Source organism: Sulfitobacter noctilucicola (genome assembly GCF_000622385.1).
Taxonomy (GTDB): domain Bacteria; phylum Pseudomonadota; class Alphaproteobacteria; order Rhodobacterales; family Rhodobacteraceae; genus Sulfitobacter; species Sulfitobacter noctilucicola.
Map to the genome: position 1 here is coordinate 1,240,913 of NZ_JASD01000008.1, position 56,237 is coordinate 1,297,149.

Annotated in this window: 57 protein-coding genes (2 of these 57 running past the window's edge); 37 read left to right on the forward strand and 20 right to left on the reverse strand. The window is 58.2% G+C overall.

Features of this window, described 5'->3' with window-relative positions; translation table 11 throughout:
• The 3 genes in view from trxA to Z946_RS0109830 are tightly spaced (at most 27 nt apart) and all read left to right on the forward strand, a layout consistent with a single transcriptional unit that may run on beyond the window.
• Positions 1-280, forward strand: partial view of a thioredoxin gene (gene trxA / locus Z946_RS0109820; RefSeq protein ID WP_025055566.1) — the 3' portion only. 641 nt of this gene lie to the left of the window's left edge; the window shows 280 of its 921 coding nt (coding positions 642-921); its start codon lies beyond the left edge, outside the window; its stop codon occupies positions 278-280.
• A 27-nt stretch (positions 281-307) separates the two neighbouring features.
• The gene (locus Z946_RS0109825; RefSeq protein WP_025055567.1) at positions 308-952 is read left to right on the forward strand and encodes an LON peptidase substrate-binding domain-containing protein; all 645 of its coding nucleotides are present in this window, start codon (positions 308-310) and stop codon (positions 950-952) included.
• Positions 949-1,134 (forward strand): Trm112 family protein, encoded by a 186-nt coding sequence (locus Z946_RS0109830; protein ID WP_025055568.1) that lies wholly within the window; start codon positions 949-951, stop codon positions 1,132-1,134. The genes Z946_RS0109825 and Z946_RS0109830 overlap by 4 nt, the downstream gene beginning before the upstream one ends.
• On the opposite strand, the gene Z946_RS0109835 is transcribed toward Z946_RS0109830, so the two are convergent.
• A complete protein-coding gene (locus tag Z946_RS0109835) occupies positions 1,131-2,357 on the reverse strand; it encodes an FAD-dependent oxidoreductase (protein WP_174416553.1) in 1,227 nt (408 codons plus the stop codon). The genes Z946_RS0109830 and Z946_RS0109835 overlap by 4 nt on opposite strands.
• A gap of 102 nt (positions 2,358-2,459) precedes the next feature.
• Between Z946_RS0109835 and Z946_RS0109840 the strand changes: the two genes are divergently transcribed.
• The 4 genes from Z946_RS0109840 (at position 2,460) to Z946_RS0109855 (ending at position 8,849) form a co-directional block, all read left to right on the forward strand.
• Entirely contained in the window at positions 2,460-3,788 is a 1,329-nt protein-coding gene (locus Z946_RS0109840; protein WP_025055570.1) for an amidase, read from the forward strand.
• 117 nt (positions 3,789-3,905) lie between these two features.
• Positions 3,906-5,108: an aminotransferase class I/II-fold pyridoxal phosphate-dependent enzyme gene (locus Z946_RS0109845; protein WP_037969156.1), complete on the forward strand. Its 1,203-nt coding sequence runs from the start codon at positions 3,906-3,908 to the stop codon at positions 5,106-5,108.
• On the forward strand, positions 5,108-8,062 hold the full coding sequence (locus Z946_RS0109850) for a DNA translocase FtsK (protein WP_025055572.1): 2,955 nt from the start codon (positions 5,108-5,110) through the stop codon (positions 8,060-8,062). Before Z946_RS0109845 ends, Z946_RS0109850 begins: the two co-directional genes overlap by 1 nt.
• A 184-nt stretch (positions 8,063-8,246) precedes the next feature.
• Positions 8,247-8,849, forward strand: a complete 603-nt coding sequence (locus Z946_RS0109855; RefSeq protein ID WP_025055573.1) for a LolA family protein — start codon at positions 8,247-8,249, stop codon at positions 8,847-8,849.
• Positions 8,850-8,852: 3 nt separating this feature from the next.
• Here Z946_RS0109855 and Z946_RS0109860 read toward each other — a convergent pair whose 3' ends face one another.
• Together Z946_RS0109860 and Z946_RS0109865 are read right to left on the reverse strand one after the other, a co-directional pair.
• Entirely contained in the window at positions 8,853-9,437 is a 585-nt protein-coding gene (locus tag Z946_RS0109860) for a transglycosylase SLT domain-containing protein (protein WP_025055574.1), read from the reverse strand.
• Between the two features lie 73 nt (positions 9,438-9,510).
• Complete coding sequence (locus tag Z946_RS0109865) at positions 9,511-10,392, reverse strand: AEC family transporter (RefSeq protein WP_025055575.1); 882 nt, start codon at positions 10,390-10,392, stop codon at positions 9,511-9,513.
• A gap of 85 nt (positions 10,393-10,477) precedes the next feature.
• Between Z946_RS0109865 and hspQ the strand changes: the two genes are divergently transcribed.
• Positions 10,478-10,804, forward strand: a complete 327-nt coding sequence (hspQ, locus tag Z946_RS0109870) for a heat shock protein HspQ (protein ID WP_025055576.1) — start codon at positions 10,478-10,480, stop codon at positions 10,802-10,804.
• Between the two features lie 284 nt (positions 10,805-11,088).
• On the opposite strand, the gene Z946_RS0109875 is transcribed toward hspQ, so the two are convergent.
• Positions 11,089-11,586 carry an ATP-binding protein gene (locus Z946_RS0109875; RefSeq protein WP_025055577.1) on the reverse strand — a complete coding sequence of 166 codons (498 nt, stop codon included), beginning with the start codon at positions 11,584-11,586 and terminating at the stop codon, positions 11,089-11,091.
• Positions 11,570-11,908 carry an STAS domain-containing protein gene (locus tag Z946_RS0109880; RefSeq protein WP_025055578.1) on the reverse strand — a complete coding sequence of 113 codons (339 nt, stop codon included), beginning with the start codon at positions 11,906-11,908 and terminating at the stop codon, positions 11,570-11,572. Before Z946_RS0109880 ends, Z946_RS0109875 begins: the two co-directional genes overlap by 17 nt.
• A gap of 88 nt (positions 11,909-11,996) precedes the next feature.
• Between Z946_RS0109880 and Z946_RS0109885 the strand changes: the two genes are divergently transcribed.
• The 10 genes from Z946_RS0109885 (at position 11,997) to Z946_RS20615 (ending at position 22,756) form a co-directional block, all read left to right on the forward strand.
• On the forward strand, positions 11,997-13,169 hold the full coding sequence (locus Z946_RS0109885; RefSeq protein ID WP_025055579.1) for a thiolase family protein: 1,173 nt from the start codon (positions 11,997-11,999) through the stop codon (positions 13,167-13,169).
• Positions 13,162-13,632, forward strand: coding sequence for a GAF domain-containing protein (locus tag Z946_RS0109890; protein WP_037969600.1), 471 nt, complete (start codon positions 13,162-13,164; stop codon positions 13,630-13,632). The genes Z946_RS0109885 and Z946_RS0109890 overlap by 8 nt, the downstream gene beginning before the upstream one ends.
• A 64-nt stretch (positions 13,633-13,696) precedes the next feature.
• Positions 13,697-14,269 carry a helix-turn-helix domain-containing protein gene (locus tag Z946_RS0109895; protein WP_025055581.1) on the forward strand — a complete coding sequence of 191 codons (573 nt, stop codon included), beginning with the start codon at positions 13,697-13,699 and terminating at the stop codon, positions 14,267-14,269.
• A gap of 4 nt (positions 14,270-14,273) precedes the next feature.
• The gene (locus tag Z946_RS0109900) at positions 14,274-14,894 is read left to right on the forward strand and encodes a LysE family translocator (protein WP_025055582.1); all 621 of its coding nucleotides are present in this window, start codon (positions 14,274-14,276) and stop codon (positions 14,892-14,894) included.
• Position 14,895: 1 nt separating this feature from the next.
• On the forward strand, positions 14,896-15,279 hold the full coding sequence (locus tag Z946_RS0109905; protein WP_025055583.1) for a GFA family protein: 384 nt from the start codon (positions 14,896-14,898) through the stop codon (positions 15,277-15,279).
• Between the two features lie 13 nt (positions 15,280-15,292).
• Complete coding sequence (locus Z946_RS0109910; protein ID WP_025055584.1) at positions 15,293-17,740, forward strand: GcvT family protein; 2,448 nt, start codon at positions 15,293-15,295, stop codon at positions 17,738-17,740.
• Complete coding sequence (locus Z946_RS0109915) at positions 17,737-18,618, forward strand: homocysteine S-methyltransferase family protein (protein ID WP_025055585.1); 882 nt, start codon at positions 17,737-17,739, stop codon at positions 18,616-18,618. Before Z946_RS0109910 ends, Z946_RS0109915 begins: the two co-directional genes overlap by 4 nt.
• 21 nt (positions 18,619-18,639) lie before the next feature.
• Positions 18,640-21,084 (forward strand): GcvT family protein, encoded by a 2,445-nt coding sequence (locus Z946_RS0109920; RefSeq protein WP_025055586.1) that lies wholly within the window; start codon positions 18,640-18,642, stop codon positions 21,082-21,084.
• 67 nt (positions 21,085-21,151) lie between these two features.
• The gene (gene rarD, locus Z946_RS0109925) at positions 21,152-22,078 is read left to right on the forward strand and encodes an EamA family transporter RarD (RefSeq protein ID WP_025055587.1); all 927 of its coding nucleotides are present in this window, start codon (positions 21,152-21,154) and stop codon (positions 22,076-22,078) included.
• Positions 22,079-22,108: 30 nt separating this feature from the next.
• Complete coding sequence (locus Z946_RS20615; RefSeq protein ID WP_037969158.1) at positions 22,109-22,756, forward strand: RluA family pseudouridine synthase; 648 nt, start codon at positions 22,109-22,111, stop codon at positions 22,754-22,756.
• A 126-nt stretch (positions 22,757-22,882) separates the two neighbouring features.
• Here the strand turns inward: Z946_RS20615 and Z946_RS0109935 are convergent, their stop codons facing one another.
• A complete protein-coding gene (locus Z946_RS0109935; RefSeq protein ID WP_025055588.1) occupies positions 22,883-24,310 on the reverse strand; it encodes an aldehyde dehydrogenase family protein in 1,428 nt (475 codons plus the stop codon).
• A gap of 153 nt (positions 24,311-24,463) precedes the next feature.
• Here Z946_RS0109935 and Z946_RS0109940 point away from each other — a divergent pair, with 153 nt between their 5' ends.
• Positions 24,464-25,117, forward strand: coding sequence for a peroxiredoxin (locus Z946_RS0109940; RefSeq protein ID WP_025055589.1), 654 nt, complete (start codon positions 24,464-24,466; stop codon positions 25,115-25,117).
• Between the two features lie 3 nt (positions 25,118-25,120).
• Here the strand turns inward: Z946_RS0109940 and Z946_RS0109945 are convergent, their stop codons facing one another.
• Both Z946_RS0109945 and pnp read right to left on the reverse strand, forming a co-directional pair.
• Positions 25,121-25,828, reverse strand: coding sequence for a glycosyltransferase family 25 protein (locus Z946_RS0109945; protein WP_025055590.1), 708 nt, complete (start codon positions 25,826-25,828; stop codon positions 25,121-25,123).
• A 214-nt stretch (positions 25,829-26,042) separates the two neighbouring features.
• Positions 26,043-28,175 (reverse strand): polyribonucleotide nucleotidyltransferase, encoded by a 2,133-nt coding sequence (pnp, locus tag Z946_RS0109950; RefSeq protein ID WP_025055591.1) that lies wholly within the window; start codon positions 28,173-28,175, stop codon positions 26,043-26,045.
• A gap of 308 nt (positions 28,176-28,483) precedes the next feature.
• On the opposite strand from pnp, the gene Z946_RS0109955 reads away from it, so the two are divergent.
• On the forward strand, positions 28,484-28,957 hold the full coding sequence (locus Z946_RS0109955) for a hypothetical protein (protein ID WP_025055592.1): 474 nt from the start codon (positions 28,484-28,486) through the stop codon (positions 28,955-28,957).
• 274 nt (positions 28,958-29,231) lie between these two features.
• Positions 29,232-29,447 carry a hypothetical protein gene (locus Z946_RS0109960; RefSeq protein WP_025055593.1) on the forward strand — a complete coding sequence of 72 codons (216 nt, stop codon included), beginning with the start codon at positions 29,232-29,234 and terminating at the stop codon, positions 29,445-29,447.
• Between the two features lie 69 nt (positions 29,448-29,516).
• Here Z946_RS0109960 and Z946_RS0109965 read toward each other — a convergent pair whose 3' ends face one another.
• A complete protein-coding gene (locus tag Z946_RS0109965; RefSeq protein WP_025055594.1) occupies positions 29,517-30,632 on the reverse strand; it encodes a serine/threonine protein kinase in 1,116 nt (371 codons plus the stop codon).
• 103 nt (positions 30,633-30,735) lie between these two features.
• On the opposite strand from Z946_RS0109965, the gene Z946_RS0109970 reads away from it, so the two are divergent.
• Positions 30,736-32,136 carry an amidase family protein gene (locus Z946_RS0109970; RefSeq protein WP_025055595.1) on the forward strand — a complete coding sequence of 467 codons (1,401 nt, stop codon included), beginning with the start codon at positions 30,736-30,738 and terminating at the stop codon, positions 32,134-32,136.
• 63 nt (positions 32,137-32,199) lie between these two features.
• On the opposite strand, the gene rpsO is transcribed toward Z946_RS0109970, so the two are convergent.
• The 6 genes from rpsO to rbfA all read right to left on the reverse strand — a co-directional run bounded on the left by rpsO (position 32,200) and on the right by rbfA (position 36,382).
• The gene (rpsO, locus tag Z946_RS0109975; RefSeq protein WP_025055596.1) at positions 32,200-32,469 is read right to left on the reverse strand and encodes a 30S ribosomal protein S15; all 270 of its coding nucleotides are present in this window, start codon (positions 32,467-32,469) and stop codon (positions 32,200-32,202) included.
• Between the two features lie 171 nt (positions 32,470-32,640).
• Positions 32,641-33,603, reverse strand: a complete 963-nt coding sequence (locus tag Z946_RS0109980) for a calcium-binding protein (RefSeq protein ID WP_025055597.1) — start codon at positions 33,601-33,603, stop codon at positions 32,641-32,643.
• A gap of 116 nt (positions 33,604-33,719) precedes the next feature.
• Complete coding sequence (locus Z946_RS0109985; protein ID WP_025055598.1) at positions 33,720-34,235, reverse strand: DUF1643 domain-containing protein; 516 nt, start codon at positions 34,233-34,235, stop codon at positions 33,720-33,722.
• Positions 34,236-34,241: 6 nt separating this feature from the next.
• A complete protein-coding gene (gene truB, locus Z946_RS0109990; protein ID WP_025055599.1) occupies positions 34,242-35,147 on the reverse strand; it encodes a tRNA pseudouridine(55) synthase TruB in 906 nt (301 codons plus the stop codon).
• Positions 35,148-35,225: 78 nt separating this feature from the next.
• Complete coding sequence (locus Z946_RS0109995; RefSeq protein ID WP_025055600.1) at positions 35,226-35,960, reverse strand: phosphodiester glycosidase family protein; 735 nt, start codon at positions 35,958-35,960, stop codon at positions 35,226-35,228.
• The gene (gene rbfA, locus Z946_RS0110000) at positions 35,957-36,382 is read right to left on the reverse strand and encodes a 30S ribosome-binding factor RbfA (protein WP_025055601.1); all 426 of its coding nucleotides are present in this window, start codon (positions 36,380-36,382) and stop codon (positions 35,957-35,959) included. Before rbfA ends, Z946_RS0109995 begins: the two co-directional genes overlap by 4 nt.
• 88 nt (positions 36,383-36,470) lie before the next feature.
• On the opposite strand from rbfA, the gene dapB reads away from it, so the two are divergent.
• Positions 36,471-37,292: a 4-hydroxy-tetrahydrodipicolinate reductase gene (gene dapB / locus Z946_RS0110005; protein WP_025055602.1), complete on the forward strand. Its 822-nt coding sequence runs from the start codon at positions 36,471-36,473 to the stop codon at positions 37,290-37,292.
• Positions 37,293-37,393: 101 nt separating this feature from the next.
• Positions 37,394-37,750 carry a hypothetical protein gene (locus Z946_RS0110010; RefSeq protein WP_025055603.1) on the forward strand — a complete coding sequence of 119 codons (357 nt, stop codon included), beginning with the start codon at positions 37,394-37,396 and terminating at the stop codon, positions 37,748-37,750.
• 18 nt (positions 37,751-37,768) lie between these two features.
• Here Z946_RS0110010 and Z946_RS21935 read toward each other — a convergent pair whose 3' ends face one another.
• A complete protein-coding gene (locus tag Z946_RS21935; protein WP_052836135.1) occupies positions 37,769-37,969 on the reverse strand; it encodes a DUF1674 domain-containing protein in 201 nt (66 codons plus the stop codon).
• Positions 37,970-38,145: 176 nt separating this feature from the next.
• Here Z946_RS21935 and Z946_RS0110020 point away from each other — a divergent pair, with 176 nt between their 5' ends.
• Positions 38,146-39,420: an RsmB/NOP family class I SAM-dependent RNA methyltransferase gene (locus Z946_RS0110020; protein WP_025055605.1), complete on the forward strand. Its 1,275-nt coding sequence runs from the start codon at positions 38,146-38,148 to the stop codon at positions 39,418-39,420.
• Here Z946_RS0110020 and Z946_RS0110025 read toward each other — a convergent pair whose 3' ends face one another.
• Positions 39,421-40,158 (reverse strand): phosphate/phosphite/phosphonate ABC transporter substrate-binding protein, encoded by a 738-nt coding sequence (locus Z946_RS0110025; RefSeq protein ID WP_241461321.1) that lies wholly within the window; start codon positions 40,156-40,158, stop codon positions 39,421-39,423. It lies immediately after the preceding gene.
• A gap of 182 nt (positions 40,159-40,340) precedes the next feature.
• Between Z946_RS0110025 and Z946_RS0110030 the strand changes: the two genes are divergently transcribed.
• The 6 genes from Z946_RS0110030 to Z946_RS0110055 all read left to right on the forward strand — a co-directional run bounded on the left by Z946_RS0110030 (position 40,341) and on the right by Z946_RS0110055 (position 47,532).
• Complete coding sequence (locus tag Z946_RS0110030) at positions 40,341-42,089, forward strand: heparinase II/III family protein (protein WP_025055607.1); 1,749 nt, start codon at positions 40,341-40,343, stop codon at positions 42,087-42,089.
• A gap of 15 nt (positions 42,090-42,104) precedes the next feature.
• Positions 42,105-43,691, forward strand: coding sequence for a bifunctional phosphoribosylaminoimidazolecarboxamide formyltransferase/IMP cyclohydrolase (gene purH, locus Z946_RS0110035; RefSeq protein ID WP_025055608.1), 1,587 nt, complete (start codon positions 42,105-42,107; stop codon positions 43,689-43,691).
• A gap of 13 nt (positions 43,692-43,704) precedes the next feature.
• Positions 43,705-44,214 (forward strand): signal peptidase II, encoded by a 510-nt coding sequence (gene lspA, locus Z946_RS0110040; RefSeq protein WP_025055609.1) that lies wholly within the window; start codon positions 43,705-43,707, stop codon positions 44,212-44,214.
• Positions 44,215-44,265: 51 nt separating this feature from the next.
• The gene (locus Z946_RS0110045; RefSeq protein WP_025055610.1) at positions 44,266-44,769 is read left to right on the forward strand and encodes a DUF3035 domain-containing protein; all 504 of its coding nucleotides are present in this window, start codon (positions 44,266-44,268) and stop codon (positions 44,767-44,769) included.
• Between the two features lie 106 nt (positions 44,770-44,875).
• Positions 44,876-46,219 carry a M16 family metallopeptidase gene (locus Z946_RS0110050; protein ID WP_375782145.1) on the forward strand — a complete coding sequence of 448 codons (1,344 nt, stop codon included), beginning with the start codon at positions 44,876-44,878 and terminating at the stop codon, positions 46,217-46,219.
• A complete protein-coding gene (locus Z946_RS0110055; RefSeq protein WP_025055612.1) occupies positions 46,216-47,532 on the forward strand; it encodes a M16 family metallopeptidase in 1,317 nt (438 codons plus the stop codon). Before Z946_RS0110050 ends, Z946_RS0110055 begins: the two co-directional genes overlap by 4 nt.
• 82 nt (positions 47,533-47,614) lie before the next feature.
• Here the strand turns inward: Z946_RS0110055 and Z946_RS0110060 are convergent, their stop codons facing one another.
• The 3 genes from Z946_RS0110060 to uraH form a co-directional block, all read right to left on the reverse strand.
• Positions 47,615-49,957, reverse strand: coding sequence for an aldehyde dehydrogenase family protein (locus Z946_RS0110060; protein WP_025055613.1), 2,343 nt, complete (start codon positions 49,955-49,957; stop codon positions 47,615-47,617).
• A gap of 48 nt (positions 49,958-50,005) precedes the next feature.
• Positions 50,006-51,019 (reverse strand): deoxyribose-phosphate aldolase, encoded by a 1,014-nt coding sequence (gene deoC / locus Z946_RS0110065; RefSeq protein ID WP_025055614.1) that lies wholly within the window; start codon positions 51,017-51,019, stop codon positions 50,006-50,008.
• Positions 51,020-51,107: 88 nt separating this feature from the next.
• Complete coding sequence (gene uraH / locus Z946_RS0110070) at positions 51,108-51,467, reverse strand: hydroxyisourate hydrolase (protein WP_025055615.1); 360 nt, start codon at positions 51,465-51,467, stop codon at positions 51,108-51,110.
• Positions 51,468-51,727: 260 nt separating this feature from the next.
• Between uraH and Z946_RS0110080 the strand changes: the two genes are divergently transcribed.
• From Z946_RS0110080 to Z946_RS0110105, 6 genes are all read left to right on the forward strand, one after another.
• Positions 51,728-52,348, forward strand: coding sequence for a rhodanese-like domain-containing protein (locus Z946_RS0110080; RefSeq protein WP_025055616.1), 621 nt, complete (start codon positions 51,728-51,730; stop codon positions 52,346-52,348).
• A gap of 1 nt (position 52,349) precedes the next feature.
• On the forward strand, positions 52,350-53,348 hold the full coding sequence (locus Z946_RS0110085) for a LysM peptidoglycan-binding domain-containing protein (protein WP_025055617.1): 999 nt from the start codon (positions 52,350-52,352) through the stop codon (positions 53,346-53,348).
• A 136-nt stretch (positions 53,349-53,484) separates the two neighbouring features.
• Entirely contained in the window at positions 53,485-54,900 is a 1,416-nt protein-coding gene (puuE, locus tag Z946_RS0110090) for an allantoinase PuuE (RefSeq protein WP_025055618.1), read from the forward strand.
• On the forward strand, positions 54,897-55,706 hold the full coding sequence (locus Z946_RS0110095; protein WP_025055619.1) for a bifunctional allantoicase/(S)-ureidoglycine aminohydrolase: 810 nt from the start codon (positions 54,897-54,899) through the stop codon (positions 55,704-55,706). The genes puuE and Z946_RS0110095 overlap by 4 nt, the downstream gene beginning before the upstream one ends.
• Entirely contained in the window at positions 55,703-56,206 is a 504-nt protein-coding gene (locus Z946_RS0110100; protein WP_025055620.1) for an ureidoglycolate lyase, read from the forward strand. Before Z946_RS0110095 ends, Z946_RS0110100 begins: the two co-directional genes overlap by 4 nt.
• Before the next feature lie 30 nt (positions 56,207-56,236).
• Position 56,237 carries a 1-nt sliver of a uracil-xanthine permease family protein gene (locus Z946_RS0110105; RefSeq protein WP_025055621.1) on the forward strand. The gene runs 1,319 nt beyond the window's last position, so only 1 of the gene's 1,320 nt is visible here; its start codon straddles the right edge of the window (only 1 of its three bases is visible, at position 56,237); the stop codon falls past the right edge of the window.

Below are 56,237 nucleotides of genomic sequence, written 5' to 3' on the forward strand. Positions count from 1 at the left end.
CCGTCAGGCCGCAGATGCCGGTCCAGTGGCAGAGCTGACCCAAGCGGTAGAAGACGCGCCAGACGATTTACAGGCGCGTTTCGACCTCGCGCAGGCGCTTTATGCAAACGACGACGCCGAAGGCGCAGTTGACCATCTGCTAGAGCTTTTCAAGCGCGACAAGGAATGGAATGAAGGTGCCGCCAAGACCCAGCTCTTTACCATTTTCGACGCTTTGAAACCAAACGATCCCGTTGTTTTGAATGGAAGACGCAAATTGAGCTCGATGATATTTGCCTGATCATTCAGCAGCGCTAGATCGTTCGCTATGATAAAGCCAACAGAACTACCCGACACAATTGCGATTTTTCCGTTGGCAGGAGCACTCTTGCTTCCGCGCTCACGACTACCATTGCATATTTTTGAACCGCGGTACCTGCAGATGATCGAAGATGCGCTCAAGACAGACGCGCGGCTGATCGGTATGGTACAGCCAAATGCAATTCCGGGCCGCGAAGGTTCGGGCTTGCACACCATCGGATGCGCAGGGCGCATCACCCAGTTTTCAGAGACCGAAGACGGCCGGTACATGATCACCCTCGGGGGTGTATCGCGTTTTCGGGTGGTCAAAGAGGTCGAAGGTTTCAGCCCGTATCGCAAATGCGATGTAAGCTGGGACGGTTTCGAACGTGACTTGGGCGATGAGGAGGGGGATGATGGTTTTCACCGGAAGCCATTCCTTGATCTGCTTGGGCGGTACTTTGAAACGCGTGGCCTTTCTGCTGACTGGAGCACGTTGAAAGAGGCCGATGATGAGTTGCTCATCAACTCCCTTTCGATGATGCTGGACCTTGATCCTGAGGACAAACAGGCGCTCCTTGAGGCACCCTCGCTAGAAACGCGGCGTGAGACGTTGGTAACGCTGATCGAGTATGCCATGCGGGGCGGGCAGGATGAGGGAATGATGCAATGAACGACACAGTTGTCCAATTTGACCGCCGAATGCTGGAGGCGTTGGTATGTCCGCGCACCCAGACAAGGCTCAGCTATGATGCGGACAAGCAGGAACTTGTGTCAAAGGCGGCATCACTGGCCTATCCGATCCGTAACGGGATCCCCGTTATGCTGATCGATGAGGCGCGTAAGCTTGACTAAAGGGGCTTGCCCCGCATGAGGCGGGGCAGGTCGCCAGTTAGTCCGGCTGCTTCACGAATGAATCCTCGGCGCAAGCCGGGTAGGGCGTTCACGGCTGCCATTCCAATATCACGCGCCATGCGAACCAATGGATTATCATTCGAAAACAGCCGGTTGAAGCTATCTGTCGCCAATGCCAACGCGGCGTTGTCGAATCTGCGCCATTCCTGATACCGCGCCAGCGCTGCATCTGATCCAATGTCTTCGCCCCGACGGGCGGCGTCTGCGATAACCTCGGCCAGTGCCGCGATATCGCGCAGACCTGCATTCAGACCCTGACCTGCAATCGGATGCACGCCATGCGCCGCATCACCAACAAGCGCCACGCGTGGGGCAACCATCATATGGGCAAGCGACAGGCCCAGCGGATAGGTGTAACGCGCACCGGCGAGCGAAACCTCACCCAGAAAACTACCGAAACGGGGGCGCAAAACGCCCAGATAATCCTCGTCCGAAAGGGCATTGATCGCAGCTGCATTCGCGGCATTTTCGCTCCAGACAATGGATGACCTGTTTTCTGTCAACGGAAGGATAGCCAGAGGGCCTGGCGGCATGAAGAACTGGTGCGCCACACCATTATGCGGCTTTTCATGCGAAATTGCACAGACCAGCGCTGTCTGGTCATAGTCCCATTCTATGCGCTTGATACCTGCACGTTGACCCATCCCCGTACCGCGCCCGTCCGCACCAACGGCCAATCGCGCGCGCAGGGTCTCTTCGTTTGCAAGGGCCAGAGTGATCCCCGCAGCATCGACATGCTGACGTACAACGCTTTCGCCATTCATCTGGGTGACAAGATCCGATGCGGCTACAGCATCCATCAGGACACGCCGCAGGTGCCGGTCCTCAACCATAAAGCCCATCGGGCCTTCTTCGATCTCGGCGTGATCAAAATGCATGAACATCGGCGACGGCCCGTCACCGGCGCGCCCATCCGTTACTTTGATCTCAAGCATCGGTTGTGCGTTCGGCTCAATATCCTGCCAGATACCGATGCCATCCAACAACCGTGTTGATGCGAGTGCCAGCGCGTAGGAGCGGCCATCAAAATCGGGACTCTGACGCGGGGCGATGCCTTGTGCATCTATCAACGTCACACGCTGGCCCGCCTGCGCCAAAGCAAGCGCCAGAGCTGTGCCATTCAAACCGCCACCGACGATTGCAATATCTGTATCAAAACTCATGCCCCTCCATATGGGCGCAAGGCAGGGATTGTCCATGTGCGCAAGCGTCGCTACCGTCATGCGCAACCCTGTCGGGCGATCAATTTCTTGGGGAGAACAAACATGCAAAGTTGGCTGACAATGACCGCAGCGGATCTGGGGCGCGGCATCGGCCGGGGCGAGATTGATCCCCTGACCCTGTGTCAAACCTACCTTGATGCCATCGACGCCCACCCCTTGCGCGACCGTATTTATGCCCGCGTGACGCATGCCCGTGCCCTTGCCGAAGCGAAAGCCGCATCAGAGCGTGCAAAGTCAGGTCATCGTCTGTCCTTGCTTGATGGGGTGCCAGTCTCTTGGAAAGACCTGTTTGATAGCGCAGGCACGATCACCGAAGCAGGATCAAAGCTGCTTGCCGGGCGTGTGCCTGACCGCGACGCGGTTGTGTTGTCCAACGCAACGGCGGCAGGGCTGGTTTGTCTTGGAAAAACCCACATGAGCGAGCTCGCGTTTTCCGGTTTGGGTCATAACCCAAGCACCGCCACATCGCCCTGCGTGAATGATGAAAGCGCTGTTTCTGGCGGCTCCTCTTCCGGTGCCGCGGCCTCCGTTGCGTTTGGTCTGGCGGCAGCGGGTATCGGTACGGACACTGGCGGCTCTGTGCGTATTCCGTCCGCCTGGAATGATCTGGTCGGCCTTAAAACCACTTCCGGTCGGCTAACTCTTGAGGGGGTTGTGCCGCTGGCGATGAAGTTCGACACAATTGGACCGCTTTGCCGCTCCGTCGAGGATGCAGCGCTTTTGCTGGGTATACTGGAAGGAAACCCGGCCCCCGATTTGAGAAATGCCGAAGTGGAGGGACTGCGCTTTGCAGTGCTGAAGAACGTGGCGCTTGAAGATATCCGCGATGAGCCGCTGAACGCGTTCAACGCTGCGATCGCCAAGCTGCGCGAGGCGGGTGCCATCATAGACGAAATCGACGTCGACGAGGTAAGCGAAGCAATGCCCTTGGCGACCTGCCTTTTTACGACAGAGGCTTACGGCTTGTGGCGTGACGTGATCGAAGCGAACCCAGATGCAATGTACGAAGAAATCCTGATGCGGTTTCGTCTGGGTCAAAACCATTCAGGTGCCGACTATGTGGCGTCGTGGGCGAAACTGGATGCTCTGCGTGCTCGCTATGATGCGGCGGTCGCGGGGTATGACGCCGTCCTTGTCCCTTCGGCACCCATTCTACCGCCAAATCTGGATCGCTTGGAGCAGGATCACGAATTCTATCTCACCGAGAACCTGCTGGCGCTTAGAAACACCCGCATCGGCAATCTAATGGGGCTTTGTGCGCTGACCCTGCCCACGGACACGCCTTCTTGTGGTCTGATGATGATGTGCCCACCAGATATGGAAGAGTTGCTTTTGCGACTGGGGGCAGCAGTCGAAGACGCGCTACGCTAGCTCTGGCGGAAATGCCACAAACCTCTGAACGCGTTCCGGTTTTTCTGGACGCGCCTGCCTGCCTTGGGTACTTTGAGACAAACGGGGCGTTAATGATCCCGATCCGAGGCAGTTTTGATGTTGTACCCCGAGCGGTTTTCGAACCTTCCGGCTCATGCTTGGCCGCGTCTGCGCGCACTTCTTGATGTGCACGAGGGCGGCGGGCCGCTGATCCAGATGACCATAGGCGAGCCGAAACATGCGTTTCCGGCTTGGGTTACGGACGTGATCGCCCAAAATGCGGCCGGATTTAACAGCTATCCGCCGAATGACGGCTCCCCCGAGTTGAAGACTGCCATCGCGGGCTGGATCAAGCGGCGGTATGGTGCCGACCTGAACGCTGATACCGAAGTGATGGCGCTCAATGGCACACGCGAAGGGCTGTACAATGCCGTGATCGCCGTATGTCCCGAGACCAAGAACAGGCAAAAGCCTGCCATTCTGATGCCGAACCCGTTTTATCAGGTGTACATGATCGGCGCAATTTCCGGCGGTGCTGATCCGGTCATGGTAAACGCCACCAGCGAAACAGGGCATCTACCAGACTTTCATGGCGTTCCCGAAGAAACGCTGAAGCGGACCACAGCTGCCTATATCTGCTCTCCGGCCAACCCGCAGGGTGCCGTGGCAGACAAGGACTACTGGACCCGCCTGTTCGCCTTGGCAGAAAAGTACGATTTCAAGATCTTCGCCGATGAATGCTATTCCGAGATTTACCGTGACACGCCGCCTGTCGGGGCGATGCAAATGGCCGAGGAACTGGGGACTGATCGCAACCGCGTGGTGATCTTTCACTCGCTTAGCAAACGGTCGAACCTGCCTGGCTTGCGCTCTGGCTTTGTCGCTTCCGGCCCCGATACGATCCGCGAGATCAAGCAATTGCGCAACTACGCAGGCGCACCTTTGCCGCTGCCTTTGCAGCAGGCCGCCGCGGCCGTGTGGAATGATGAGGCGCACGTCGAAGAGAGCCGCGAGATGTACCGAGAGAAGTATGAGATCGCGGACCGCATTCTGGGAAATGTAGAGGGCTACGTCAGCCCCGATGCAGGGTTCTTTTTGTGGCTACCCGTTGAAAATGACGAAGAAGCCGCAGTCAAACTGTGGCGCGAGACAGGCGTAAAGGTTCTGCCGGGGGGATACCTCGCACAGGACACAGACCGGGGAAATCCCGGCACCAAGTATATTCGGGTGGCACTGGTCGCCCCAAAGGATGAAGCGGAACGCGGTTTGGAATTGATCCGCGACTGCCTTTATCCGGAATTGAACGAGGAAGCAGAGTAATGGCATATCAGACGCGCGGGCGCGATCCCTTGTTGGACAGCAACATGGCGGAAGCTATCGAAAAACGCGGCAAGGAATTGCTGGGTCTTGTGCTGATCCTGCTCGGCGTGATGGCCGCGATGATGATTGGCAGCTACACCCCAGAAGACCCCAACTGGATGATGTCGACAGATGCCCCGGTGCAGAACTGGATGGGGCGCATGGGCGCATCCATCGCGGCTCCTTTGTTCATGATCGTGGGGTGGGGCGCGTGGGGCGTTGCAATTGTGCTTTTGGTCTGGGGTGCGCGATTTGCTTTGCACTACGGGCAGGAACGCGCTGTTGGACGTTTGATTTTCGCGCCCATCGCAGTGGCGCTTGGGGCAATCTACGGGGCGACCCTTGCCCCCGGACCGGACTGGATCCAGACACATAGTTTCGGTCTTGGCGGGCTGTTCGGCGATACCGTTATGGGCGCTGTTCTGACACTGCTGCCTATTGGTTCGACGTTCACGGTTAAACTGATGTCGCTGCTGATGGGCATTGCCATCCTTGTGTTTGGCGCGTTTGTTCTGGGCTTCACCAAAGTTGAGTTGCAGCGCCTTGCGAAGTTCCTGATTGTCGGCGTGATCATGGCCTATGCCATGCTGATGAACCTATTGGGCAAAGGTGCCACCGGTGCTGTGCAGGCCGCGCAGGGCATTCAGGCCCGTCACGCTGACCGCCGCGAACGGTCGCGGATCGAGGCGGAAGAGCAAGCCGCATTCGAGGCGATGAACCCCGCTATGCAACCGCAGTCGCCTTTGCAGATGCCAGCGCATATGCCAGATGAACCTGCAATGACGGCTGAATCTGCCGAGGCCAAAACAGGCCTTCTGGCGCGGATGCCTGCGCTGATCAAACGGCCTGAGCCCATGCCCGAACCGGAACTTGTTGAACAGTATAGCGACGCTGAAGTGGATGAAGCGCCGCGGGACGACCGGATCAAATCCAAGATCGCCGACGTGATCAAGAACCGAGTGCGCTCGACGACTGCCGTGCACACACAGACGACCGCGCCGTTGACCAGAGGGCGGGGGCGTGGCCCGGACGCGCTGTTGCTGGATACCAGCCAACCGCAATCTGCCGCGCGCGCTGAGCCACCTTTGACGGCACAACCGGAAGCCGCACCTCTGCGGGCAGAGCCGCCTTTGACCGCGACGCAACCGGCATCTGTCCAAGCGCCTTCGCCTGTCGTGGCAGCTCCATCCGCGCCTATCCCGGTTGCCCCGATGCCTGTAGACGAGCCTGTGATCGAAGACACCTTGCCACTGCAGCAAGCGCCGGAACCGGTTGTCCCGCCAATCCCTGTCGCCGCCCCGCGCCAGATTGTGCAGCAGCCCGCCCGCAAGGTGGTGCAGCCGTCAAAGCAAGCCAAAGCCGAAGCACAACCGGCGCTGACTTTTGAGGACACGCATCCGGGCTTTGAGCTGCCGCCTCTGAACCTTCTGGAAAACCCCGAAGAAATCCAGCGCCTTCACCTGTCGGATGAAGCGCTTGAGGAAAATGCGCGGATGCTGGAAAGCGTGCTTGATGATTACGGCGTGAAAGGCGAGATCGTCGCCGTCCGTCCCGGCCCCGTTGTCACGATGTACGAACTTGAGCCTGCACCGGGTCTTAAGGCCAGCCGCGTGATTGGCCTTGCCGACGATATCGCGCGTTCAATGGCGGCGCTCTCTGCGCGTGTGTCCACCGTGCCCGGCCGCTCCGTTATTGGTATCGAACTGCCGAACGAGAACCGCGAAAAAGTTGTCCTACGCGAAATCCTGTCAGCCCGCGATTTCGGCGACAGCAACATGCGCCTGCCGCTTGCTTTGGGCAAGGACATTGGCGGTGATCCGGTTGTCGCGAACCTTGCCAAGATGCCCCACCTCCTGATTGCGGGTACCACGGGCTCCGGTAAATCTGTGGCGATCAACACGATGATCCTGTCGCTGCTCTACAAGCTGACGCCGGAAGAATGTCGCCTGATCATGATTGACCCCAAGATGCTGGAACTGTCGGTTTATGACGGCATTCCGCATTTGCTGTCCCCCGTTGTGACCGACCCGAAAAAGGCGGTCGTCGCGCTCAAGTGGACCGTGGGCGAGATGGAAGAACGCTATCGCAAGATGTCAAAGATGGGCGTGCGCAACATCGAAGGCTACAACGGCCGTGTGCGCGATGCGCTGGCCAAAGGTGAGATGTTCAGCCGCACGGTTCAAACCGGTTTTGACGATGACACCGGCGAGCCTATTTTCGAGACAGAAGAGAACACACCAGAGGCGCTGCCCTATATCGTCGTGATCGTTGACGAAATGGCGGACCTGATGATGGTTGCGGGCAAAGAGATCGAAGCTTGCATCCAGCGTCTGGCACAGATGGCGCGTGCATCAGGTATCCACCTCATTATGGCGACACAGCGTCCCTCCGTGGACGTTATCACCGGCACGATCAAAGCGAACTTCCCCACGCGTATCTCGTTTCAGGTAACGTCGAAAATCGACAGCCGCACGATCTTGGGCGAGATGGGGGCCGAACAGCTGCTGGGCATGGGTGATATGCTGTACATGGCGGGCGGTGCCAAGATTACCCGCTGCCACGGACCTTTTGTCAGCGACGAAGAGGTTGAGGAGATTGTGAACCACCTCAAGCAATTCGGCGAGCCGGATTATGTCGGTGGCGTTGTTGACGGCCCTGCCGAAGACAGCGAGGCCAGCATTGATGCAGTTCTGGGTCTGGGCGGAAACACCGATGGCGAAGACGCGCTCTACGATCAGGCAGTTGCCATCGTGATCAAAGACCGCAAGTGTTCAACAAGCTATATCCAGCGCAAACTTGCTATCGGATATAACAAAGCCGCACGGTTGGTAGAGCAGATGGAGGATCAAGGCCTCGTGTCTCCTGCGAACCACGTTGGCAAACGCGAAATACTTGTGCCGGAACAACAGGGCTAAGGCTTACCTCCAATACCCTTGTTTTGATGCACCATCCCACCGCCGGGCACTCTCTCCCGGCGGTGTTTTTTCGCCTAACGCATGGCACCCCCAGAGAAATCCGGCATTTGATATCGCATATCATAGGCATCAGCCCTATGTCTGAAGCAACGAAATGTTCTTCGAAATACACAAGGCGATTGATATGCGTATCCTCACTTCACTTGGTCTGGCAGTTGGCCTCGCGGTAATGACACCTCTGGCAGCGGCGGCGCAAAAGCTCCCTCTGGGGCATATCTCCGCTTATCTCAACAAGCTTCAAACGGCCAAGGGCGAGTTCACTCAGATCAATGATGACGGTTCGATCAGTACCGGCACAATCTATATCAAGCGTCCCGGGAAGGTGCGGTTTGAATACAACCCACCTGAAAGCGCGCTGGTTGTCGCAGGAAGCAACACGGTTGTGATCTTTGACAAGAAGTCCAACCAACCATCCGAAAGCTATCCGCTGTCGCGTACGCCGCTGTCTATTATTCTGGCGCGCAACGTGAACCTTGGCGCGGCCAACATGGTTACCGGCCACAGCTTCGACGGCACCGCAACCGTAGTAACCGCACAGGATCCGCAGAACCCGCAGTATGGAAACATCCAGCTCAAGTTCACCGGAAATCCGGTGGAGCTGCGCCAGTGGATCATCAATGACGGCAACGGCAGCCAGACAACCGTCGTGCTGGGTGATCTGCAGAAGGGTGGCAACCTGCCTAACAGTCTGTTCGACGTGGGCAGTGGTGCAAACGTTAACCGCTAGAGGTCAACGCAACCTGCAACCGGCGATCTGCCCACGGTACATTTGCGAGCGGGCCTCGACCTTGCCTGCCACACCGACCAACCATGACTTCCGGTTGTAGGTCTGTCTTGCAAACCCGCTGTGCCCTTCGTGATAGGCAAGATACTGGTTGCGGGCATCCGACAGCGACACATTGTTGCGCTCGCGCGTTTGCGTCATGTACCAGCCCATAAAGTCCGTCGCATCATTGATCCGGTCACGCTTGGCGGAACGGCGATTCTGATCCTTCAGGTACTCTTCCCAGGTGCCATCAAGTGCTTGGCTATATCCGAACGCACTGGATTGCCGCCCCATCGGGATCACACCCGCGACATAGCGGAACGGCGTGCGCGCATCCGAGATGAATTTGCTCTCTTGATGGATCGTGGCCATCATGACGTGCATCGGCACGCCCCATTTGCGTTCCACTTTGCGGAATGCCTTAAGGTATTGCGGGCGCTCTCTGAGAATGGCGCAGGCATTGTCCAGCTCTCGCGGGGCGGACGATTGTCCGCCACCACAGGACGCTACCAGCATCACAAATATCAGGGCGCGAAGGGTTCTGCTCATCTGCCTCTCGCTTTTCGTTTATTTTATTTTGGGGCAGTTTAACCGAATTCGCGGCGGCTTCACATCACAATTTTCACAAAAGCACGGCCAAAAGCAGCGGCAATGCGCCGATCGACATCACGGTCGAGACAACAACCAGCCCTGCCACCGCATCCGCGTCGGCCCCGTATTTTGCAGCCAGCATATAAGAGGTTACAGCGACAGGTGTCGCCACCTGCAGAACAAGAATGCCAAAAGCGGCGTGGTCCAGCATGAACCAATCTGCAGTGACCCATGCGCAGCCGATACAGATCACAAGCTTGAGCGCTGACAGCACGATGGCGCGACCAACACCGCCCGGAGAAAGGCGTGCGACAGCCACACCCAGCGTGATCAACATCAAGGGGATCGCCATCTGTCCAATCAGGCTGAGAGTGTTGTCGGCAAACCTTGGCAGTGACCAGTCCTGCCATAGGAACAAACCGCCCAGTACAGTGGCCCAGACCAGCGGTTCTTTCAGTACTTTTCCAAATGACCCCGCTCCGGCCACCAGCCAGATGCCGAATGTGAACGACAGGATCGCCATCACGGCAAAGACCACGACCGCATATTCCAATCCGACCTCACCGAATGCAAACAGCGCCAGGGGAAGCCCCAGATTGCCTGTGTTGCCGAATATCAGCGGGGCAGCAAATGTTCCCTGGTGCAGTCGAAACAGGCGGACCACGATCACCGTGACAATGGACACGGCGATATAGGCCACCAGACTGGCCAGCGTAACAGCGGTAATCGCTGAGGGTTCCAGCGTCGAATTCACAAGCGCGGTGAAGATAAGGCAGGGCACCGCCAGTGTCATAGAAAGGCGGGTTACAAACTCAAGCCGGTATTCAAAGCCAAGCTTGACCCAGCCAAATCCTATTGCCGCCAGCAGAAAGACAGGGGCCACAATTTCCAGTACCGTCAGCACAAGGTTCAACAGACTGTTTCCTATCGATATCGTTACATTATTGGACAAAAGCCCCTTGAACCCGTTACTAACGAAAGGTAGGGGCTGCAATGTTATGCTACGCACACGCGCGAAATATCATCTGGGCCAGGTCGTAAGGCACAAGAAACATCCTTTTCGTGGGGTGATTTTTGATGTGGACCCTGAATTCGCCAATACCGACGAATGGTATGAGGCGATCCCGGAAGACAGCAGACCGATGAAAGACCAACCTTACTACCATTTGCTCGCCGAGAATGACCAAAGCTACTACGTGGCTTATGTGTCAGAGCAGAATTTGGTGGCGGACTATTCTGGTGAGCCGGTGGACCATCCTGATATCGCGGATTTGTTTGGCCCGTTTACGGATGGCTCCTATCCGCTGCACTTCCAACTAAACTAGATTGGCAAATGCCAAGATGGGCGGCAAAGGCTGCTGATCGCTTGCGCGCTGATGTCTTCTGGATTTTTAGGGGAAGATCCTCGACACCGCGCACTGGGTGGGGGCTATTAAACGCGGCGCCGAGGGAAGCCATATGCAGCTACAAGACACTGTATGACGTTTGACGAAGGCGCGAGTGTGCTCCGTTTGGGGCCTTTTTGGGGTTAATCGGGGCATTATTGCGGCACCAATCATTGATCTAAAATTGTCGTAAAAGGGGTGCCTTCTGTGGAAACGGCAGTGCTTTAATTCGGCCTTCCATAGGCAACTGCGATGCGCAGATTCAGCTGGTTTTCATCACCAGCGCGGCGGTACTTCACATCTTTCGCTAGGTCTTTGATCAAGAACCAACCAAATCCGCCTTCAGGCAGGGCGCTTACATCTTGTTCCAGACTTTCCATCTGCCCAAGCGGCGTTCGCCCGTCCGGCATCTCCTCTCCCTTGTCTCTCACAACAAGATGAAGGCCGTTCTTCTCATGCTGGCATCCGATATAGATCGGACCTGAGGTATCGGCGTAGGCATGCTCGACGATATTGTTCAGCACTTCTGCCAGAACCAGCTCAACGGTGTTGACCTCGTCAGAATCCAGGCCCAGGGGTTCAAGTTCTTCCAGTACCCTTTCCAGTGCTTGCCGTGCCGCAGATGTGCTGCTTGTGACCTCAACTTCGAATCCGTCAAACGGCAAGGGCACGCCGGCAGGGCGTTGCGGACCACTGCGGTCGCTTTCAGACATGTGCTGCATTCAGGGCCTCCTCCATCGTCATGAATATGGGAAAGACACTGTCCATACGCGTCAGCCGAAACACCTTGTCTACGGCCGGTGTCAGCCCGGCAAGGACAAGCGACCGCTCGGGCGCAAGAAATTTCATTGCGGCCACGATGGCCCCCAAACCGCTGGAATCAATAAAGGTCACATGCGTCAGATCAAGGATCACGCGTGCAGGCGCATCCTGCGTCACGTTTCGCACGCCTTCTTTAAAGGCCAACGCCACGGCGGCATCTATGCGCGGCTCCTGTACGGTTACGATGCAGATATCTGCTTCATTTCTGACCGCGATTTCCATAAGTAACCTCTACATGCTTGATCGCGCATCGGTGTATGGCAAATTCCTTACCAAGCCGTGTGCAACAATTGCCAAAGGGGAGACGAATATGCGTAATGTCGTAATTGCAGGGGCGGCCCGTACCCCGATGGGTGGATTTCAGGGGGCATTTGATGGCGTCACCGCGGCCACGCTGGGCGGTCACGCGATCAAGGCCGCTCTCGACAACGCCGGAAAGGCTGTCGTGCAAGAAGTCCTGATGGGCTGCGTATTGCCTGCCGGGCAAGGACAGGCACCGGCACGTCAGGCGGGTTTTGCCGCCGGATTGGGCGAGGAAGTTCCGGCAACCACGCTCAACAAGATGTGTGGATCAGGTATGAAGGCGGCCATGATCGCCTTTGACCAGATCGCTTTGGGCCACACGGATGTGATGGTAGCAGGCGGAATGGAAAGCATGACCAACGCCCCTTATGTTCTGCCCAAAATGCGCGGTGGTGCGCGGTTGGGTCATACCGCTGTGATTGACCACATGTTTCTTGACGGTCTTGAAGACGCCTATGACAAGGGCCGTCTGATGGGCACCTTTGCCGAAGACTGTGCAGAAACCTATCAGTTTACACGCGATGCGCAGGATGCCTATGCGCTTACGTCCCTGTCCCGCGCCACACAGGCTCAATCCGACGGTGCTTTTGCGGATGAAATCGTTGCTGTCGAAATTGCCTCACGCAAGGGCAGCGTGACAATCGCGGCGGACGAACAGCCCGGCAATGCACGGCCAGATAAAATCCCGACGCTCAAGCCCGCGTTTCGTGAAGGGGGGACAGTAACGGCAGCGAATTCCTCTTCGATTTCTGATGGCGCTGCTGCACTGGTTTTGGCGTCTGAGGAGGCCGCTCAGGCGCAAGGGTTGAACGTCCGCGCGCGTGTGCTGGGCCACGCCAGCCACGCACAAGCACCGGGATTGTTTACCACCGCGCCGGTACCGGCAGCGCAAAAACTGCTTGAGCGGATCGGCTGGCAAAAGGAAGACGTCGATCTGTGGGAAGTAAATGAAGCATTTGCCGTGGTTCCCATGGCGTTCATGCACGAAATGGGCCTGAGCCATGACATCGTGAATGTGAATGGCGGTGCTTGCGCGCTGGGCCATCCGATCGGCGCATCGGGCGCACGTATCATGGTGACTTTGCTGAACGCGCTTGAAAAGCGCGGGTTGAAGCGTGGCGTTGCCGCCATCTGCATTGGCGGCGGGGAGGGCACAGCGATTGCAATTGAACGTGTCTGAGGTCGCAGCAGTAGACTACGCCGCATTAGGTAAGGCGATTGCAGCCCTGACCGAGGGAGAGACAGACGCCGTCGCGTTGATGGCAACCGTGGCTTGCGAAGTGCATCACAGCGATGACCGCTTTGATTGGACAGGCTTTTATCGGGTGGTCGCGCCGGAACTTCTGAAGATCGGGCCATATCAGGGCGGGCATGGCTGTCTGGTGATCCCATTTTCACGCGGTGTTTGCGGTGCTGCGGCGCGCACGGGCGAGACACAGCTTGTTGCTGATGTCGACGCGTTTCCGGGGCATATCGCCTGCGCATCATCGACGCAGTCGGAACTGGTATTGCCGGTCTTTGATGGCAACGATCAGTTGATTGCCGTTTTCGATATCGACAGTAACCAGCCTGATGCTTTCTCCCAAAAGGATGCGGATGCCTTGCAAAATATCCTGAAAACGACATTTTCAGGCGTGAAATAAATCTAGATTTTTTCACGAACGCGTTTCATGATGAAATTCAGATCAGAATTTTCACGGAATCATCATGCAGCACAGCCGGCCGGATTCACCTCACACGCTTGGCGCTGATCTGCGCGCGCTGCGCAAGAGCCGTGGATTGACCCTGTCGGATATGGCCGAGGGTTTGGGTCGTTCTGTTGGTTGGCTGTCTCAGGTAGAGCGTGACATTTCCGAGCCGTCGATCACCGATTTGCGTGCCTTCGCGGCGTTGCTTGATGTGTCCGTCTCAATGTTGTTTCGTCATGAGGCCGCACCTGCGCACGAAGCGGGGTTTGTGGTGCGTGCGCAAACACGACGGCCCATCGGATCACAGGTGGCCGGACTGGTCGAAGAACTGCTGTCGCCGGACCTGACGGACGACTTCGAAATGGTCCATTCGACCTTCCAGCCCCATAGCCGCATCAAAGACCCCGTATCGCGTCCCACCCAAGAGGTGGGATATATCGTGTCCGGGCGGCTTGAGATCGAGATCAAAGGCACCACCCATGAGGTCCACCCCGGTGACAGCTTTCGCATCAGAGGCGAGGCGTTTCGCTGGGCCAACCCTTTCGATGACCCCGCAGTAGCGATCTGGGTCATCGCCCCGCCGGTGTATTAACGTCATGAGCTTTGAGGCTTGGATCATATTCGCGCTATTCTGGGTGGTCTTCGTGACCACGCCGGGGCCGAATGCGGTGAATTGCATCACAAACGGCATGACGATCGGATTTCGCCGCGCATTGGTGGGTGTCTTGGGTATCCTGACACAAGCCACACTATTTCTGCTGCTGTCCGCATTTGGCATCACTGCTCTCATCACGGCGTCGCCTCTTGCCTTTGATGCAGCGAAATTCCTAGGGGCCGCTTTTCTGGTTTACCTCGGTATCCGTGGCTGGATCATGGCCAAGACGCCCGTGAAAGTGGACGAACGCCCCGCCTATTCGATTTACTGGCGTGCGTTTGCCATCGCCACCATCAACCCCAAAAGCGTTGCGGGCTACCTCGCTGCCTTTTCGCAATTCGTGCAGCCGGATGTTCCGATCTGGGATCAGATGGTGGTGATCATGCCCACCGCTCTTACACTGACAGCGCTTAGCTACATCGGCTTTACCGCATTGGGCGCAGGTATCGGGCGTGCCGCACTTGGTGCGGTTTTCAACATCTGGGTGCGGCGCATCATGGCTGCTTGTTTCATCGTGTACGGGGTGCTGCTGGGCAGCACCTCGACACCGGGGAGGATCTGATATGGTACGGGGAGGCTGTCTGTGCGGGGGCGTTACATTCGAACTGACGGGGGCGCTGCGCAACTCGGTTGCCTGTCACTGCATTCAGTGTCGCAAGACCTCGGGCCATTACGTCTCCGCCACGCAAGTAGGGCCGGAGCAGCTTCTGCTGACGCGTCAGGACAGTCTACAGTGGTACCAGTCCAGTCCCGTAGCTGCGCGCGGGTTCTGCAACATCTGCGGCTCTTCCCTGTTCTGGCGGCATGACGGGGACAACGGCGCTACTTCGGTCATGTCCGGCACCCTTGACGCGCCCACGGGCATCGCAACCGAAAAGCATATCTTCGTCGCTGACAAGGGCGACTATTACACCATCGCTGACGGCCTGCCGCAGCAAGGCCAATAACGGAGCATTCACAATGGCAGATTTCCCAACAACGGCCCGTGTGGTCATCATCGGCGGCGGCGTCGTCGGCACATCAACGCTTTACCACCTCGCCAAAGCGGGCTGGAAAGACTGTGTTCTGGTCGAGAAAAACGAACTGACGGCGGGCTCCACGTGGCACGCTGCGGGCAACGTTCCAAACTTCGCTGGCTCATGGGCGGTCATGAACATGCAGCGCTACTCGGCGGCCATGTACCGGACGCTGGGCGAAGACGTCGACTATCCGATGAACTACCACGTGACGGGCGCGATCCGTCTGGCCCATACCAAAGAACGGATGCAGGAATTCGAAAAGGTCGCCTCAATGGGGCGCTACCAGGGTTTGCAGATGGACATCTGCACGCCGGCCGAACTCAAAGAGCACAACCCGTTTATGGAAACCCATTCCCTTGCAGGCGGTCTTTGGGACCCGCTTGATGGTGATATCGATCCGGCACAGCTGACCCAAGCGTTGGCAAAGGGCGCGCGCGACGCGGGCGGGCGGATTGAACGGTTCTGCCCTGTGACAGGTGTAGACCGCGATGGCGACGAATGGATCGTTCAAACCGAAAAAGGCGAGATCCGCTGCGAATTCGTGGTCAACTGTGCGGGTTATTATGCCCAGCGGGTGGGCGAAATGTTCAAGCCTTTTGGCGGGCGTACCGTGCCGATGGTGACCATGTCGCACCAGTACTTCCTGACAGAGCCAATCGCCGAGTTGGAGGCATGGACCAAGGAAAAGGGCCACAAAATGCCGATGATCCGCGACGTGGATGTCAGCTATTACTTACGTCAGGACAAATACGGCCTGAACCTCGGCCCCTATGAGCGCAACTGTCAGGCAGCCTGGGTCAAACCAGACGATCCGATGCCTGAAGATTTCAGTTTCCAGCTTTATCCCGACGATCTGGAACGCCTTGAATTCTATATCGAGGACGCGATGGAACGTGTGCCGGCGCTTGGCACAGCGGGTGTCGGCCGAAATATCAACGGCCCCATTCCATACGCCCCCGACGGCCTGCCGATGATCGGCCCGATGCCGGGTGTGAAGAACGCGTTCGAAGGTCATTCTTTTACCTTCGGCATCGCGCAGGGCGGCGGGGCTGGCAAAGTCCTGTCGGAATGGATCATGCACGGTGAAACCGAACTGGACATGTGGGCCGTCGATCCGCGCCGCTACACCGATTACACCGACCACGACCATTGCCTTGCCAAGGCGCTGGAAACCTACGGCCACGAATACGCCATGCACTTCCCGCACCACGCATGGCCTGCCGGACGCGACAAGAAACTGTCGCCCGTGCATGACAAGATCATCGCGGCGGGCGGGCAGATGGGGGCCTATAACGGCTGGGAACGCGCCAATTGGTTTGCGAAAGACGGCGATGACACCTCCGAAGAGGCGACCCAGACATGGAACCGCAACGGACCTTGGTCGATCCGCGTAAAGGAAGAAGTCGAGGCCGTGCGAGATGGTGTCGGTGTGCTGGATCTGCCCGGTTTCTCACGCTTTAATATGTCCGGTGAAGGGGCGGCAGAATGGCTGCGCGGCCGCATCGCAGGTGCTTTGCCCAAGGCAGGCCGCATGAACCTTGCCTATTTCCCGGACAGCCGCGGTCGTATCCTGACGGAGATGTCGGTGATGCGCCACGCTGAAGACCAGTTCACCCTGATCACCGCCGCCACCGCGCAATGGCACGACTTCGAGCTTCTGGACAAAGCGCTCGCTCCCGGCTTGACGCTGACCGATCACACCACAGAATATTCAACGCTCATTGTGACGGGCCCGAAATCGCGCGCGCTCTTCCAGTCTCTTCATTCGGATGCCGACCTCAGCGCCACATGGCTCTCCATCCAGTCTGCCAAGGTGCGTGGAATTGACTGTGCACTGGCCCGCGTGTCCTTTGCGGGTGAGTTGGGCTGGGAAATCCACGCCGCCAACGCTGATATTCCGGCGCTCTATGACGCGGTGACGGGTGCCGGTGCGGTGCCTTTCGGGATGTTTGCGCTCAATTCCATGCGGATCGAAAAAGGGTACCGTGCTTGGAAAGGGGACCTGTCCACGGACTACACCCTGCTTGAAGGCGGGCTGGAGCGTTTCGTAAAGTTCGATAAGCCGCAGGACTTTCCGGGCAAGGCCGCGCTTTTGGCCGAACAGCAGCAGGGCGTGAAGAAACGCTTTGTCACCATGGTTGTCGACGCCGGAGATCAGGACGCGCCATACATGTCGACCGTTTTCCACAACGGCGAGGTTGTAGGCGAGACAACATCGGGCGACTGGGGATACCGGACCGGTAAATCCATCGCTTTAGGAACGGTCCGCGCTGATCTTGCTACACCGGGTACAGAGCTTGAGATCAATATCTTTGGCAGAATGTGCAAAGCTACAGTGCAGGCCGACGCACCGCTTTGGGATCCGGCGAACGAAAGGATCCGTGCATGACCGATATCACACTTCTTGACGGCGGGATGGGTCAGGAGCTGGTCCACCGGGCGGGCAACCGCCCCACGCCCCTTTGGTCCACACAGGTGATGCTTGAGCATCCGGGCCTGGTGGCGGACGTCCACCGTGATTTCACAAAGGCGGGCGCGACGATTGCGACCACCAACACCTACGCGATCTTGCGGGACCGCCTGGAGGGGACAGGCCTATCGGAGCGTTTTGCAGACTTGCTGACTATGGCGCTGGCCGAAGCCCGCACCAGCGGTGCCAAGCGGATTGCGGGCAGCATCGGGCCTATTCGCGCGTCCTATCGTCCTGATCTGCACCCTGATGCAAATACCGGTGCGCCGATCTATGCAGAAATCGCCCAGATGATCGGGCCGTCCTGCGATCTGATCCTTTGCGAAACCGTGGCCTCTGTCACCCACGCCGAAGCGATCCTGCGCGGAGGAGCGGCAGCGGGCAAGCCTGTGTGGCTTGCCCTGACGGTTCAGGACGACGACGGTACCAGGCTACGCTCGGGTGAATCTTTGGCAGATGCCATGCCCTTTGCAAAAGCCGGTGCCGCTGCGGTGCTGGTCAATTGTGCCGCCCCCGAAGCCATTCCCGCAGCACTGGACGTTCTGGCCACCAGCGGCCTGCCTTACGGTGCCTACGCAAACGCGTTTGAGAAAATCACCGACGATTTTCTCAAGGACAGGCCGACCGTCGATGCCCTGCAAAAACGCGTCGATATGACACCCGAGGCCTATGCCGATCACGTGATGGCATGGGTCGATCAGGGTGCCACCATTGTGGGTGGATGCTGCGAAGTCAGCCCGGATCACATTGCCGAAATCGCCCGCCGCCTGAACGCCGCTGGCCACTCCATCGTCTAACTCTTTCCAAGGATCGCGCACATGTCCTCTGTTCCGTCCCACGCCCGCGTCGTTATCATCGGTGGCGGCGTCATCGGTTGTTCCGTGGCCTATCACCTGACCAAGCTTGGCTGGCAGGACGTTGTCCTGCTGGAGCGCAAACAACTGACGTCAGGCACCACGTGGCACGCCGCTGGTTTGATTGCGCAGCTGCGGGCGACTGCCAATATGACCAAACTGGCGAAATACAGTCAGGAACTTTACGGCAATCTTGAAGATGAAACCGGTGTGGCCACAGGCTTCAAACGCGTAGGCTCTATTACTGTCGCCCTGACCGAAGAACGACGGGAAGAGATTTATCGCCAGGCGGGAATGGCCCGGGCCTTTGGCGTAGATGTGGAAGAGATCAGCCCCGCCGAAGTTCTAAAGAAATACGAGCACCTGAACATCGAAGGCGTCAAAGGGGCGGTCTACCTCGATAAGGACGGGCAGGGTGATCCGGCCAATATTGCACTGGCACTCGCCAAAGGTGCGCGGCAGCGCGGGGCCCTAGTGATCGAGCGGACCAAAGCGACAGGCGTCACCCGCGAGGGTCGCCGGATTACCGGTGTTGATTGGGAAAGCGGCGGCGATACGGGCCACATTACCTGCGACCATGTCGTGAACTGTGGCGGCATGTGGGGGCATGAGGTTGGCGCGATGCTAAACACCAACGTGCCACTACAGGCCTGCGAACACTTCTATATCGTGACCGAAGCCATCAAAGGGCTGCAACAGCTCCCCGTCCTGCGCGTGCCGGATGAATGCGCCTATTACAAAGAAGATGCGGGGAAGATGTTGCTCGGCGCTTTTGAGCCGGTGTCCAAGCCATGGGCGCTTGATGGTATTCCTGCCGATTTCGAGTTCGACCAGCTGCCCGAGGACTTTGACCATTTCGAGCCGATCCTTGAAAACGCAGTGAACCGCATGCCGATGCTTGCCGAAGCGGGCATTCACACGTTCTTCAATGGTCCAGAAAGCTTTACGCCCGATGACGCCTACCATCTTGGTCAGGCACCAGAGATGGACAACGTCTGGGTTGCTGCCGGTTTCAATTCCATCGGTATCCAGTCGGCAGGCGGTGCCGGTATGGCGCTGGCGCAATGGATGGAAGACGGCGCGAAACCCTTTGATCTGGGCGATGTGGACATCAGCCGCATGCAGCCGTTTCAAAGCAACAAGACATATCTGGCCGAACGCTCCACAGAAACGCTGGGTCTGCTCTATGCCGATCACTTTCCGTACCGCCAAAAGGCCACGGCACGCGGTATTCGCCGCACGCCATTCCATCAGCATCTGCTTGATCGCGGCGCGGTGATGGGAGAGCTTGCCGGGTGGGAACGCGCAAACTGGTTCGCCCGCGACGGCCAGGAACGCGAATACCGCTACAGCTGGAAGCGCCAGAACTTCTTTGGCAATGTGGCGGCCGAACATATGGCTGTGCGCGAAAATGTCGGCATGTACGACATGACGTCTTTTGGTAAAATCCGCGTCGAGGGTCGCGATGCAGAGGCGTTCCTGAACTACGTGGGCGGCGGTGACTATTCTGTGCCGGTGGGCAAGATCGTCTATACCCAGTTTCTGAACCATCGCGGCGGGATCGAGGCGGATGTAACCGTGACGCGCCTGTCCGAAACCGCCTATCTGGTTGTTACCCCTGCCGCCACGCGCCTTGCGGACCAGACATGGATGCAGCGGCATGTAGGTGATTTCAACGTGGTCATAACTGATGTGACTGCCGGAGAAGGTGTGCTTGCGATCATGGGTCCGAATGCGCGCGCGCTCTTGGAGAAAGTGTCACCGAATGACTTTTCGAACGCCACAAACCCCTTTGGTACGGCGCAGGAAATCGAGATCGGCATGGCACTGGCCCGCGCCCACCGCGTAACCTATGTGGGCGAGCTGGGCTGGGAGATTTACGTCAGCGCCGATATGAGTGCGCATGTCTTTGAGGCACTTGCAGACGCCGGTGCCGATATGGATATGACGCTGTGCGGGATGCACATGATGGATACCTGTCGCATCGAAAAGGGCTTCCGCCACTTCGGGCACGATATAACCGCAGAGGATCACGTGCTTGAAGCGGGGCTCGGATTTGCAGTGAAGAAGGACAAGCCATCTTTCATCGGGCGCGAGGCCGTGCTTGAAAAGCAAGAGAAAGGGCTGGATGCGCGGATGGTTCAGTTCCGCCTGACCGATCCGGAGCCGTTGCTTTACCATAATGAGCCGATCGTGCGGGACGGCGAGATTGTCGGTTACCTGTCATCGGGTGCCTACGGTCACGCGCTGGGTGGTGCGATGGGGCTGGGGTATGTGCCGTGCCCATCACAAAGCGCGGCAGAGGTTCTGGCGTCTTCGTATGAGATCGATGTTGCCGGAACACGGGTCAAGGCAGAGGCATCACTCAAGCCGATGTATGATCCCAAATCAGAACGCGTGAAAGTGTAACGGGTACAATCTATTTCTTTCGTGGTCCCTCCGTTTGTCTTAGGCCATGGCCAAACGGAGGCCATCGATGCGAAATCCTGACAGCCGGGTCACACCGGTAAAAAATGACGAAGACACACCTCAGGGACTGGCGTTTGCATTGGTCGCTTACGGGCTGTGGGGATTTCTGCCGCTCTATATGAAGATGTTGGCACATATTCCGGCGGCGGAGGTCGTGGTCCACAGGGTGCTGTGGTCTGTTCCGATCGCTGCTGTTGTGCTGATCCTGCTGCGCCGGACCGACGCCCTGCGCGAAGCGCTGCGTACGCCACGGATGCTTGGCATGGCCTGCGTCACCGCCGCGCTGATCTCGTTCAACTGGGGCATCTACGTCTATGCCATCGCCTCTGGTAACGCTTTGGCCGCGTCGCTCGGCTATTACATCAATCCATTGTTCAGCGTTTTTCTGGCTGCTGTCGTTTTGGGGGAACGCCTGACTGCGGCACAAATGGTGGCAATCGCCCTCGCCGCCTGCGCCGTTGTGGTGATTGCTGTCGAAGCTGGACAGGTGCCTTGGGTCTCGCTTGCGCTGACGATTTCCTGGGGCCTCTACGCCTTGGCCAAGAAGAGCCTGCCCATTGGTCCCAATCAGGGCTTCCTGCTTGAGGTGCTTATCCTGCTGGTCCCGGCGCTGGCATATCTCGCCTATCTCACATCAACCGGCCAATCCCACTTTTCGTTGGAGATGACGCGCGACACATGGCTCCTGATCGGCTGCGGTCTGGTAACGGCTGTCCCGCTGATGTTCTACGCCAACGGGGCCAAGCTGCTGCGTCTGTCGACCATCGCGATCCTGCAATACATCGCACCTACGATGATTTTCCTCGTGGCGGTATTTGTCTTTGATGAACCTTTCGGGCGTGCCCGTATGATTGCCTTTCCGATGATTTGGCTGGCGCTCGTGATCTATACAACCTCGATGCTGCGACAGATGAGGAACGCCAAAGCGGGTTGAAAATCCCCGCGGCTTCTGTGATCTGGACCGATGGATCCCAACTACTCCCCCCCTCAGGACCCGCTTGTGGTGCTGCACGAAGATGCCGAAGTTCTTTTGGTTGATAAGCCCGCCGGGCTTCTGAGCGTTCCGGGGAAGGGGCCCGACCTTGCCGATTGCCTGATCACGCGGATACAAGCGGCGTTTCCACAAGCGCTGCTCGTGCACCGGCTCGACCGTGACACATCCGGTGTGATGATCTTTGCCATGACGCCCCACGCCCAGCGGCATCTGGGCCTCCAGTTTGAAAAACGCATGACTCGGAAAACCTACGTGGCGCGCGTCTGGGGTGTGCCGGCTGAGCCTTCCGGCCTGATCGATCTGCCACTGATCGTCGATTGGCCCAACAGACCGCTACAAAAAGTCTGTCACGAAACCGGTAAGTCCGCGCAGACCGAATGGAAGCGTATCAAGGATGACGGTGAAACCTCTCGCATCCGAATGCATCCCAAGACGGGCCGCTCCCATCAGCTCAGAGTGCATATGTTGGCGCTGGGCCATCCGATCCTTGGCGATCCGTTTTACGCCACAGGTGCCGCGCGGGATTATCCCCGCTTGATGCTGCACTCGGAAGAGCTGCGCTTCAAACACCCTCAAGGGGGCAGGTCGATCAAAATCCGGGCGAAGGCACCATTCTAAACAACGGTGATTGAGTTTAACCGCCCTGCGATGCTCGGGCCGGTTTGTTCCGCTCTGACCGCTAACGCCACTAACAAAAAGGGCCGCCTAAAGGCAGCCCTTCCGTCCAACATCGATTGATGGATTTTATTCAGCGGCCCAACCGGATACCGCTTTGACTTCAAGGAACTCTTCCAGACCGAAGGCTCCGCCTTCGCGGCCGTTGCCGGATTGCTTGTAACCCCCGAAAGGTGAGCCCTGAGCGAACCCTACGCCGTTTGTCTCCACCATGCCGGAACGCAAGCGGCGCGCAACGCGGCGGCGCTTTTCGTCGTCAGTGGTTTGGACGTAGTTTGTAAGCCCGTATGGCGTGTCGTTCGCGATTGCGACGGCTTCTTCCTCGGTGTCGAACGGAATGATCGACAGGACCGGTCCAAAGATTTCTTCCTGTGCGATGGTCATATCGTTCGTGACATCGGCAAATACCGTAGGCTTGACGTAGTAACCGCGGTTCAGGCCGTCCGGACGACCAAGACCACCCGCGACGAGACGGGCTTCTGACATGCCTTTTTCGATCAACGCCTGGATTTTGTTGAACTGGACTTCCGACACAACAGGACCGATGTGCTTGCCCTCTTCTGATGCTGGACCAACGTGGGTGTTGTTGGCCACATCCGCGGCGGCTTCGACAGCTTCATCATAGCGCGACTTGTGCACCAGCATCCGCGTTGGCGCGTTGCATGATTGACCGGAGTTGCGGAAACAACGGATCGCGCCCTGCTTCGCGGCCTTTGGATCGGCGTCTTCAAAGATGATATTGGCACCCTTCCCGCCCAGCTCGAGGCTGACGCGCTTGAGCGTGTCTGCTGCGGCTTTCGAAATCGCGATACCGGCGCGGGTGGAGCCGGTGAAGCTTACCATATCGACTTCAGGGTGGGACGAAAGCTGTGAGCCTACGCCCGGACCATCGCCATTCAGCATGTTAAAGACACCTGCCGGGAAACCTGCCTCGTGCATGAATTCTGCGAACAGGTGGCCAGACAGCGGTGCAACTTCGGACGGCTTCAGCACCACGGTACATCCTGTTGCAACTGCCGGAATGGCCTTGAGAATGATCTGGTTCATTGGCCAGTTCCAGGGCGTGATCAGCGCGCAGACGCCAATGGGTTCCAGCAGTGTCTTTTCCGTGCTGGTAAAGTCTTTCTCAAAGGAGAAATCCTTAAAAGCCTTGAGGAAACCGCCAATATGCCAGCTGCCTGCACCGACCTGCTGCGCACGGCTCAGCGCGATAGGAGCACCCATTTCCATGGACATGGCCTGGGCCATCTCTTCCTGACGCGCGTCATAGACTTCGGCCAGCTTTTCGATCAGGGCCATGCGCTCTTCGCGTGAAGTTTGTGACCAGCTTTCAAAAGCCGCACGCGCTGCGTTTACCGCTGCATCCGTATCGGCTTGATCACCAAGGGAAATGACTGCGCATTGCTCTTCGGTGGATGGATCGATGACAGCAAAGTCATTGGCTTTGGCGGGGGCGACCCACGCGCCGTTGATATAGAAATCACGTTTTTCCAACATGTCGGAACTCCTCCTTATGACGGGCGGACCGGATGGCCACACCCCGATTTCGCGCCACTGTGTCACCGCATCGGTGGCACCGCAAGGGGGCTGGTTACGCAGAAATAAATCACTACATATGGAAGTATCACGCACTTAACCCCGGAGGACCTCATGGGCTTGCGCATTAACGATACCATCCCCGATCTGACTGTAGAAACCGACCACGGCACAGTGTCGCTGCACGAGTTTGTCGGCGATAAGTGGACGATCATGTTTTCCCACCCCAAGGATTTCACCCCCGTGTGCACAACCGAGTTTGGTGCCGTTGCACAATTGGCCGATGAATGGGCCAAGCGGGACACAAAGGTAATCGGCATCAGCGTTGACGGCGTTGAGGATCACAAAAAGTGGAAGGGTGACATTGAAAAGGTTGCCGGTACCGAAGCGGGCTTCCCGATCATCGCCGACAGCGATCTGGCTGTTTCAAAGGCGTTCGATATGCTGCCGTCAGAAGCCTACATGCCCGACGGACGCACGCCGGCTGACAGCGCGACGGTACGGTCGGTCTTTATCATCGGGCCGGACAAACAGTTGAAACTGTCTATGACCTATCCAATGACAGTCGGCCGGAACTTTGCTGAGGTGCTGCGCGCCTTGGACGGCTTGCAGATGTCCACAGGCAAGGGCGTCGCCACGCCTGCCAACTGGAACGTCGGTGATGATGTGATTATCCCTGCGACGCTTTCTGACGATGATGCCAAGGCGAAATTTGGTGAATTCACCAAGGTACTGCCCTATCTGCGCACAACCAAAGCGCCGAGCTAAGGCTCAGGCTGTCTGCGGTATCCGTCTGATTTTCGCACGGTACCGTGCCCGTAAAATCTCCCGCATCGGCACATTGCTGGTGCGGGTTTTGTGTTGAATAGTGCTTGGAAATTTCACCACGAAGATACCGTTGGGCTGTATGGTGTGCACCGGCTGGCCGGTCACCCAGTGCATCTGGATCGTCGTATCAACGGGTCTGTCTATTGTCGTGCTTGCTTCCAGCAATCTACGTGCGGCTGCGCGGCCAACCACGAGGCATACCGCCTGCAGACCGATTGTACGGGGCAGGAACAACGCGGCAGGCCCTTGCCGAGCGATTGCTCCTAGCGGCTTTTCACGGGTCTTTGATGGTAGACGGATCAGGCTGTCTTCATCCGCATATCGGTTGATCAGATTAAGCGCTTCGGAAAACTGTGCGGGGTCGATTCCAAGATCGTCTTCTGCGATCAGGCCAAAGGGTTCATCCCCTTGTGCAATCTTCTCCCAACAACGTCTGTGGCTTAGAAAACAACCGATCTCACCCGAGTTCAGGCGAAAGGGGTAGGGGGGGTGGTGCAAGGTGCCCGGCTCTAACGCCACGCCTTTGGTCTGCGCGGGGTCTGATCCATCTACAGCTTCAACCACCTCGGCCTGCGGCAACTGCTTTAGCAATCGCGCAACATTCTCGGCGCGACCCACAGTGGTCGACATGTGAATGATATAAGACCTCATAGGGTCCTCATATCCCGAAATGCGGGTGTTTCAAACCATGGTTTTCAGGAATTGCGTGACGGGCCGCGCTATGCACAGAATCCGCCAGTGATTTGGGCCCCGTGCCTAGACCCTGATGCCATGAATACGCAGACGACACCGGATTTCCCGCTGCCAAAGAAAAAGGCCCCGGCGTTTCCACCGGGGCCTTCTTATCAGTTGAAAGGTACCGAAATCAGTCTTCGGCTTCTTCTTTCTTAACTTCTTCGCCAGTCTCCTGATCGACAACTTTCATCGACAGGCGCACTTTGCCGCGATCGTCAAAGCCCAAAAGCTTCACTTTCACTTCCTGACCTTCTTTCAGAACATCTGAAGGGTGGTTCAGGCGGCGGTTTTCAATCTGGGACACGTGCACCAGACCGTCACGCTTGCCAAAGAAGTTCACGAATGCACCGAAGTCGACGATTTTAACGACTGTACCGGTGTAGATCGCGCCCTCTTCAGGCTCTGCAACGATGGAGTGGATCATGTCGTAGGCTTTCTTGATCGCTTCGCCGTTCGGGCTTGCAATCTTGATGATGCCTTCGTCATTGATGTCGACCTTCGCGCCGGACACTTCAACGATCTCACGGATCACCTTACCACCGGAACCGATCACTTCACGGATTTTATCCGTCGGGATCTGCATGGTCTCGATACGTGGCGCATGCTCGGAGAATTCGCCCGCACCCGTGATTGCTTTGTTCATCTCGCCAAGGATGTGCAGACGGCCTGCCTTGGCCTGAGCCAATGCTTTTTCCATGATCTCTGGCGTGATGCCCGCGATCTTGATGTCCATCTGCAAGGACGTGATGCCTGTTTCTGTACCGGCTACCTTAAAGTCCATGTCGCCAAGGTGGTCTTCGTCACCCAGGATGTCGGACAGGATCGCATATGACCCATCTTCTTCAAGGATCAGACCCATCGCAACACCGGCAACGGCTGATTTCAGCGGAACGCCCGCGTCCATCATGGACAAAGAGCCACCACAGACGGACGCCATTGAAGACGAACCGTTTGATTCAGTGATCTCTGACACAACACGCACCGTGTAGGGGAAATCAGTCGGCGCAGGCAGAACCGCCTGCAACGCACGCCAAGCCAGCTTGCCGTGACCGATTTCACGACGGCCGGGAGGGCCCACGCGACCAACTTCACCAACCGAGTAAGGAGGGAAGTTATAGTGCAGCAGGAAGTTGGATTTAAAGTTGCCGTGCAGCGCATCGATGAACTGCTCGTCGTCGCCTGTGCCCAGTGTGGTCACAACCAGACCCTGTGTTTCACCACGGGTGAACAAGGCCGAACCGTGGGTCCGTGGCAGAACGCCTGTCTCGGATACGATGTCACGGATCTCATCCGTCTTACGACCGTCGATGCGCTTGCCTGTCTTCACAACGTCACCGCGCAGGATAGACGCCTCAAGGCCCTTCATCGCGGAACCAAGGTTGGCATCGGCCAGCTCTTCTTCCGACAACGCAGCTTTGATGGTCTCACGTGCTGCGGCAACCGCCGATGTACGCTCTTGCTTGTCTGCAATCGCAAACGCGGCGCGCATTTCTTTCTCGCCTGCTTTCTTCACGGCTGCGGACAGCGCCGAATAATCAACTGGCTGGAAGTCAAACGGCTCTTTCGCGGCATCTTCGGCCAGATCAATGATCAGGTCGATAACCGGCTGGATTTGCTCGTGCGCGAATTTCACCGCACCCAGCATCTCTTCTTCGGTCAGCTCGTATGCTTCGGATTCGACCATCATCACGGCGTCTTTGGTGCCGGCAACAACCAGATCCAGACGCTGATCGGGGTTCATGCGCAGGTTCTGCATGTCGTCGATCTCTGGATTCAGGATGTATTCGCCATCCTCGAAACCAACGCGGCAGGCACCGATCGGGCCCATGAATGGCGCACCGGAAATCGTCAGTGCCGCTGAGGCCGCGATCATAGCAACCATGTCAGGATCATTCACCAGATCGTGGCTCAGAACCGTACACATCACCAGCACTTCGTTTTTGAAGCCGGGAACGAACAGCGGGCGGATCGGACGGTCGATCAGACGGCTTGTCAGTGTTTCTTTTTCAGTCGGACGCGCTTCGCGCTTGAAAAAGCCGCCGGGGATCTTGCCCGCAGCATAGTATTTCTCGTTGTAGTGCACGGTCAGGGGAAAGAAGTCCTGACCCGGCTTTTGTGCCCGTGCAAAAGTCACGTTTGCCATGACGCTGGTTTCGCCCAGTGTCGCAATGACAGAACCGTCCGCTTGACGGGCAACCTTGCCGGTTTCGAGTGTCAGCGTCTCTTCGCCCCACTCCATCGATTTTTTCGTTACGTTAAACATCTACGTTTCCTGTGTTGGCCAGATGGCCTTTGCATAGGGGCCGAATTGCCCCTGACCGCGATATCTTCTTTTGACGGCGCTGCGGTCCGGGCGCCGGCTTTCAGATGTCGCGCGTGTACAGGAGATTGGGGGGGAGGGGAAGGGTTGGGTGCAACGGTCCATTTTGCCGGGGGCAGGCGGCCTTTCGGTAGATGATGTGACCCCTCACCGATCACGTTGGTGAACTTCGCAGATCAAGTCAGTGCCCGTTTCTAAGCTGCCTTGTTAGCAACATACTTTCGGCAGTTTTGTATGACATTAGATCTCGCATGAATGATCGAATTGAGAATCCGCAAACAGACGCCCCAAGCTTTCACCTGAGATGGGGTTTTTGGGCTGTGCTGAGTGGTGCGCTGGCGCTGATTCTTGTCTTTGTTCAGATCGCAGGCCCCACATTTGAGGCACAGCCTTCTGCCGCTTCTCAAATTGGAGAAATCGCCGGGGAAATCAAGCGTTCAGCTTGGAAGTCTTTTTTGGGTCTGCCTAAACCAGAACCGGAGGTCGCATCCGTTTCAATCTGGAATTATGTAGCAATTGCCGCGCCCGTTTTCGGGGTGATAGCTATTGTGCTTTCGCTTGTATCTGGTGTCTTGCGCGAAAATGCGCGCTATCCGATGTATGGTGCGAGTCTTGGAGCCGCCGCGATTGTTTTTCACTTCTTTTGGTGGGTTGCCCTGTTGGTGGCTGGCGTCGTGCTGATCGCCGTAATAATCGAAAACATCGGCGACATTTTCAGCTTCTGATCCCCATTGTTCTGAGTTTTCATTGGGGACCGCTTGGCTGCTCACTGACTGATGCGGGTTCCATGCCAACGTGCAATGTCACCCTGCATTTTAGAAATTAACGAACTGAAGGGCAGTCAGATTAGGCCGCAACGCCTCATTTTCGTGCAGCTTCTATCCAATCCCCGCCAGCAAGAGCAACAATTGGCCGATCCGGCTAAGTTTACCTATCATTAACCACAGGTGGGCGACAAAATGTTACTATAACGGGAATCGCAGCTGGGAGGATGCAACGATGAAGACGCATGATTTGGAACGACAGATTGAGCAGTTGGAACGCGCGTTTGAAGCGGCTCCGCCGGATGAGCGGATGAAGCTGGCATCCAGATTTCAGCAGATTGCTGGCCGTCTTGACACAAATGTTGAGCCAATGCCGCGCACGAGGCGACGTTTTCAGGCGTCTTATGAGCAGGACACGTCGATAGATTTTTTCGACAACATGCCTGTCTGAACACAAGCGCCTGAGCGTACATCCTGCCATCCCCGCAGAACACTGCTGCGAGGATGGACATCACTGGTTTCAGGCTGACAGGCTCGGGAAATAATCCTCACACCCACCTTCACGGTACACATCCGCCGTGCAGCAGTGCAGCCCGCCGCCAAATGCATAGGCATCGCGCAGCTCGACCTCGACCACTTCCATTCCCAGCTTGTCCATCTGCTCGGCTTGATAGACCTCGGACTTTTCAACACAGACGGTTTTCGGGTCCAGCACCAGCACGTTCATGCTCAGCCACGTCGATGAATAACACAGCGGCGGCGGCGTATTATGGGCGGGCTGGGCGGCATCGACGATCTCCCAACCGTTCGCCTCAAACATACCGCGCTGGTCTTCGGGCAAGCGTCGCTGCGGGTTGTTCAGGATCAGACCGGGACGCAGCGGTGTAAAGGTCGCATCAATGTGGATCGGATAGGGATCGCCGGGAAAGTTCACCGTATGCACGCGGTGATCGGGGAAGTGACGGCGCAGCCATTCGATGCCCTTAAGGTTCGTGGTGAACCCGTGCTGCACGACCAGATCACGGCCAAAGCGCAGAACATCAGCCGCATCAAACAGCGGCTCTTCCTCGGTGGTGACAAAGAACTTCTTGGCCGCCCATTCCAGCCGCTTGGCATCGCCAATCTTCTCGGACAGGTAATCGGGATGATAATCGGCATCCGTCAGCCGCGGCTTGGGCGCAGATTCGTGGCGGAAATTCGGGTCTTCATCAAAATACTGCTGCATCAGCGGGCGGTAATTCAGGTATTCGAACCACCGGCAGCGATAGGACATCGTCGCCTCAAGCATCTCTGACCCCACGGTCAGCAATACATCGCGCGGCGGCATGCAACCGAACTGGCTTTCCGTATGAAAATCGGGCGTCGTGGCAGGCAGGGAATGATCAATCGAGGTCGGCCGATCCACCCGCACGCCGCGCTTTTCCAGCATGCTTGCAAAATTATCCAACAGCTCGTTCGCACGATCGATGGTTTCTTGCGGCCGGCGTCCCCACTGGCCACGCATGTCGCTGTCCTCAGGGACCTTGGCATCCAGCGCAGGTTCTTCTGGTGGAATATGACAATCATCGGCGCGACCGACGATCACATGTTTCAGCGGGTCCCATTCGTTCCAGCTGTTCACCACTGTCTTCTGCATCTTGGCCTCCCGATTTCAAAACTTCGAAAGGGGTAAAAGCAAAGTTGCAACTGTGCAAGACAAGTCGTTCGTGCCAGTCTCGGGCGCGATGGGGGATCATTCTATGACCAAGCTTTTTGAACACACCGCCACCCGGATCGCAGAGCTTATCAGAACGGGAGAAGTCACGGCACGCGCTGTGACAGAACAGGTGCTGGCCCGGATGGATGCGGTCAATCCTGCGCTGAATGCCGTGGTCGCCCGCAACGACGATGAGGCGCTGCAAGCCGCCGATGAGGTGGACCGCGCCCGCGCAGCAGGTGAACCAATCGGCCCGATGGCTGGCGTCCCTGTGACCACCAAGGAAAATGTAGATCAAAGCGGTTTTGCCACCACCAATGGTTTGCGCCTGCAAAAGGATTTGATCGCGCAGACGGACAACCCTGTTGTCGCAAACCTGCGCAGGGCGGGGGCGGTCATCGTGGGCCGGACCAATACACCGGCGTTCTCTTTGCGCTGGTTCACGCGTAATTCCCTGCATGGGCACACGAAAAATCCACACAATCCCGCAATCACCCCTGGCGGATCGTCTGGCGGCGCGGCTTCTGCCACGGCGGCAGGCATAGGCGCGATGGGGCACGGCACCGACATCGGCGGCTCTATCCGGTATCCGGCCTATGCCTGCGGGCTTCAAGGCATCCGCCCCACTTTGGGGCGCGTCGCCGCACGGAATGGTTCAGCACCTGATCGTCACATCGGTGCGCAGCTGATGGCCGTCTCTGGTCCCCATGCCCGCTCTGTTGACGATTTGCGCCTGACCCTTGGCGTCATGGCGGGCCCTGATCTGGAGGATCCCTGGCATGCGCCGGTCTCATTGCAAGGGCAAGACTATCCAAAACGCGCGGCTTTGTGCATCGCGCCCGAGGGTTTGCAGACCCAGCCGCTTGTTGCACAATCCCTCAAGAATGCAGCGGACCGGCTTACAGATGCCGGTTGGCAGGTTGAGGAGGTCGCAAGCCCGCCATTCCGCGAACCTGCCCGCTTGCAAGCGCAACTCTGGCTGGCCGAGATGGAGCGTGGTGCGAAAGATGCCTTTGTAGCCGAAGGCGATCCCGACGCGCTGCACGTGCTTGCCGAGATGCACAAAATCACCCCGCTTCCGGATTTGAACGAAGTACTGGATGCACTGCAGGCCCGCCTTGGGTTCCTGCGCGATTGGCAGGCCTTTCTGGCAAAGTATCCTGTGCTGATCTGCCCTGTCTCCTCCGAGCCGCCTTTTCCCGATCTGCTCGATCTCTCCGACTTTCCGCGCTGTCTTGAAGCGCAGTTGACGCAGGTGGGGCTGCCCCTGATGGGCTTGCCGGGGATGTCGGTCTTTACCGGTTTCGGGACGGGCGAGGCGGGGCATACCCCGCTTGGTGCGCAACTGATCGCGGGGCGCTACCGCGAGGATATTCTGCTGGATGCCGCGCAAGAGATCGAGGCGCGCAGTCCTGAGATCAAAGTAGTGACGCCAGATTTCTGAACAAAGAAAAAGCCGCGCCCCATTACAGGGACGCGGCTTTCTATACTGGTGCTGGTTTTGCGCTTAGCGGCGCAGACCCAGACGCTTGATCAGGTCCTGATAGCGTGCTTCGTCTTTGGTTTTTACGTAGTCCAGAAGCTTACGACGTGTCGCAACCATCTTGAGCAGGCCACGGCGACCGTGGTTGTCTTTTTTGTGTGTCTTGAAGTGCTCTGTCAGTGTCGCGATGCGCGAGGACAAAACAGCAACCTGCACCTCGGGGGAACCAGTGTCGCCCTCTTTGGTGCCGAATTCTTTCATGACGCGTGCTTTTTCTTCAGCAGTAATCGACATCGGGGTCTCCTTTCGGAAGGTAAGAGTAAAGAAATGGCGCAGGCCGGGATGTCGTCCAGCGTAGGCCCGTGGAGATGTGCCCGCTGACCGGAATCAACAGGCGACGGTGGCGTATAGGCAATATTGCAGCAGTTGGCAAAGGCTATTTCGCGCGTGAGCGCGGAGGATGGTTCAGCTGTCGATTAGATTCAGTGCGAGCGCAGAGCTGAGCGGGATCAGAGATATATCTGCGGCTGCCAATTGCGACACCCCGCTGACCTGCGCAACCACTTCGTCGCCCATCCAGACCTGAAGCTGTCCTTCGTGATCCGGATCGCTTTCGACCGAGATGTCAGGCTCCTCCGCGTCCGCTACCGTATCGTCCCACACAAACAACAATGAATCGTCTTGCGGTTCGAAATCTGTGATTGCCGCCGCCACTACGGAGCCTGCGATCCAGTCGCCCAGTATGAATTGGTCTTCACCTGCACCGCCGTGCGCCTGATCCAGCTGTCCTGTGACAATCATGTCATCACCGCCACCGCCGTTGAGGAAATCCATTTCGTCGTCATCATCGGGGCGCGCCCCATCGTTTTCGCTGGAAAGACCGACAAGTGTGTCGTCACCATGTCCGCCAAACAGCGTGTCTTCGCCCGCGTCACCGAACATCAGATCATTGCCCAGCCCGCCCGAGACGGCATCATCGCCCGCACCGCCTGCCATCCGGTCGTTTCCGTCCGATCCGTTCATGCGGTCGTCGCCATCACCGCCAAGCATATCATCATCGTCGTTCTGGCCGACCAGATCATCCGCATCCGCGCCGCCCGAAAGCTGGTCTGAGCCGTCCCCGCCGATCAGGCTATCTTCGCCATCCTCGCCAAGCAAAAGATCATCACCAGCATTGCCAAAGGTTTCATCATCCCCTGCACCAGCCGCGACAGTATCGTCACCATCTCCGGCGCTGATCCGGTCAGCCTCTTGGCTGCCATCAAGCAGGTCAGGGTCCTCAGACCCCAGAACCAGATTGATATGCGAGTGGGTTTCGTCAGTGGACACTGGCTCGGGCACTTTTTCGGTGTCGTCTTCTACGCCGACATCAACATAGACTGCGGCACTGACCGCCATCAGTCCCATTAAACCTGCCAGCCACAACATGGCAAAACCCCTGAAAATCACCCCTGCGGGTTTGCTCCCGCCATTAGATACAAGCCACAAAATGTACGTCGGGTCAAAACCAATCCGGTAAACTGGTTAAGTGCGGTCTAATGCGATCAGCGCGGCGTATCAAAGGCAACAGGCTGCTGTGCATAGGGCAAATAAAGGGGATGTTTAGGGTGACCCGCTTTGGATAGACCAAGGTGATACACTGGGGTTTTCTGGCTCATCAACGCGGCCAGAACGTCCGGCCCGCGCCCTCGGTGCGCCCCATGCGTCCCCCAAGCCGCGATGATCCGGTCTGCCCACTCGGCACCCTCGGAGAGCGTTTCATCGTTGGCAGGGCCGATGGGGTCTTCCGCCTGACGCATCTTACGCGGATCGGTATCGCGCCATGCGAAAATGTTGGTCACACGAAACCCGCCAAATCCCAGATGGCGCGCACGCCTTTCGCAGCGCTCCACCGTAGGGTCGTTTTGCACTTCCGTCGCCGTCGAGGGATTGAGCATGACAAATAGGACACGTTCGCCCGCAGGCTCCCATACCCGCGTCAGGCTATACCGGTAACGCTCGCAATCCGAATAGACCGCCGTCGAGGCGGCATCATCCTTGGTATGGCTCCGCGTAATCATCCGCAATTACGTGTTGAAGACCCGGCTCGGATGCAGTTCGCCCGCTTTGAAGCGCCCAACTGCCACGGCATGCCCATCTAGCGAAGCCCAGCACTCATCGCCGTATTCCACATCTTGTCCGATCACCATGCCGGGATTGCCGTTGCGCAGACGCACAGCGCCTTCAACAGTGGCCTTGACCTCTGGCAAGTCGCACAGACCCTGCTCCAAAGGCAGCAGGTGCGCGTCCAGTTCGGGCGATTTGGCCATCTCGTCGATCTGGTCCAACGTCAAACCGTCGGCTGCATCGAAAGGGCCGGACCACGTACGCCGTAATTCACGCACATGGCCATGACAGCCCAGCGCTTCTCCCAAATCCCGCGCGATGGACCGCACATAGCCACCTTTGCCGCAAACCATCTCAAGCGTGACGTGATCTTCGTCAGACCGATCAATCAGCAACAGGCTTTCGACAAACAGCGGGCGCGCGGCAAGTTCCATTTCCTCGCCGTCACGGGCGCGTTTGTAAGCGCGTTCGCCATCAATCTTGACTGCGGAAAACTGCGGGGGCACCTGTTCGATATCGCCGATGAATCCTGCCAGCGCCTCTTTGATCGCCTCATCGTCCGGGCGCAGGTCAGAAGTTTGCACAACTTCGCCTTCGGCATCGTCGGTGTTCGTGCGCACGCCCAACCTGACGGTAAACTCGTACGCTTTCAGCGCGTCGGTGATAAATGGCACCGTTTTTGTCGCTTCGCCCAAGGCAACGGCCAGAACACCGGTCGCCGTCGGATCCAGCGTGCCTGCGTGGCCCGCTTTCTTTGCGTCCATCGCCCAGCGGACCTTGTTGACCACTGCGGTTGATGTCGGTCCTGCGGGCTTGTCGATGATCAACCAACCGGAAATATCCCGCCCTTTGCGTGTACGCGCCATGTGTGCCTCGTTTTGCCATTTGGCCCGCGCTATACTGTGATGTGCCGTGCCTGCCCAGAGCGATCTTTCGCGCTGCGGTCAATCCGCCTGCTCGATTACACCGATAATCGGCCCCAACGTGGTGAACCCGATACCACTGCGGCCCAGATCGGGAGCCCGCATGCGCGAGATGTTTCCGTCGAAGTAAAGGGCGTTGCGCATTCCAAGATGATCACGAAACAACCGCCCGAATTCGTGGAACGTCACGGCGGCGTCAGAGATTGCAAAAACCGCCCTCTGCCCGTCCGGCGTTGTGCCAACGCCATTGCGGATATAACGCGATGTGCTGTCAGGCAGAAAACGCGGGTGCAGCGCACCTTCGATCACAAGCATCGGGCCGGACTGCGTGGCAGAACGGCATTGCGGGTTCTCTTTCTGGTAGTCCAGTGTCTCGAACACATCGGCACGCCCCTCGCGCAGACACAACACACCGTTTGGCAACAGACCAAAGTTGCCGGGACCCGCGTTCGGGATCACCTTTTGCACTTCGCGCCCATTCTCAAGGTAATGCCCGACCGGACGGCGATCTTCGTGATACATACCTGCGTTCGTGGCAAACCCCAGCTTTTGGCCCTGCTTGCCCAGCGCAGCATTCACGTTGCCGAAATAGCCGTAAGGCTCGCCCGTGTCGTCAGCCAGAAAAAGCTCAAGCCGTTCCTTGGCCAGATCCACTTCACAAATTGTATAGGGCTTGTCTTCGAATGCTTCGCTCCGGCACTCTGCGGCGACGGCGGGCATGGCCCACATCAGACCCAGCAGCGCCAGCGTTCTCATCCCTCGGTAGCCTCGTCTGGCGTGTCAGGCGCATCCGCATCGCGGCGCACGATATCCTGAGACAGCATGCGTCGGGTCTCGTCCATCTGATCAAACGTCTGGTCGAGTTGAAATCGCAGATCCGGCGAAAATTTCAGTGTCAGTTTCTGTGCGACCTGCTTGCGCAACTCCGCCTTGTTCCGCGCCAGCAGCTTGAGCAGATCGTCCTGCCCTTCACCACCCAGCGGCAGAACATAGGCCGTCGCAATCTTGAGATCCGGCGACGTGCGCACTTCGCCCACAGTGATCGACATGCGGTTCAGTTCCGGATCGTGTACATCCCCGCGAGCCAGTACCTCTGACAATGCGCGGCGGATGGTTTCACCGACCCGAAGCTGGCGTTGTGACGGGCCTGCGCCCTCATGAAACTTGTTCTTTCCCATACGCCTTACCTATGCGCTTGCATTGGCTTTGCCAAGGAGCAGCAAGCGGGCTAAACGGGAAGGCGTCGCGTCAACAGGAGTGCAAAAGATGGCCACCAATCCCCGCATAGTGATCACCGGTACATCAGGCCGGATGGGGCAAACCCTGATCGGCTTGATCGTGGCATCCGAAAAGATGACCCTCACCGGTGCCATAGAGCGAAGTGGCCATGACTGGATCGGGCGTGATGTGGGCGAAGCGATGGGCGGTGCACCTCTTGGCGTGATCGTAACGGAAGATGTCGCAGGTGCCTTTGCGCAGGCCGATGCCGTGATCGACTTTACCGCCCCCGCTGCGACAATCGCCTTTGCGCAAGCTGCGGCAGAGGCGGGGATCGTGCATGTGATCGGCACAACCGGCATGACAGACGCAGAGATCGCAGCACTGAAACCCCATGCCGCCCGTGCCACAATCATCCGTGCGGGCAACATGAGCCTGGGTGTGAATCTGCTGACCCAACTGACCAAACGCGTTGCCGCAGCGCTAGACGATGATTACGACATTGAAGTGATTGAGGCCCACCACAACCAGAAAGTGGACGCCCCTTCGGGTACAGCCCTCATGCTTGGCGAAGCGGCAGCCGAAGGGCGCGGTGTAAAGCTGACAGATGTATCGGACAGAGGTCGCGACGGCATCACGGGTGCCCGCAAGCGCGGTGATATCGGTTTCACCGCCATTCGCGGCGGCGACATCATCGGCGAACACGATGTAATGTTTGCCGCAGCAGGCGAACGGATCATCCTGCGTCATGTTGCGTCTGACCGCTCAGTGTTTGCGCGTGGCGCGTTGAAGGCCGCGCTTTGGGGTCAGAATCGTAAAGCAGGCGCGTATGACATGCTGGATGTTCTAGGGCTTTCAGAGCCTGATTAAGCTCGATCATCGTCATCCGAGACAATTTTTATTCACTAAGTGTGAAACCTTTTGGCCGCGTTGCACGTATATACTGTGATCGCCGCAAAAGGAGTTGTCTCGTGAAATATATCGCACCCGCCCTCTGTGCTCTCGCAATGTCAGTCGGGGCACCTGCCTTTGCAGAGTTTCAGCAAGTCACGTCACGTGATGCATTTCTCGATCTTGTCGGCGGCAAAACCCTGACGCGGCCCTTGGTGAAGATCGAGGTAAAGCCGAACGGACAGATTTCCGGCAGCGGTGCTTCGTGGGAAATCGCAGGCAAGTGGTCATGGGAAAACGGTTATCTCTGTCGCAGCCTTGAGTGGGGCGGTGATGATCTGGGATACAACTGCCAAGAAGTAAAAACCGATGGCCGGAAGGTGCGTATCACGTCCGACAAAGGTGCCGGTGAAAGTGCGGACTTCCGTCTGCGCTAAAGCTTTCGGGAGCAGTCATCAGAAATCGACGGCAAGTCCCTTCTTCTCCCAATCACCATAACGAACAGGCTCCGGTCCGTCTCTGCCGCCCAATTCGGGCGGCATATCTATTTCTGCGGCTTTCTTGCGCCGCTCTTCCGCCTCTGCCAGCGCACGTTGCGCGGCGGGGGGGATGGGTTTTGGTGCTGGTTTGGGGTTCGGTGCAGGCTGCCCCGGCAAATCAGGGGCTGGCACAGGGGTCGGCTGACCCGGTGTGTCGGGGATCGGGCGCGGTGCTGGATCGCCGGAAGCGTCCATTTCAACAAACTTGTCGGTCATATCGTCCTCTTGAGGCATGTCTACCTTTGATATACGTCGCAAACTGTCACGGACAACCCGCATAGGAACGCCGCATCATGTCACAAACCGGAGTGCAGGCCCGCCGCAGCGCCGTTTACCTGCTGGATCAAATCCTTGGAGAAGAGCCTCGGCTGATGTCCGAACTGCTGGCTGGCGGTGCGCTCGACAAACTATCGCCTGATGACCGCGCCCGTGCGCAGCGCCTGGCTACAGAAACCTTGCGCGGATTGGAGCGGGCAGACCGTCTGCTGCAAAAGCACCTGAAAAAGCCCCCGGTCCTGACCATCCAGAACGTGCTGCGCGTGGGAACTGTCGAGCTGTGTCACGGCGGTGCAGCACACGGTGTGGTCAACGCAATGGTCAATCTTGTGGCGCAACACAACAAGCTCAGTCACCTGAAAGGCCTGACAAACGCGGTCTTGCGCAAGATTGCGGCGGACGGCCCTGCCGCATGGGACGCCCTGCGCGCACCGCGTCTGCCCAAATGGTTGCGTGGTCCTTTAGTCGAGGCGTGGGGCGCTGACGCAATGGCAGCGATGGAAGCGGCGCACTTCGCGGGCGCACCGCTTGATCTGACGGCCAAGGGCGATGCGCAAGCTGTTGCGGATGCCGTGAACGGCACACTGCTGCCAACTGGCACGATCCGCATCACCAATCCCGGTCAGGTTTCGACCATGGCAGGATTTGACACAGGCGACTGGTGGGTTCAGGACGCCGCCGCTGCCATTCCCGTCAAAATCCTCGCACCGCAAGAGAGCGAAAACATTCTTGATCTTTGCGCGGCACCGGGCGGCAAAACCATGCAACTGGCAGCAGCCGGTGCACAGGTCACGGCAGTGGACGATTCAGCACCACGTATGATCCGGCTGAAGCAAAACCTTGAGCGTGTGGGCCTAAAAGCCAAGACGCTGACCAAGGATGTGCGCGCGGTCAAAGGGACATTCGACGCGATCCTGCTTGATGCACCATGCTCTGCCACCGGTACAATCCGCCGTCACGCGGACCTGCCCTACGCCAAAGACGGTTCCGAATTCGGCGACCTGATCGGCATGCAGGGAGAATTCATCGACCACGCATGGAGCCTTCTTAAACCTGGTGGCCGAATGGTGTTTTGCACGTGTAGCTTGCTGCCGGACGAAGGCGAGGTCCAGATCGACGAGGCGCTTGAGCGTCATGAAGACATGACTGTTGACCAAAGCGTGTTGAGCTTGCCAGGTATCGACCCTGAGTGGATCACGCAAGAAGGCGGGCTTCGTCTGCGACCTGACTACTGGCCGGAAACGGGCGGTATGGACGGGTTCTATATCGCCTGTTTGCGCAAAGCGGACTAATCAGAAAGTGGCATCTGGCGGGTTTGGCACCGCGCAATAAGCATCGTGCGAAATCCTAACGACGCCGTTCAGCCCCAATACCTCCCGATCTGCATGATCCAGCGCAGCAACCGCTGCGCGAACGCCTTCAAACATTGCATCGGCCTGCGCCGCATCCGCTGTGATGTAGGGCGTTGCCGGTGTCGGGGCGGTATAGGTCAGCACGCGCAGATTCTTTCCGTGCGTATCATACCGTTCTATAAACCGGTAGGTATGCGCGTCTACGAACGCAATGTCCGCAGATCCCTCCGCCACCGCCTTGGCAGAAAGCACATGCCCGCCGCTTTCCTTTCGGTCGGTGAACCAAAACCCATGTTCCTGCGCTAGGTGGTAAGCAGTTCCGTACCCTGACTGCGAACAGGATTGGTTGAACACAAACCGCGCATCCTGAAAATCGGACAGCGCCTCACGCGGGTCATCTGCCCGCACCAGAACGGCGCTTTTGTAATGTCCTGCGGGGCATCCCTCCAGACCGAAGTCGGGCGTACCAACCAATGCTACGTGACCGTTCAGGGTGGTGCGATAGGGCAGGCCGCAGGTCTGGCTGAACACCAGATCAGGCGACAGCCAGACGTCAAACTCGTCCGCATCATTCGACAATTCTCTCGGTACCTCTATGCCACGAGCGGCAAATGCCTGCCGGATCAACCCCCAATATCGGGCATTCTCCGCCGCGATTTCGGGGCGGTTGTACATCATCAGGCTGGCAATCATTTCACATCTCTCGCGCTCAATTCTCGGGTTCTCTTACCGCGCCGCCCATCGGTGCAACACCCGCAATCCGCCGATTGACCCTGCTTGGGGCGAAAAGCGGTGACTCGGCCTCTGGTCCGGTATATGGTTGCGCAAAACGCCATCAGAGCGTCAAGGGCAGTTGCAGTATGTTCAATATTACGAGTCTCAGGGCGCGTCAGGCGCGGGTATTGAATGCCGTTCATGCGGCTATTGCCACGCGCACCAAGGCCACTGTCAAAGGCTTCGTTTCTTCCCCCGAACCACGTACCATCGGCTCTTTCGCGCGGGGCCGACAGCTCATCGCGGGCAACTACCTTTTCGCGGGCACCTTAATCAATGCACCGGGCCATACTTTGTGGGAAGTTGAGCCACCGGATGGGGCTTATGCCGCTGAATTGCAGGGGTTTTCATGGCTTGATGATCTTGCTGCGGTCGGCGACGGCGCGGCACGCACTGCGGCGCAGACATGGCTCTGGGGGTGGATCGACACCTACGGCAAGGGCCGAGGTCCGGGTTGGTCCCCTGATCTGACGGGCCGCCGCCTGATCCGCTGGATCAACCACGCGCTGTTTGTACTGCGCGGTCAGGAATCCGATCAAAGCAAAGCATTCTACCGCTCACTGGAGCAACAGACACAGTTTCTCTCCCGCCGTTGGCGGGGGGCCGCGCCGGGCCTGCCGCGTTTTGAAGCGCTGACAGGGCTAATCTATGCGGGCCTCGCACTTGAGGGAAAAGAGGCGCTTGCAGATCCGGCCATCAAGGCGCTTGCGCGTGAATGTACCACCCAGATCGACGCGCAGGGGGGGCTGCCGACCCGAAATCCCGAAGAACTGCTGGCCGTCTTTACCCTGCTGACATGGGCTGCCGCAGCGGTCAGTGACGCCGGCCGCGGATGCCCCAAAGAACACCTTGCCGCGATTGAACGGATCGCCCCGACACTGCGCTCGCTGCGTCATACAGATGGCGGTCTCGCGCGGTTTCACGGGGGCGGGCGCGGTGCCGAAGGATGGCTTGATCATGCTTTGGCCGCAAGCCGGATCAAGACATCACAACCGGGCGGGCTTGCGATGGGATATGCGCGCCTGTCAGCAGGGCGGACAAGCATCGTCATTGATGCGGCCCCTCCGCCCAGCGGTGCCGCATCCGCCAATGCACATGCCTCGACACTTGCATTCGAGCTGACATCAGGGCGCAGGCCGCTGGTGGTCAACTGCGGCTCCGGCGCTTCTTTTGGACTGGATTGGCGGCGAGCAGGGCGCGCCACGCCGTCCCACTCCACGCTCAGCCTTGGCGGCTATTCAAGCGCTCGCCTTGCCGATCCCGACCCTGCAACAGGCAAAGAGGCGCTGATCGGCGGGCCGGGCCACGTGCCTGTCGAAATTTCCCATGCACCGGACGGCCTGCGGTTTCAGGGCGGGCACGACGGATATCTGCTCTCCCATGGACTGACCCACGCCCGCACACTTGAGCTGACATCTGACGGTCGTGGTCTTGCGGGCGAGGATATGTTGCTGGCCCTTGAAGACGCAGACAAGCGGCGCTTTGATGCGGCGCTGGATGCAGGCAAGCTTAAGGGACTGCGTTTTGACATCCGGTTTCACCTGCACCCGGATGTAGACGCCACACTTGATCTTGGCGGCGCTGCAATTTCGATGGCGCTCAAAAGCGGTGAAATCTGGGTCTTCCGCCATGACGGTATTCACAATTTGACCCTTGAAGCAGGGGCTTATCTGGAAACGACACGTCTCAAGCCACGTGCCGCACAGCAAATCGTTCTGTCGGGAACCGCATTTACCTACGCAAATCGGGTCCGCTGGTCCTTGTCCAAAGCGCAGGAAACTGCGATTGGCGTGCGGGACTTATCCATTGATGAGCCGCAATACGACGAAGACTGACAAAAGGACCCTGCCATGCCCGATCTCGCCCCCGTAAAACGCGCGCTGCTTTCTGTTTCTGACAAGACCGGTTTGGTCGATCTGGGCAAGGCCCTGTCAGGCCAAGGTGTTGAGTTGCTGAGCACCGGCGGCACGGCAAAAGCGCTGCGGGATGCAGGGCTTGAGGTAAAGGACGTCTCCGAAGTGACCGGCTTCCCCGAGATGATGGATGGCCGTGTCAAAACCCTGCATCCGGTGGTGCACGGCGGATTGCTGGCGCTGCGCGATGACGCAGGACACGTGGCATCCATGAATGAACACAATATTGGCGGCATCGATCTGGTGGTCGTGAACCTTTATCCGTTTGAGGAAACCGTCGCCAAAGGCGCGGATTATGACACGGTCATCGAAAACATCGACATTGGTGGGCCTGCGATGATCCGCTCTGCTGCCAAGAACCACGGATTTGTGAATGTCATCGTCGATACCGAAGATTACGCCACCGTGATAGAAGAGCTGAATGCCTATCAGGGCCACACCACCTACAAACTGCGCCAGCGTCTGGCCCAAACGGCTTATGCGCGTACTGCGGCATACGATACTGCTGTCAGCACATGGATGGCGGCACAGGTGGATGGAGCACCGCGCCGACGGACCTTTGGCGGTACATTGGCGCAAACCCTGCGCTATGGTGAGAACCCGCATCAACAGGCCGCGTTCTACACCGACGGATCGAATCGTCCCGGCGTGGCGACCGCACAACAGCATCAGGGCAAAGAGCTGTCATACAACAACATCAACGACACCGATGCAGCGTTCGAGTTGGTGAGTGAATTTGCACCTTCTGACGGTCCGGCCTGTGCGATCATCAAACATGCCAACCCCTGCGGTGTGGCAACAGGCAAAACCATGGTCGACGCATACACGCGCGCCTTCGATTGCGACCGCACCTCTGCTTTCGGCGGTATCATCGCACTGAACCAGACGCTGGATGGTGAGACGGCAGAAGCGATCAGCGGGATCTTTACCGAAGTTGTCATCGCCCCCGGCGCAGATGCGGACGCGATCGAGATTTTTGGCAAAAAGAAAAACCTGCGCTTGCTGACGACGGACGGCCTCGCCGATCCGGCAATTGCCCAGCTGACAGCGCGTCAGGTCTCTGGCGGTTGGCTGGTGCAGGACAAGGACGTTGGCCGGATCAGCCGCGATGACCTGAAGGTTGTAACCAAACGCGCCCCGTCCGAGCAGGAACTGAGCGATCTTTTGTTTGCATGGACTGTCGCCAAACACGTCAAATCCAACGCGATTATCTATGTCAAAGACGGCGCTACCGTCGGTGTCGGTGCAGGCCAGATGAGCCGCGTGGACAGCACACGAATTGCTGCGCGCAAGGCACAGGACATGGCTGAAGCGATGGGGCTGCCTGCGCCACTGACCCAAGGGTCGGTTGTGGCATCGGACGCGTTCTTCCCCTTCGCGGATGGTCTGGTCACCGCCGCCGAAGCAGGGGCCACTGCGCTGATCCAGCCCGGCGGCTCCATGCGCGACGAAGAGGTGATTGCGGCGGCTGACGCGGCGGGCCTTGCGATGGTGTTCACCAACATGCGCCACTTCCGGCACTAAGGCAGGGGGACAGATGCGCATCCTCCTGTGGTCCGCCTTTGCGGCATTCCTGATTGATCAGGTCAGCAAATACGTGGTGATCCATCTGTGGGAACTATGGCGGGTGCGCGAAATAGACGTGCTGCCGCCCTATCTCAATTTCCGCTACGGCGAGAACAGGGGCATCAATTTTGGCCTCTTCGGTGACGGCTCGGATACAAGCAGATACATTCTCATCGGCCTTGCTCTCGTGATCTCTATCGCGGTTCTGGTCTGGATGCGGCGCGGGACGTTCGGGGCCAAGGAATATATCAGTGGCGGTTTGCTGATCGGCGGGGCGCTGGCCAATGTGGTGGACCGTCTGGTCTACGGCTACGTGCTCGACTTCCTGAACAACTCCTTGCCCGGCTGGAACAATCCGTTTGTCTATAACATTGCCGATATCTTTATTTTTGCAGGTGCCATCGGGCTGATCCTGTTCAGTGAAGACCCCAAGAAGCCGGCTAAATCCAAGGCAAAACGACCTGCGAAAAAACCTAAGTGACATTGACCGCCTGCCTGAGATATCAACAGGGCAGCCGTTAGGAGACGACCCATGCGCCGCATTGCCTTGCTCATCCTGATCCCGCTTGTCCTTGGGGCCTGCGCCAACAAGGGTTTGCGCGATCTGCGCAACGTCTCCAATGGTCCGAACGAGTTTATGATCCAGCCGAATAAACCGCTTGAGACCCCAGGCAACTACAGCGAACTGCCGCCTCCTACGCCGGGTCAGGCAAACCTGACGGATCGCTCTGCCCTGAACGAAGGTGTTATCGCATTCGGTGGTCGCCCCGAAGCGGCCGGTGGCCCGATCCCTGCCAGTGATGGTGCGTTGGTTCAACACGCAAGCCGTCTGGGTGTGGCCCCCAATATCCGCGAGGATCTAGCCGCGCGGGATGCGAAATTCCGCAAAGGCAAAGCGCGTCTGACACAGTTCCGTATCGTGCCGGTGGACCGCTACAACCAAGTTTATCGCCGCCAGACGCTGGATGCCAACCGCGAGGCCGCGAAGTGGCGCCGTGCCGGTGCCCGCACCCCGTCCGCACCTCCGGCTCAGTAAGGCCCGGCTTACCAGAGAGCCGCACCTTACAAATTTGTCATTTGCCTTGAATGTGCCCGCCGCGCACGTACTTGCATTATCATATGCGACAACCAAAGGACCGATGATGTTCCGATTGCCGACATTCGCCGCCGTTCTGGCGCTTTTTTCCGCGCCGCTGGCTGGCTTTGCCCAAAATGCCGAGGACGTGACCCATTTCACGCTGGATAACGGGATGGAGGTGGTCGTCGTAGAAGACCACCGCGCGCCCGCCGTACAGCAAATGGTCTGGTATCGTGCCGGATCAGCGGATGAGCCCAAAGGCTCTTCGGGTGTTGCGCATTTTCTCGAACACCTGTTGTTCAAAGCGACGGACAAAATGGAATCGGGTGAGTTTTCAGCCACCGTTGCGGCCAATGGCGGGCGCGATAACGCGTTCACCAGCTACGATTACACCGCGTATTTCCAGCGTGTTGCAGCCGATCGTCTGGAACTGATGATGCAGATGGAAAGCGACCGGATGAAGAACATCCGCCTTACGCCGGAAAATATCCGCACAGAGCGGGACGTAATTTTGGAAGAGCGAAACCAGCGCACAGACAACAATGCAGGCGCGCTCTTCAATGAACAGATGAACGCCGCGCAATATCTCAATCACCGCTATGGTACGCCGATCATCGGTTGGCGCCACGAGATGGAAGAGCTTGATCTAGAGGATGCGCTGTCTTTCTACGAAACATACTATTCACCCAACAACGCGATTCTGGTGGTATCCGGCGATGTCGAACCGGACGAAGTGCGGATGCTGGCCGAAAAATACTACGGCGTGATCCCCGCGAACCCCGATCTGCCGGAGCGCCTGCGCACGCAGGAGCCGCCCCAGACGGCAGAGCGTCGCCTGATCTTTCGGGATGCCCGTGTCGCCCAACCATACGTGAGCCGCTCCTACCTCGCGCCCGAGCGTGATTCCGGTGCACAAGAAGATGCAGCGGCGCTCACGCTGCTGTCGCTTATCCTTGGTGGTGGCACGACATCTTTCCTGAACGAAAAGCTTCAATTCGATACGCAGGTCGCGACCTACACAGGTGCGTTCTATCGGGGCGGGTCACTGGACGATACGACATTTGATGTGGTCATCGTGCCTGCCGCCGGAGTGTCCCTGCAAGAAGCAGAGGACGCGATGGATGCCGCGCTTTCCAGCTTTATGGAAACCGGTGTCGATCCTGAACAGCTTGACCGGATAAAACTGCAAATTCGCGCCGATCAAATCTATGCCCGCGACAACGCCGAAGGTGTGGCAAACCGTTATGGCTCTGCGCTGGCCATTGGATTGACGGTGCAGGATGTACAGGACTGGCCCGCTGTGTTGGACGCAGTGACAGCAGAAGACATCATGAAAGCCGCGGAAAGAGTCTTTAACATAGAGCAATCGGTCACAGGCTGGTTGATGAGAGAGGAGGCCACACAATGAGGTTTTTCTACGCAACCCTGCTGATGATCGTGGCTGCCCTGCCTGCGCGCGCAGACGTGAATATCCAGTCCGTGACCAGCCCCGGCGGCATCACCGCATGGCTGGTAGAGGAACCCTCGATCCCGTTCGTTGCCCTTCAAATTCGCTTCCGCGGTGGTGCCTCTTTAGATGATCCCGACAAACGCGGAGCGATCAACCTGATGACCGGACTTCTGGAAGAGGGCGCTGCTGATATGGATGCGCGCGCTTTCTCCCGCGCTCAGGAAGAGCTGGCAACCACTTTAGGCTTCTCCGCCTCGCGGGACGAAATATCCATATCGGCCCGGTTCCTGACCGAAAATCAGGATGCCTCCATCGCCCTTTTGCGGGCAGCGTTGATGGAGCCGAAGTTCGAAGAACAGGCGATCGAGCGGGTGCGCGGGCAGGTCTTGTCCGTGATCCAGTCCGATTTGAAAGACCCCAATGACATCGCCAGCCAGACTTTCAACCAGATCGCATTCGGCGATCATCCCTATGCGCATTCGATCAATGGAACGCTCGACAGCGTTGCGGCGCTGACACGTGATGATCTGCTGGCCGCTCATAAGGCGACGCTTGCCCGCGACCGCATCTATGTCGGTGCAGTTGGAGACATCACTCCAGAGGCGCTGGGCGCGCTGCTTGATACGCTGCTGGGCGATCTGCCCGAAACGGGTGCACCCATGCCACCTCGCGCTGATGTGACAATCCCGCCGGGCATCACGGTTGTTGATTTCCCCACGCCGCAATCGGTCGCCTTGTTCGGTCAAAAGGGCATTGCCCAAAGCGACCCCGACTTTTTCGCCGCGTTGATCCTGAATCAGGTGCTGGGCGGCGGCTCCTTCGAGAGCCGTCTGATGAACGAGGTGCGTGAGAAACGCGGGCTGACGTACGGGGTATATTCGTACTTGTCATCGCGTGATCTCGCAGAGGTCTACATGGGGTCGGTCAGTTCCAGCAATGACCGCATCGCAGAGGCGATTGCCGTGATCCGCGAGGAATGGACCAAAGCCGCGACAACCGGCATCACCGAGCAGGAGCTGCAGGACGCCAAGACCTATATCACCGGCGCGTATCCGCTGCGGTTTGACGGAAACAGCACCATCGCGAGCATCCTTGTCGGAATGCAAATGCTGGGGCTGCCAATCGACTACATTCCGACGCGGAATGACAAAGTCGATGCAGTGACGCTGGACGATATCAAAAGGGTTGCGGGCGAACTGCTGGACCCCGAGAACCTACATTTTGTAGTAGTGGGCCAGCCCGAGGGTCTGGAAACCTCTACAGGTAACTAAAAGGTAAAGGGGTGCTCTAGCGCTCTGATTCACTTGAGCTAAGTCGGGCTGTCCCCTTGGGGACGGCCCTTTTTGTTGCTGACTACTCTCCGTAGGGGATCCAGATATTCTTGACCTCAGTCGCGGCTTGGAGAAACGCGTGGCCTTCGCCTTCTTGACCTGACCAGTCGCGGGTAAACCCGTTGTTGACCCATGTGCGCTTGAGGTTGCTCGCGGAACCTTTTTCGACGGTAGCACTCAGCTCTGCCGCGCCAAAGCTCCAGACCGCATCAATATCCATGTGACGGGCCATCGGCTCTGCCACATCGCTTTGCGGGCCGGTCAGGATGTTCACGACACCCGCAGGCACGTCAGAGGTTTCCAGTACCTGAATGAAATCTGTCGCGGCCAGCGGAAAGGGCTTCGACGCGGACAGGATCACGCGGTTGCCCATCGCAATCGCCGGTGCCATGCAGGACACCAGCCCCAGCAACGGCGCTTCCGCCGGACATAGCGCCCCGATCACACCGACAGGTTCCTTCATGGCAAGCGCGACACCACGGATTGGCACGCCGTGCACCTGCCCGTCATACTTGTCGGCCCAGGCGGCATAGGTGAACAGGCGCTTGACCGAGGCTGCGACCTCTTTTGCACCGGTTTTGCCGCCCTGCATCGCATCCAGACGTGTGGCAAATTCATCCGCGCGGGCATCCAGATTTTCAGCGATATAGTACAGGATTTGCGCCCGCAGATGGCCTGTGGTCTTGGACCACCCCTTAGCCGCTTGCGCCGCCTCCACTGCGTTGCGCACATCTTTGCGGTTGGCGATGCTCGCATGTCCGATCAACTTGCCGTTCTTGCCCCAAACAGCGGCAGAGTAGCCGCCATCAGGCCGGGATTGCTTGCCGCCGATGTAAAGCTTTGCTGTACGGTCGACACCTTCCAGCGGGCCGCCTTCGCCTGTGAAGGGCTGAATGTCCTTCAGTGGCTTTGCGGTTCCTTTGGGGCGGGTATAGGCGGTCAGCCCTTCCCAGCCGCCTTCGCGGCCAAACCCGCTCTCGCGGACACCACCGAAACCGGCGGCTGCATCCATCAGGTTCGTGCCGTTGACCCAGACAACCCCCGCCACCAGCTTGGGTGCGATATCTAGAGCGAGATTGATATTCTCGGACCAGACCGTCGCGGCCAGACCGTAACGTGTGTTATTGGCCAGCTGCACTGCCTCTGCCGGTGTGCGGAAGGTTGTCGAAACCAGCACAGGGCCAAAAATCTCTTCCTGCATCAGGGTGTCGGCAGGGTTCAGGCCGGTGATCAGCGTCGGCGGATAGAAACAGCCGCTTTGCGGCATATCCGTCGCGGCAACATGGGTCTGGCCGGCGGTATTGCTGCCCACCATCTCTGTCACCGATTGCAGTTGAACCGGATCGACCAGCGCGCCTACATCAATGCTTTTGTCCAGCGGAGAGCCGACGCGCAGCTTGTCCATGCGCGCGCGCAGCTTGGCATAGAACATGTCAGCTACGGGCTCATGCACCAAGAGGCGCGATCCGGCACAGCAAACCTGTCCCTGATTGAACCAGATCGCATCGACCAGCCCCTCAACCGCGGAATCCAGATCGGCGTCATCAAAAACGATATAGGGCGACTTGCCCCCCAGTTCGAGCGTCAGCGCCTTGCCTGATCCTGCTGTCGCTTCGCGGATGCGGCGGCCCACTTCGGTTGATCCGGTAAAGGCGATCTTGTCGACATCCGCCGCGACGATCATTTCGCCCACGGCCCCGTCGCCGGTCACGATGTTGACGACCCCTTTGGGCAGACCCGCCTGACGGCAGATGTCAGCAAACAAAAGCGCAGTCAGAGAGGTGTATTCCGCAGGCTTCAGCACCACGGTATTGCCTGTCGCCAGTGCGGGCGCGACCTTCCACGCCAACATCAACAGCGGGAAGTTCCACGGGATGATCTGGCCGCAAACGCCCAGCGCTTCGGCGTCAGGCAGTTCGCTGTCCATCAGCTGCGCCATACCGGCGTGATAGTAGAAATGCCGTTGGGCAAGAGGGATATCCACATCGCGGGCCTCGCGAATGGGCTTGCCGTTGTCCAGCACCTCGAGCACCGCAAAAAGCCGCGCATGTTTTTGCAACAGACGCGCCAGCGCATAAAGATATTTCGCGCGGCCGTGCCCGCCCAGGTTTTCCCAGCCCTTTTGCGCCTTTCGCGCGGCTTTCACGGCATTGTCTACGTCTGCCTGCGTCGCCTGGCTAAGCGTAGCCAGCGTTTCGCCAGTGGCGGGGTTCCGGCTTTCAAAGCCGTCACCGGGTTGGGTGAATGCGCCATCGATAAAATGACCGAACCGGTCGCCCTGATCTACAAGCCATGCCAACGCCTCTGCGGCGGATTCAGGGGCGGTTCCGTAGTCCATTGTCTCGAAAATCTCTGCCACGGTCATGTGTTCACCTTTGTAAGTAAATCCTGGGCCATCGTTGTATTGTCTGCTTTAGCTTGTGCCATGACGATACCCTGCGGAGTAGTTTCCGGTCACGTAGTGCTCCAGCTGCCGCTCGATATCATTCAGCAGCGATGATGCGCCAAAGCGGAAAAGATCGGGTTGCAACCAGCGGTCGCCCAGCTCCTCTTTCATCAGGGCCAGATATGTGACTGCATCCTTGGCTTTTGATATTCCACCCGCCGGTTTGTATCCGACGCGGATGCCGGTGCGGTCATAGAAATCGCGGATTGCGCGGATCATCACCAAGGTAACAGGCAGGGTCGCGTTGACGCTTTCCTTGCCGGTTGACGTTTTGATGAAATCGGCACCGGCCATCATGCAAACCAGCGAGGCGCGCGCGACATTGCGCAGGCTGCCCAATTCGCCGGTGGCGAGGATCGCCTTGACGTGCGCATCCCCACAGGCCGCGCGCATGGCCGCCATCTCATCGTAAAGCGCCTGCCAGTTGCCGGTCAGGACGTGGCGGCGGGAAATAACAATATCAATCTCGGTTGCCCCTGCGGCCACGCTCATCTCGATCTCGCGCAGGCGCAGCTCGAATGGCGACAACCCCGCAGGAAAGCCGGTTGAAACAGCGGCGATCGGGATGTTGGTTCCGCGCAGCGCCTCGACGGCGGCGGGGATCATCTCGTGATAGACACAGACCGCACCGGTGGTAATCGGGGCCATGCCCAAGGCGTCCAGCAAGGCAGGAGCCACGGGTTGACGCGCTTTCGCACACAGACGCGCCACACGGCGGTCGGTGTCATCACCCGATAGGGTGGTTAGGTCGATGCAGGTGACAGCCCGCAACAGCCACGCGGCTTGATGCGCCTTTTTGACCGAGCGGCGCGCCCCGATGGATCCGGCCCGGCGTTCAATCGCAGATGTATTGGCCTGCGCGCTGAGAACCCAGTTGAGGTCAAGCGGCATGCCGGGATTGCGCGGTTCGGTGACCTGCGGGAGGTGCGCCGCGCCATGGGCTACGGCGGTGGTTGAACTATCGGTCAGGGGGGCAGACATAAGCATCTCCGGATGGATCAGAGCGCTAAAGGTGCCACGTCTGCGCTGCCCTTGGCAACAGTGTGCGGCGCGAGGTCAAGCGGACGGCTCAGGACCCGCGATAGGTGGAGTAGCCGAAGGGCGATAAGAGCAGCGGCACATGGTAGTGGGCATCCGCGTCGTTGATGCCAAAGCGGATCGGAATTTGATCCAGAAACCGCGGCGCGTTTGCGGGGGCCGCGTTTGCATCAAGATAAGCGGTGCAATCAAAAAGCAGCTCATAGGTGCCCGTTGCAAACCTGTCCTTGGGCAAAATGGGGCTGTCGGTGCGTCCGTCAGCGTTTGTGGTCATCTGTGCAAGGAGGATACGGTCATCGCCCTCAAGGCGGTACAAAGTGATTGGCAGCCCCGCGGCGGGACAGCCGCGTGCTGTGTCCAGAACATGAGTTGTCAGGTAGCCTTGGGTCATAAAAAGATCCTTTGGTCATTAGGTCGGAGTGGTCAACAGCACAGACGCAAATCCGCACGTTTCGCGATATTGATGCACGCAGTGAGGGAAAGAAACCGGAAAGCCGGGAAAATCGCGCTCGAATCACATGTTTTTCGACACATGATTCGTTTTTGCTTTGACCTTACGAATCATCCTTTGCATATATAGTCGGAGCAACCAAAAAGTGTGTGATCTGCCAAATCGCCACACCATATACGGTATTATTCTGGGGGAATAACATGCCAAGCTCTTTTGTGCGGGCCGTGAGCGCTTTGACGTTTTGTGCAACGGGAGCTGTCGCTCAGGAACAGCTGACACAGGCGAGCGCATCGTTTCTCTTTAACGGACAGCAGGTCACCATCGCACGTGATGCAGGGCAATCCCCCGCGATTGCGCAGCAGTTTACCAGCAGTACTGACTCATGTGGCGGGTCCTGTATCGCGCCGATGCAGGCAGCACCGGGTGTGACCACACTGGGCGAGCTTGAGGTGATGCGCTTTTTGTCCCAAGACGTGGCCGGTGGTCAGGGGTTGATGGTTGATGCCCGCGTTCCGCAGGACCGCGCCAAGGGTTTCATCCCCGGCAGCGTGAACCTGCCATTCAGCACACTGGATAGTTCGAACGCATTCCGTTCCGACATTCTGCGTGCCATCGGTGCCCGCGAATTCGACGGGCTCTTTAACTTTTCCGACGCGCGGACACTGCTGGTCTATGACAGTGGCCCGACAAGTGATGATGCGCATCGTCTGATTTCGAACCTTCTGGATGCGGGTTATCCGCCAGAGATGCTGATGTACTACCGTGGCGGCATGCAGGTATGGGCCGCATTGGGGTTTAGCATCCAGACCGAGGGGTCTTGAAATGTTGAAAGATATTGATCCCGTCACGCCCAGCGTCCGGTTCGACAACTATGTGATCCCCGAGACTGTCCGTCAGGGCAAGGATCAGTGGCAGCCGACGATCCAGCCCAACACGGCCAACACACAGCCTGCGTCGACCGGTTTCAAGGTGTCGGGGTTTCAGGTGACAGGTCTGATGGCTGCGGTCAGCGGCATTGCGTTTCTGACATTTGTTCTGGGCATCATGGTGGCGCTCAAATTCAGTGACGCAGGAAATGCCGCCGTTGCCGAACTGCCAGCAGATAACGAACTGCAGGAAGTCAGCCGCACAGCGACGCCTGATCTGACGGCCACACCTGTGGCACCCGTTCCCGTTTTGCCCGCAGCGGCGGCCCCCTCGGCGATCGATGCTGACGTGCTCAAAAGCCTCCAGCCGCTTTCCCGAGAACGCAGCCTAACCGAAGAAGAGATCACCCAGCGGACGCTGGAAGCCGAAGCGATTGTGAACCGCAACAAGCTGCGGATGTTGCGCGAAGGTGTGCTTGCCGGTGTTTATAGCGTAAAGGAGCAGGAAGAGGACGGCATTCGCCGTTTGGTTCTCACGACAGTCAATGCCGAGCTGAGTCGTAAGACGATGGCGAACCTGTTGCTTGAAGCAGCCCAGCGCGGTGATGCGCAGATCCCTGCCTCGCTGAGTGCAGCGAGTGGCGGGTATGACATGGACACGACGCTGTTCAACCTGATCCAGACCTCGCTCATGAACGATGCCACGCCTGAAAGCACGCAAGCCGCCCGCGAGATGAGCCGCCGTGCATTCCTCGCGTCCTCTGCCAAGACCGAGATGGTGAACGGTCAGCGTCATTACACAGTTCGGCGTGGCGACAGCCTTGCGTCTATCGCACTGAATTTCTTTGGTATGCCCAGCGCGTATCTGCAAATTTTCGAGGCCAACAAGAATACGCTCGCGTCACCTGACCAGTTACAGACCGGCCGACAGCTAATAATCCCTCTACAAAAATAAACACAGTTGAAGCAGTCAGTCTGACAACGGGTCGTCTTTCCATGACGGCCCGTTGGCGTTTCAGGATGACGTATGTGCCCCGATTGCACAGCACGCTGATCCGATGCAGGGTGGCGCAGAAATGAGGGACACGCCGATGAACAGATACCCCAGAGATTTTCGCGGCTATGGTGCGACACCGCCTGACGCCGCATGGCCCGGCGGTGCGCGGATCGCCGTGCAATTTGTCGTGAACTACGAAGAAGGCGGCGAGAATTGCCTGCTGCATGGCGATGCAGCGTCAGAGGCGTTTCTGTCAGAGATCGTAGGTGCAGCACCTTGGCCCGCCCAGCGCCATTGGAACATGGAATCGATTTATGATTACGGCGCAAGAGCGGGGTTCTGGCGTCTGCACCGATTGTTCACCGGCGCGCAGATACCTGTAACGGTCTACGGCGTAGCGTCCGCGTTGGCGCGGGCCCCTGAACAGGTTGAAGCGATGAAAGATGCGGGCTGGGAAATTGCCAGCCACGGGTTGAAGTGGATTGATTACAAGGATCACGACGCAAAGGCCGAAAGTGCCGATATGTCCGAAGCGATCCGCCTGCACACGGAGGTTGTGGGGCAGGCACCGCGTGGTTGGTACTGCGGGCGCACGTCGGTCAACACAGTGGCTCTGGCGGCAAATACGCAAGCCTTCGACTATATCTCTGACACCTACGATGATGATCTGCCCTATTGGATGGATGCGGACGGGCGGGACCAGCTGATTATTCCCTATACGCTGGATTGTAACGACATGCGTTTTGCCACGCCGCAGGGGTTCAACTCGGGCGATCAATTCTATGCCTATCTGCGTGATACCTTCGATGCGCTTTATGCCGAGGGCACAGAGGGTGCGGCCAAGATGATGTCGGTGGGATTGCATTGCCGTCTGGTGGGGCGGCCCGGTCGTGTGCTGGCACTAAGGCGGTTCATTGAATATATTCAGGGGTTTGAGGGCGTCTGGACGCCGCGCCGGATTGATATTGCGGAGCATTGGCGCATGGCGCATCCGCCCGCGCCGCGGGGCTTGCAACCAAGCCGGATGGCAAAAGCCGCGTTTATCGAGACTTTTGGCGGCATCTTTGAGCACTCGCCCTGGATTGCCGAGCGTGCTTTCGATCTGGAGCTGGGTCCAGCCCATGACAGTGCCGCAGGCATTCACAGCGCGTTGTGCCGTATGTTCCGCTCCGCAACGCGGGCTGAAAGGCTGGGCGTTCTAAACGCGCACCCCGATCTCGCGGGGAAACTCGCCGCTGCGAAAAGCCTGACAGCCGAGAGCACAGCAGAACAGGCAAGTGCGGGTCTGGATGCGCTGACGGATAAAGAGCGCACCACATTCACCGAATTGAACGCGGCTTATGTGGCCAAGCACGGGTTCCCGTTCATCATTGCGGTGAAAGACCACGATAAGCCGGCTATTCTGCGGGCATTCGAAGCGCGCATCGCACATGAGACCGAAGCCGAATTTCTAACCGCCTGTACGCAGGTGGAACGTATCGCGCGCCTGCGACTGGAGGATTTGTTTTGACATACGGTTTCCCACCCGGCGGGTTGCCGGATCAGTCTGTGCATCCGGATGGCACTGCTGTTTTCACCTCCGCTTATGCGGTCATCCCTGCGGTCACCCAGCGTGACATCGTCACCAGCTTTTTGCCGGGCTGGAAAGACATGCGGATGTGGGTTCTTGCGCGACCGCTAAGCGGATTTGCCGAGACGTTTTCCCAATACGCTGTCGAAGTGATGCCCGGTGGCGGATCGGACACGCCCGAGGTCGATCCCGAAGCGCAATCGGTGATTTTCGTGACGGATGGCACGCTGACGCTCAATATTGACGGTGCCAAGCACAAGCTGACGGACGGCGGCTATGCCTATGTGCCACCAGACGCGGTCTGGACCTTGTGGAACGATGGCGACGGGCCTGCACGCTTCCATTGGGTGCGCAAACGCTATGTCGGTGCCGAGGGTGTGGACTTGCCGGAAGCATTCGTCACATCGGATCAGGAAACCGCGCCAGTTGTGATGCCCGACTGCGATGGTGTCTGGGCGACGACCCGCTTTGTTGATCCTGCTGATCTGCGCCACGACATGCACGTCAACATTGTGACGTTCCAGCCCGGCGGCCGCATCCCGTTCGCAGAGACGCATGTGATGGAGCACGGGCTTTATGTGCTGCAGGGCACGGCAGATTATCTGCTTAACAAGGATTGGGTCCCGGTCGGACCCGGTGATTTCATGTGGCTGCGGGCGTTCTGCCCTCAGGCCTGCATCACGACCGGCGACGAGCCATTCCGCTATTTACTTTACAAGGACGTGAACCGGCACATGCCGCTATGAGCCGCGAGATCACGATTGAGCCGCTGACACCTGACGCGTTTGCACCTTTTGGCGACGTGTTGGACGCGTCGGGACAACCGGACAAGATCATCAATGCGGGTCTATGCGGCCGTCATCACGATCTGGCGCAGATGGATTTCGGGCAGGGCGGCCGTGCCGGCATCAGCATCTTCAACGCGCAGGCCCGCAGCCTGCCTTATGCGGTGACGTTGCTGGAACGGCATCCCGATGGCTCGCAGGCGTTCCTGCCGCTGACAGCAAATCCGTTTCTCGTGATTGTCGCCCCCGATAACGCGGGCGAACCCGGTGTACCCCGTGCATTTATCACTGCGCCGCATCAGGGTATCAATTTCTACCGCAGTGTCTGGCATGGCGTTCTGACGCCACTTTCTGCGCCGGGTTTGTTCGCTGTCGTCGACAGGATTGGCGATACGCCCAACCTTGAGGAAGTTTTGCTTGATCCGCCCTACCTCATAGTCCCTAGTACCTCCGAGCCTTAAGACAGGCATAAAAACGACAGGGACAAAAGAA

Excerpts from the sequence above, each read along its gene's own strand:
- Z946_RS0110020 (WP_025055605.1), top strand. The coding sequence starts at position 38,146 with ATGTCACAAACCGGAGTGCAGGCCCGCCGCAGCGCCGTTTACCTGCTG.
- truB (WP_025055599.1), bottom strand. The coding sequence starts at position 35,147 with ATGGCGCGTACACGCAAAGGGCGGGATATTTCCGGTTGGTTGATCATC.
- Z946_RS0109840 (WP_025055570.1), top strand. The coding sequence starts at position 2,460 with ATGCAAAGTTGGCTGACAATGACCGCAGCGGATCTGGGGCGCGGCATC.
- Z946_RS0109965 (WP_025055594.1), bottom strand. The coding sequence starts at position 30,632 with ATGCAGAAGACAGTGGTGAACAGCTGGAACGAATGGGACCCGCTGAAA.
- rarD (WP_025055587.1), top strand. The coding sequence starts at position 21,152 with ATGCGAAATCCTGACAGCCGGGTCACACCGGTAAAAAATGACGAAGAC.
- Z946_RS0109830 (WP_025055568.1), top strand. The coding sequence starts at position 949 with ATGAACGACACAGTTGTCCAATTTGACCGCCGAATGCTGGAGGCGTTG.
- Z946_RS0110025 (WP_241461321.1), bottom strand. The coding sequence starts at position 40,158 with ATGATGTACAACCGCCCCGAAATCGCGGCGGAGAATGCCCGATATTGG.
- Z946_RS0109910 (WP_025055584.1), top strand. The coding sequence starts at position 15,293 with ATGGCAGATTTCCCAACAACGGCCCGTGTGGTCATCATCGGCGGCGGC.
- Z946_RS0110055 (WP_025055612.1), top strand. The coding sequence starts at position 46,216 with ATGAGGTTTTTCTACGCAACCCTGCTGATGATCGTGGCTGCCCTGCCT.
- Z946_RS0109845 (WP_037969156.1), top strand. The coding sequence starts at position 3,906 with ATGTTGTACCCCGAGCGGTTTTCGAACCTTCCGGCTCATGCTTGGCCG.
- Z946_RS0109995 (WP_025055600.1), bottom strand. The coding sequence starts at position 35,960 with ATGAGAACGCTGGCGCTGCTGGGTCTGATGTGGGCCATGCCCGCCGTC.
- puuE (WP_025055618.1), top strand. The coding sequence starts at position 53,485 with ATGAACAGATACCCCAGAGATTTTCGCGGCTATGGTGCGACACCGCCT.
- Z946_RS0109885 (WP_025055579.1), top strand. The coding sequence starts at position 11,997 with ATGCGTAATGTCGTAATTGCAGGGGCGGCCCGTACCCCGATGGGTGGA.
- rbfA (WP_025055601.1), bottom strand. The coding sequence starts at position 36,382 with ATGGGAAAGAACAAGTTTCATGAGGGCGCAGGCCCGTCACAACGCCAG.
- Z946_RS0109835 (WP_174416553.1), bottom strand. The coding sequence starts at position 2,357 with ATGAGTTTTGATACAGATATTGCAATCGTCGGTGGCGGTTTGAATGGC.
- Z946_RS0109915 (WP_025055585.1), top strand. The coding sequence starts at position 17,737 with ATGACCGATATCACACTTCTTGACGGCGGGATGGGTCAGGAGCTGGTC.
- Z946_RS0109970 (WP_025055595.1), top strand. The coding sequence starts at position 30,736 with ATGACCAAGCTTTTTGAACACACCGCCACCCGGATCGCAGAGCTTATC.
- Z946_RS0109980 (WP_025055597.1), bottom strand. The coding sequence starts at position 33,603 with ATGTTGTGGCTGGCAGGTTTAATGGGACTGATGGCGGTCAGTGCCGCA.
- Z946_RS0109985 (WP_025055598.1), bottom strand. The coding sequence starts at position 34,235 with ATGATTACGCGGAGCCATACCAAGGATGATGCCGCCTCGACGGCGGTC.
- hspQ (WP_025055576.1), top strand. The coding sequence starts at position 10,478 with ATGCTACGCACACGCGCGAAATATCATCTGGGCCAGGTCGTAAGGCAC.
- Z946_RS0109920 (WP_025055586.1), top strand. The coding sequence starts at position 18,640 with ATGTCCTCTGTTCCGTCCCACGCCCGCGTCGTTATCATCGGTGGCGGC.
- purH (WP_025055608.1), top strand. The coding sequence starts at position 42,105 with ATGCCCGATCTCGCCCCCGTAAAACGCGCGCTGCTTTCTGTTTCTGAC.
- Z946_RS0109955 (WP_025055592.1), top strand. The coding sequence starts at position 28,484 with ATGAATGATCGAATTGAGAATCCGCAAACAGACGCCCCAAGCTTTCAC.
- Z946_RS0109860 (WP_025055574.1), bottom strand. The coding sequence starts at position 9,437 with ATGAGCAGAACCCTTCGCGCCCTGATATTTGTGATGCTGGTAGCGTCC.
- Z946_RS0109855 (WP_025055573.1), top strand. The coding sequence starts at position 8,247 with ATGCGTATCCTCACTTCACTTGGTCTGGCAGTTGGCCTCGCGGTAATG.
- Z946_RS0110050 (WP_375782145.1), top strand. The coding sequence starts at position 44,876 with ATGTTCCGATTGCCGACATTCGCCGCCGTTCTGGCGCTTTTTTCCGCG.
- rpsO (WP_025055596.1), bottom strand. The coding sequence starts at position 32,469 with ATGTCGATTACTGCTGAAGAAAAAGCACGCGTCATGAAAGAATTCGGC.
- Z946_RS0109880 (WP_025055578.1), bottom strand. The coding sequence starts at position 11,908 with ATGGAAATCGCGGTCAGAAATGAAGCAGATATCTGCATCGTAACCGTA.
- pnp (WP_025055591.1), bottom strand. The coding sequence starts at position 28,175 with ATGTTTAACGTAACGAAAAAATCGATGGAGTGGGGCGAAGAGACGCTG.
- uraH (WP_025055615.1), bottom strand. The coding sequence starts at position 51,467 with ATGACCCAAGGCTACCTGACAACTCATGTTCTGGACACAGCACGCGGC.
- Z946_RS0110080 (WP_025055616.1), top strand. The coding sequence starts at position 51,728 with ATGCCAAGCTCTTTTGTGCGGGCCGTGAGCGCTTTGACGTTTTGTGCA.
- Z946_RS0109875 (WP_025055577.1), bottom strand. The coding sequence starts at position 11,586 with ATGCAGCACATGTCTGAAAGCGACCGCAGTGGTCCGCAACGCCCTGCC.
- Z946_RS0109850 (WP_025055572.1), top strand. The coding sequence starts at position 5,108 with ATGGCATATCAGACGCGCGGGCGCGATCCCTTGTTGGACAGCAACATG.
- Z946_RS0109935 (WP_025055588.1), bottom strand. The coding sequence starts at position 24,310 with ATGTTGGAAAAACGTGATTTCTATATCAACGGCGCGTGGGTCGCCCCC.
- Z946_RS0109905 (WP_025055583.1), top strand. The coding sequence starts at position 14,896 with ATGGTACGGGGAGGCTGTCTGTGCGGGGGCGTTACATTCGAACTGACG.
- Z946_RS0110060 (WP_025055613.1), bottom strand. The coding sequence starts at position 49,957 with ATGACCGTGGCAGAGATTTTCGAGACAATGGACTACGGAACCGCCCCT.
- Z946_RS0110100 (WP_025055620.1), top strand. The coding sequence starts at position 55,703 with ATGAGCCGCGAGATCACGATTGAGCCGCTGACACCTGACGCGTTTGCA.
- Z946_RS0109900 (WP_025055582.1), top strand. The coding sequence starts at position 14,274 with ATGAGCTTTGAGGCTTGGATCATATTCGCGCTATTCTGGGTGGTCTTC.
- Z946_RS0110085 (WP_025055617.1), top strand. The coding sequence starts at position 52,350 with ATGTTGAAAGATATTGATCCCGTCACGCCCAGCGTCCGGTTCGACAAC.
- dapB (WP_025055602.1), top strand. The coding sequence starts at position 36,471 with ATGGCCACCAATCCCCGCATAGTGATCACCGGTACATCAGGCCGGATG.
- Z946_RS0109895 (WP_025055581.1), top strand. The coding sequence starts at position 13,697 with ATGCAGCACAGCCGGCCGGATTCACCTCACACGCTTGGCGCTGATCTG.
- Z946_RS20615 (WP_037969158.1), top strand. The coding sequence starts at position 22,109 with ATGGATCCCAACTACTCCCCCCCTCAGGACCCGCTTGTGGTGCTGCAC.
- lspA (WP_025055609.1), top strand. The coding sequence starts at position 43,705 with ATGCGCATCCTCCTGTGGTCCGCCTTTGCGGCATTCCTGATTGATCAG.
- Z946_RS0109825 (WP_025055567.1), top strand. The coding sequence starts at position 308 with ATGATAAAGCCAACAGAACTACCCGACACAATTGCGATTTTTCCGTTG.
- Z946_RS0109940 (WP_025055589.1), top strand. The coding sequence starts at position 24,464 with ATGGGCTTGCGCATTAACGATACCATCCCCGATCTGACTGTAGAAACC.
- Z946_RS0109945 (WP_025055590.1), bottom strand. The coding sequence starts at position 25,828 with ATGAGGTCTTATATCATTCACATGTCGACCACTGTGGGTCGCGCCGAG.
- Z946_RS0110045 (WP_025055610.1), top strand. The coding sequence starts at position 44,266 with ATGCGCCGCATTGCCTTGCTCATCCTGATCCCGCTTGTCCTTGGGGCC.
- Z946_RS0110030 (WP_025055607.1), top strand. The coding sequence starts at position 40,341 with ATGTTCAATATTACGAGTCTCAGGGCGCGTCAGGCGCGGGTATTGAAT.
- deoC (WP_025055614.1), bottom strand. The coding sequence starts at position 51,019 with ATGTCTGCCCCCCTGACCGATAGTTCAACCACCGCCGTAGCCCATGGC.
- Z946_RS0109960 (WP_025055593.1), top strand. The coding sequence starts at position 29,232 with ATGAAGACGCATGATTTGGAACGACAGATTGAGCAGTTGGAACGCGCG.